The organism is Pseudomonas sp. B28(2017) (genome assembly GCF_002113025.1).
Classification (GTDB): Bacteria; Pseudomonadota; Gammaproteobacteria; order Pseudomonadales; family Pseudomonadaceae; genus Aquipseudomonas.
In genome coordinates this window covers 1-57,671 of the sequence record NZ_NEJH01000006.1, presented here as the reverse complement: position 1 = coordinate 57,671, position 57,671 = coordinate 1, and the positions used below count along the sequence as shown (strand labels likewise).

Here is a 57,671-nt window from a genome sequence, read left to right as displayed (position 1 = left end):
CGTTCAGTTCCCGGCGAATGGTGCTGACCGCGTCCATCACGTAACCCAGGTCTTTCTGCGGGTCGGGAATCGGCAGGGCTTCGATGTCGGCCAGGGTGCTGACGACTTTCTTGAAACGCGGACCTTCGCCGCTTTCGAAGTACAGACCCTGCCCCATGGCATCGGGGATGGTCAGGATGTCGGAAAAGAGGATCGCCGCGTCCAGTTGCGGGTAGCGGTCGAGCGGCTGCAGCGTGACTTCGCAAGCGAACGCCGGGTTCATGCACAGGCTCATGAAGTCGCCGGCCTTGGAGCGGCTGGCGCGATATTCAGGCAGGTAGCGACCGGCCTGACGCATCATCCACACGGGGGTGACGTCTACGGGTTGCTTGAGCAGGGCGCGCAGGAAACGGTCGTTCTTCAAGGCAGTCATGTCGGCATCCGGAAAAAAAGTGAGGGCATTTTCTCAGAGCCGGGCGCAAAAGGCACGGATGCAGGTCAGCCTTTTGTCTATCGGGTCAATTTGTCGCGGGGAAACCGGTCTTCGTATCACCACAAAACACTGTGGGAGCTGGCTTGCCGGCGATGCAGACACCTCGGTTTGTCAGGTAGACCGAGGTGATGCTATCGCTGGCAAGCCAGCTCCCACAGGTATTGCATTTCAATCTGTTGGAAAGTGATCAGACGCCCAGGTAATCCAGGATCCCTTCCGCCGCATTACGGCCTTCGAAGATCGCCGTCACCACCAGGTCAGAACCGCGAACCATATCGCCACCGGCGAAGATTTTCGGGTTGCTGGTCTGGTGCTTGTACTGACCTTGTTCCGGTGCCACCACGCGGCCCTGGCTGTCGGTCTGGATGCTGAATTGCTCGAACCACGGCGCCGGGCTCGGGCGGAAACCGAAGGCGATGACCACGGCGTCGGCCGGGATGATCTCTTCGGAACCCGGGATCGGCTCGGGGCTACGACGGCCACGGGCGTCCGGCTCGCCGAGACGGGTCTCGACCACTTTCACGCCTTCGACCTTGTCTTCACCGACGATGGCGATCGGCTGGCGGTTGTAGAGGAATTTCACACCTTCTTCCTTGGCGTTCTTCACCTCTTTGCGCGAGCCCGGCATGTTCGCTTCGTCACGACGATAGGCGCAGGTCACCGACTTGGCGCCCTGGCGGATCGATGTGCGGTTGCAGTCCATCGCCGTATCGCCACCACCCAGTACCACGACCTTCTTGCCTTTCATGTCGACGAAATCTTCCGGCGACTTTTCAAAGCCCAGGTTGCGGTTGACGTTGGCGACCAGGAAGTCCAGCGCGTCGTACACGCCTGGCAGGTCTTCACCGGCGAAACCGCCCTTCATGTAAGTGTAGGTGCCCATGCCCATGAATACGGCATCGTACTCTTCGAGCAGTTGCTCCATGGTCACGTCCTTGCCCACCTCGGTGTTGAGGCGGAATTCGATGCCCATGCCGCTGAAGACTTCGCGACGATTGCTCAGCACGGTCTTTTCCAGCTTGAACTCGGGGATGCCGAAGGTCAGCAGACCGCCGATTTCCGGGTTCTTGTCGAACACCACCGGGGTCACGCCGCCGCGCACCAGCACGTCGGCACAACCCAGGCCCGCAGGCCCGGCGCCGATGATGGCGACACGCTTGCCGGTCGGCTTGACCTTGGACATGTCCGGACGCCAGCCCATGGCGAACGCGGTGTCGGTGATGTACTTCTCCACCGAACCGATGGTCACCGCGCCAAAGCCGTCGTTGAGAGTGCAGGCACCCTCGCACAGACGGTCCTGCGGGCACACCCGGCCGCAAACTTCCGGCAGGGTGTTGGTCTGGTGCGACAGCTCGGCGGCCTGGAGGATGTTGCCCTCGGCCACCAGTTTCAGCCAGTTGGGAATGAAGTTGTGCACTGGGCACTTCCATTCGCAATACGGGTTGCCGCAACCCAGGCAGCGGTGGGCCTGGTCGGCCGACTGCTGGGGTTTGAACGGTTCGTAGATTTCCACGAACTCTTTCTTGCGTTGACGCAACAGTTTCTTCTTCGGATCCTTGCGCCCGACCTCGATGAACTGGAAGTCATTATTCAGACGTTCAGCCATTTTAAAACCTCATCAAACTCTTCAGGCGCATATCACTGCGGGTTGGCACGGGTGCTGGAAAGCAACGACTTCAGGGAGGCAGCCTTGGGCTTGACCAACCAGAAACGGCGCACGTAATCATCGAGGTTTTCGGCGAGCTCACGACCCCACTCGCTGTCGGTTTCCTCGACGTACTCGTTCAGCACGCGTTGCAAATGGCTGCGGTAGGCTTCCATCGCCTCGCCGCTGATCCGCTGGATTTCCACCAGTTCGTGGTTGACCCGGTCAACGAAGGTGTTGTCCTGGTCGAGCACATAGGCGAAACCGCCGGTCATGCCAGAGCCGAAGTTGTAACCGGTCTTGCCCAATACGCAGACGAAACCACCGGTCATGTACTCGCAGCAGTGATCGCCAGTGCCTTCCACAACGGTGTGGGCACCGGAGTTACGCACGGCGAAGCGCTCGCCCGCGGTGCCGGCGGCGAACAGCTTGCCGCCGGTGGCGCCGTACAGGCAGGTGTTACCGATGATGGCACTGTCCTGAGTGCGGTAGACGCTGCCCTTCGGCGGAACGATCACCAGCTTGCCGCCGGTCATGCCCTTACCGACGTAGTCGTTGGCATCGCCTTCCAGGTACATGTTCAGGCCGCCGGCGTTCCACACGCCGAAGCTCTGCCCGGCCGTGCCTTTGAAGCGGAACGTGATCGGCGCGTTGGCCATGCCCTGGTTGCCGTGCTTGCGCGCGATTTCGCCGGAGATCCGCGCACCGATGGAACGGTCGCAGTTACAGATATCCAGGGCGAACTCTGCGCCGCTCAGGTCGTTGATCGCCGAGGTGGCCATGTCGACCATTTTCTCGGCCAGCAGGCCCTTGTCGAACGGCGGGTTGCGGTCTACGCCACAGAACTGCGGTTTGTCCGCCGGCACGTGGTCGCTGCCCAGCAACGGGGTCAGGTCCAGGTGATGCTGCTTGGCGGTCTGGCCTTCGAGGACCTCCAGCAGATCTGTACGACCGATCAGTTCTTCGAGGGAACGCACGCCCAACCTGGCCAGCCACTCACGGGTTTCTTCAGCGACGTAGGTGAAGAAGTTCACCACCATGTCGACGGTGCCGATGTAGTGATCCTTGCGCAGCTTCTCGTTCTGGGTCGCGACGCCGGTGGCGCAGTTGTTCAGGTGGCAGATGCGCAGGTATTTGCAGCCCAGGGCAATCATTGGCGCGGTGCCGAAGCCGAAGCTTTCAGCGCCGAGGATCGCAGCCTTGATCACATCGAGACCGGTTTTCAGGCCGCCGTCGGTCTGTACCCGGACTTTGCCGCGCAGGTCGTTGCCGCGCAGGGTCTGGTGGGTTTCAGCCAAGCCGAGTTCCCACGGAGCGCCCGCGTATTTGATCGAGGTCAGCGGCGATGCACCGGTACCGCCGTCGTAGCCGGAGATGGTGATCAGGTCCGCATAGGCCTTGGCCACACCGGCGGCGATGGTGCCGACGCCTGCTTCCGCTACCAGTTTCACCGAGACCAGCGCCTGCGGGTTGACTTGTTTCAGGTCGAAAATCAGCTGCGACAAGTCTTCGATCGAGTAGATGTCGTGGTGCGGCGGCGGCGAAATCAGGGTCACGCCCGGCACTGCATAACGCAGCTTGGCGATCAGGCCGTTGACCTTGCCGCCTGGCAGTTGACCGCCCTCGCCTGGCTTGGCGCCTTGGGCGACCTTGATCTGCAGCACTTCAGCGTTGACCAGGTATTCCGGGGTTACACCGAAACGACCGGTCGCCACTTGCTTGATTTTCGAGCTCTTGATGGTGCCGTAGCGCGCCGGGTCTTCGCCGCCTTCGCCGGAGTTGGAACGCGCACCGAGGCGGTTCATGGCTTCGGCCAGAGCTTCGTGAGCTTCCGGCGACAGGGCGCCCAGCGAAATACCGGCGGAGTCGAAGCGCTTGAGCACCGATTCCAGCGGTTCGACTTCGCTCATATCCAATGGAGTATCGAGGGTTTTGACTTTCAGCAGGTCGCGGATCATCGACACCGGACGGTTGTCCACCAGCGACGTGTATTCCTTGAACTTGCTGTAATCGCCCTGCTGCACGGCGGCTTGCAGGGTGTTGACCACGTCCGGGTTGTAGGCGTGATACTCGCCACCGTGGACGAACTTCAGCAGACCGCCCTGCTGGATCGGCTTGCGCGGACTCCAGGCTTCGGTGGCCAGCGCTTTCTGCTCGGCTTCGATGTCGACGAAACGCGCGCCCTTGATACGACTCGGAACGCCCTTGAAGCTCAGGTTGCAGACTTCCTCGGACAGGCCGATGGCCTCGAACAACTGCGCACCACGGTACGAAGTAATGGTCGAGATACCCATCTTCGACAGGATCTTGAGCAGGCCCTTGGTGATGCCTTTACGGTAGTTCTTGAACACCTCATAGAGGTCGCCCAGCACTTCACCGGTACGGATCAGGTCGCCCAGCACTTCATAAGCCAAGAACGGATAAACGGCAGAGGCGCCGAACCCGATCAACACGGCGAAGTGATGCGGATCGCGCGCGGTTGCGGTTTCCACCAGGATGTTGGAGTCGCAACGCAGGCCTTTTTCAGTCAGGCGGTGGTGCACCGCACCGGTCGCCAGAGAGGCGTGGATCGGCAACTTGCCCGGGGCGATGTGGCGGTCACTCAGCACTACCTGGGTACGACCTGAGCGCACGGCTTCTTCAGCCTGATCGGCAACGTTGCGGATTGCCGCTTCGAGGCCGACGCTTTCGTCGTAGTTGAGGTCGATGATCGCGCGCTCGAAGCCCGGACGGTCGAGGTTCATCAGCGAACGCCACTTGGCCGGGGAAATGACCGGCGAGCTGAGGATCACGCGTGAAGCGTGTTCCGGCGACTCCTGGAAGATGTTGCGCTCGGCACCGAGGCAGATTTCCAGCGACATGACGATGGCTTCGCGCAGCGGGTCGATCGGCGGGTTGGTGACCTGCGCGAACTGCTGGCGGAAATAGTCGTACGGCGTGCGCACGCGCTGGGACAGCACGGCCATCGGCGTATCGTCGCCCATCGAGCCCACAGCTTCGTAGCCTTGCTCGCCAAGCGGACGCAGTACCTGATCGCGCTCTTCGAACGTGACCTGGTACATCTTCATGTATTGCTTGAGCTGATCGACATCGTAGAACGCCGAACCGTGGTCGTTGTCTTCCATGGTCGCCTGGATGCGCAGGGCATTCTTGCGCAGCCATTGCTTGTACGGATGACGGGACTTCAGGCGGTTGTCGATGGCGTCGGTGTCGAGGATCTGCCCGGTTTCGGTGTCCACGGCAAAGATCTGGCCCGGACCAACGCGGCCCTTGGCGATCACGTCTTCAGACTGGTAGTTCCAGACACCGATTTCCGAGGCCAGGGTGATGAAGCCATTCTTGGTGGTGACCCAACGCGCCGGACGCAGACCGTTACGGTCGAGCAGGCACACCGCGTAGCGACCGTCGGTCATGACCACGCCGGCCGGGCCGTCCCACGGCTCCATGTGCATCGAGTTGTACTCGTAGAACGCACGCAGGTCCGGGTCCATGGTCTCGACGTTCTGCCACGCTGGCGGAATGATCATCCGCACGCCACGGAACAGGTCGATGCCACCGGTGACCATCAGCTCAAGCATGTTGTCCATGCTCGAAGAGTCGGAACCAACACGGTTGACCAGTGGGCCGAGTTCTTCCAGGTCCATCAAGTCGTTGGTGAACTTGGTGCGACGGGCTACGGCCCAGTTGCGGTTGCCGGTGATGGTGTTGATCTCGCCGTTGTGCGCCAGGAAGCGGAACGGTTGGGCCAGCGGCCATTTCGGCAGGGTGTTGGTGGAGAAGCGCTGGTGGAACACGCAAATCGAAGTTTGCAGGCGCTCATCGCTCAGGTCTGGATAGAAGGCGGTCAAATCCGCCGGCATCATCAGGCCTTTGTAAATGATGGTCTTGTGCGAAAAGCTGCACACGTAGTGATCGACGTCGGCGGCGTTGGCCACAGACGAGCGACGACGGGAGGTGAACAGCTTGACGGCCATGTCCTGATCGCTCAGGCCTTCACCGCCGATGAACACTTGCTCGATTTGTGGCAGGCGTTCAAGGGCCAGGCGGCCGAGGACGCTGGTGTCGATCGGCACTTTACGCCAGCCGACCAGTTGCAGGCCGGCGGCCAGGATCTCGCGGTTCATGTTCTCGCGAGCGGCTTCGGCTTTGACCGGGTCCTGGTTGAAGAAGACCATGCCCACCGCGTATTGCTTGGGCAGCTCTACGCCGAAGGTTTCCTGGGCAATGGCTCGCAGGAACATGTCCGGTTTTTGAATCAGCAGACCGCAACCGTCACCGGTCTTGCCGTCTGCATTAATCCCACCGCGGTGGGTCATGCAGGTCAGGGCCTCAATGGCCGTTTGCAAAAGGGTATGACTGGGCTCGCCCTGCATATGGGCTATCAGGCCGAAACCGCAGTTATCCTTGAATTCATCTGGTTGGTACAGACCTGCTTTCATAGACACTTTCTCACCAGGCTGCCTCTGATCGAGGCAAATTTCTTTTCAATTCAACCACTTGCCATTCGCGCCGAACGTACGCCAGCTTTGCGGGGGCAAAAGGGAGGTCATTGTACACACCGACACTTGGCCTCACAAATTTGACGACGAAATGTCGCAAATTCATGTCGCATTTGTGAAAGGTTTAAAGCGATCTGCTGTGCTAGTCAAAACTTTTTTTAATTTTGACCGCAACGACTCAAAGACTACTGTGACGCAGACACCACAAGGCACGCAGCCCGGAGGGCTGCGCGCACTTGTAGAAATTTTGAGGTGCTTGGAGAGGCGGCCTGGGTAAGGCCGCCGAATCTTCAGCGAGTTGTTGCCAGTTCCTGTTGGACGCTGGCGACAGTGCGAGGCCAAGGTTTACCAGCCTGAACCTTCGCTGGCAAGGCCTTGATGGCGGAAACGGCTGCATCACGATTGGCGAAGTTGCCGTAGGTGATCACGTAAAGCGGCTTGCCATTGAGGACTTTCTTGAAATAACGGTACTCGCCACCCTGCTCCTTGACGAAGTTTTGTGCGGTCGCTTCAGAGCTGGTGCCAAGGATCTGCACCACGTAGCTGTTCGGCGCCTGACCTGCGTACCAGGTGCCGCCAGCAGCCTTGGCCACCGGAGCCGGTTTCTCGGCAGGCTTGGCAGCAACGACTGGCTTGGCCGGCGCTGGTGCAGGTTTAGCCACTGGAGCAGGCGCTGGAACAGGCGCTGGCTTGGCAGTGGCGACCTGAGTCGGCGCAGGGGTTGGCTTGGCGGCTGGCGTCGGCGCAGGGCCGGCAGGAACGCCCACAGGTGGAGCCGTGGTGGTGACGGTCGGCGGCGTAGCGCTGGAACCTTCGACCGGCACACCATCGTCACCCTCGGTGATGCCGCCAGCGGCTTCAGCCAGTGGGCCACGCATGACAGGTTGCGAGTTACCGACCAACGGCAACGGCATCGGTTGCGTGTTGCCGGCGAATTCGACGGCCGGAGCACCGCCATTCGCTGCCGGCTGCCCTTGACCGAGCGGCAGTTGCGCCTGCTCGTTGGCCGGTGCACCCGTGGTCGGTGCCTTGTTGCGACCCGGCATCAACCAGGCGGCAGCTACCGCGACCACGACAACAGCGGAAATCGCCAATACGTGTTTCTTCGGCATATTGAACCCCATTTTTGGACGCTTGACCGCTGTGCGGCTGGCGATCATGGCTTCGATCATTGCATCGCGGGCCACCTGATTGATGCTGCCAGGCCAACCTTCGGAGCTTTCGTGAATATCAGAGATCTGATCTGCGGTGAAAAGTTCTATACCGCGACCGGCGCCTTCAAGCCGCTGCTCCAGATATTCGCGGGTTTCTTCCTCGGTGTAGGGTTGCAGTTCGATGACATGGAAACGCTCTTCCTCGAGATGCAAAGCCTCAAGCTGAGCAATCATCGAGGATTCACCGAACAGGAACACATGCGGACGGCCTTCAGGCGCGCCGGCAGCCAGGATCATCAGAGCCTCATGGGCGGACTCGTCGAGCTGTTCGGCGTCATCGACCAGCAAGTAGACCTCTTGCCCGGTCAGTGCAAGCTGCACCACTTGCGCCAGAATGGCGTCGACATCAGCCTGGCCGACGTTCAGCGCCTGGGCCACCTGGCGCAACACCCCGGCCGCATCGCCGGCGCCGCGGGCCGAAACCACCACACTCTGTACCGATTGCTTGTTGGTGCTGGCGACCAGGGCCTGACGCAACAGGGTCTTGCCACTGCCTTCGGGGCCGGTGACCACCAGCAGCAACTGGCTGTAACGGGCCAGGTGATGCAGTTGCCCCAGCACGGGCTTGCGCTGGGCCGGGAAAAATTTGAAGCCAGGCACCCGTGGAGCAAAAGGGTCATGACTCAACTGGTAATGGCCGAGGAAAGCCTCGTCGGCATGCAAACTAGTCATCGCGTTCTTATTAACCTTTAAGCTGAGCCAGGGCGCGGTAGTCTGCCCCCAGCGTGGCCTGTAGAACCTCTTTCGGATAATCGTCGGTCACCACCGCTTCACCCATGTGGCGCAGCAGCACCAGGCGCAAACGACCGTCGATCACTTTTTTATCAATGGACATGTGTTCGAGGAAATCGGCTTCTGTCATTTCTTCTGGCGGAACGACCGGCAACCCCGCACGCTGGAACAGACGAATACCGCGATCGCGCTCCTGCTCGCTGATCCAGCCCAGTCGCGTGGACATTTCCAGCGCCATTACGGTGCCAGCAGCCACAGCCTCACCATGAAGCCACACACCATAGCCCATGTGGGTTTCGATGGCGTGGCCAAATGTGTGGCCCAAGTTCAGCGTGGCACGCACGCCCGTCTCTTTCTCATCGGCACCGACTACCGCCGCCTTGGCCGCGCAGGAGCGCTCGATGGCATAGGTCAAGGCTTGCTGATCCAGGTTGCGCAGACGGTCGACGTTGTCTTCGAGCCAGGTCAGGAACGGCTCATCACAGATCAGCCCGTACTTGATGACTTCGGCCAGTCCGGCGGACAGCTCACGCGCCGGCAAGGTATTGAGGCTGGTGGTATCGATCAGCACCACGTTCGGCTGATAGAAGGCGCCGACCATGTTCTTGCCCAGCGGATGGTTGATCCCGGTCTTGCCGCCCACCGAAGAGTCTACTTGCGACAGCAGTGTAGTCGGAACCTGGATGAAATCGACGCCACGCTGGTAGCAGGCGGCGGCAAAGCCGGCCATGTCACCGATCACGCCACCGCCGAGGGCGATCACCGTAGTGCGGCGATCATGCCGGGCGGTCAGCAGGCCGTCGAAAATCAGTTGAAGGGTTTCCCAGGTCTTGAAGGCTTCGCCGTCGGGCAACACCACGGAAATCACCGAGAACTGTGCCAGGCTGCGGGTCAGACGCTCGAGATAGAGCGGCGCAACAGTCTCGTTGGAGATGATAGCTACTTGCCGTCCGCGAATATGCGGGGCCAGTAGCTCAGGCTGATCCAACAAACCTTCGCCAATATGAATCGGGTAGCTGCGCTCGCCTAGATCGACCTTGAGTGTCTGCATGTGTCCCCACAGTGAAGATGAATCAGGCATCCTGCCCTGAGTTAACGAATATCCACGGCCTCTGCTGGTGTGACGCCGTTCGGTAGCCATCCGCCACAACCGTGAGCGGTCATGGCGGAACGCCGAGGATAGCGCATTTCGCGCGGCGCTTTAACGGGGTGGCAACTGCTGCAGGCGCTCTAGAATGTCGAGTACGACCATTCGTGGCGGCCGCTCATCGGTTTCGACCACCAGGTCGGCAATTTCCCGATAAAGCGGATCGCGGATCGCCAACAGATCCCGAAGGGTCTTGGCCGGATCGGCAGTACGCAACAATGGCCGATTGCGGTCGCGGGCCGTGCGGCCGACCTGCTGCTCGACCGAGGCATGCAGATAAACCACCCGCCCACCGGCACGCAGCGCCCGACGATTGGCTTCGCGCATGACCGCGCCCCCACCTGTCGCCAGCACCACACCGTCGTAATCGCACAGCTCGGCAATCATTGCCTGCTCGCGATCACGAAAGCCCGGTTCGCCTTCTTTATCGAAGATCCAAGGGATATTGGCGCCCGTGCGCAATTCAATTTCCTTATCGGAATCTTTGAATGGCAGGCGCAGCTCTTTGGCCAGCAACCGGCCGATGGTGCTTTTTCCAGCACCCATCGGTCCAACAAGAATCAAATTTCGCACAGAATCAATGACTCACAGCAATCGCCTGATTATTCATGATACGCGGAGTGAGGAATACCAACAGCTCGGATTTTTTCTCCGAAACCACATCACGCCGGAAAAGGCGGCCAAGATACGGCACATCGCCAAGAAATGGCACCTTATCTACGACCTTGCTCTGAGTATTTGAGAAAACGCCGCCAATGACGATGGTCTCGCCATCGTTGACCAGAACCTTGGCGTTGACTTCGTTTTTCTTGATGGGCGGCACATCCTGCACCTTGTTCAGGAAGTCCGGTTCGTCCTTGGTCACCTTGACCTCCATGATGATCCGGTTATCGGGCGTGATCTGCGGCGTCACTTCCAGCGACAGCGAAGCCTCCTTGAACGACACCGAAGTCGCGCCACTGGAACTGGCTTCCTGATAGGGAATCTCGGTGCCCTTGAGGATTTTGGCGGTCTCCTTGTCGGACGTGACCACCTTGGGTTGCGAGACGATTTCCCCGTTGCCGGTTTTTTCCATCGCCGTCAGCTCCAGGTCCAGCAAGACGTTATCGGTGATGAACGCGATGCCAATTCCCGAGGTGTTATTGACCGCGCCCATGTCGACGAACGGTGAATTGGTACTGGTACTGCCGGGTGTGCCGATGGTCGATGACCCATTGACCCCGTTGCTGACGCCGGAGGTGTTCCAGTTGCCCCTGTTCTGTATCGAACCACCCCAGCGCACCCCGAGGCTTTTGTCATAGTCGACGTTGGCTTCGACGATCCGCGCCTCGATCATGACCTGGCGCACAGGGATATCCAGCTGCGTGACGATCCTGCGCAGCTCATCAAGCCGGTCCTGGGTCTGGTAGGCAATGATGTTGTTGGTGCGCTCATCGACGGTGATCGACCCCCGTTCGTCGGATTTCGCTTCGGCACTGGTCACCGACTGGAAGAGTTTGGCGATGTCCGCCGCCTTGGCGTAATTCACCTGCAACAGTTCCCGACGCAACGGCGCCAGATCGGCAATCTGCTTCTGTGATTCCAGCTCCTGACGCTCACGGGCAGCAATTTCATCGGCCGGCGCAACAAGCAGGACATTGCCGACCTTGCGCTTATCCAGCCCCTTGGTTTTCAGCACCAGATCCAGCGCCTGATCCCAAGGCACGTTGTGCAAGCGCAACGTGATGCCACCCTGCACGGTGTCGCTGGCCACCAGATTGAGGTTGGTGAAATCGGCGATCAGTTGCAGCACCGAACGCACATCGATGTCCTGGAAGTTCAGCGAAAGCTTCTCGCCGCTGTAGGCATGCTGCCCGGCATTGCGCTTTTGCAGGTCGTCGACCGTTGCCGGGCGAACGCTGACCGTAAGCTTGCTGTCGGTCTGATAGGTCGAGTAATCGAACGTGCCACCAGGCTCAATGCTGATGATGGCTCGATCGCCGCTCGTGCTGGCATTGACGAACTGCACTGGCGTGGCGAAATCCTTCACATCCAGGCGCACGCGCAACGGCTCGGGCAATCGGGTTTTGGCAAACCCGACGATGATCTTGCCCTCGCGCTCTTGTATGTCGGGCGCAATCGATGGATCCGACAAGTCGATCACCACATTGCCCTCGCCCTGTGTGCCTCGCTGAAAATCCACGCCCCGAATGGCCTTGCCTGCCGTTACAGCGGCTCGTGCCGCTACCTGCATTGCCGTGGCCGCCGGCCTGGATGTCGACGACTTGACCCCCTGCCCGACAACCACCAGCAAATTGTTACCTTCAATTCGCGAGTCGTACGGGGCCGGCCGGGCCAGGTTGATGATCAATCGCGTACGGTCTCCGGCCTCCACCACCGTTGCACTACGGGCATTTCCACTGCCGAGACCGCGAGTCTTGCTGGCCAACTGACTGGCGACACCCGGCAAATCCAGTGCAATCCGGGCCGGTGACTCCGTCGTGTAGCCGTGGGGCACCGGGGGCGGCTCATCGAACGACAACTTCAACTCGACGCGGTCTCCCGGTAGCGCAGCGACATCCAGCGCCTTGAGATTGGCCGCTTGTACCATCGGCGACAGCAACGCTATCCATAGCGAAAGGCCGAAGGTTGCGAAAATCCTGTTCATTATTCGAGTTCCACTATGAGTGCTCTTTCAAAGGGATGGTCCGGGGGCGCTCCAGCCACGCGCCCTGACCATCAGGGACAATTTCAACCACATCGACTTTCGAGCCGCTGATCGCAACGATCCGTCCGTCGTTACGCCCCAGGTAATCGCCGACTTTCAGCCGGTGCACCCCACCCGCCCCACGCAGCAGGGCATAGGAGCCCGTTGCATTGGAAAGAGTGCCGACCATTTCAAACTGCTCGATGTTGAAACCTTCGAGGTATTGCTTGACCCGATCAGGGTCGGGTTTGACGTTACGTGAACCCCGCCGCCGAGCCGCCAGATCGGTATTGCCTTGCGGTGAAAACGGGCTGCGCAGATTTGCCGCGTTGTAGGTGAATGTCGGGTAAGACCGGAATACCGGCATTGGTTCAATCTGGCCCGGCCCACGCGGGCGCATTTCGTTCATGTACGCGTCCAGATCGCTGTAGTCATCGCCTGCGTCACAACCGGCCAGAGCAGACAGCAACACCGCCACAGAAAAACATCGCGTCAGCCTCATTGATGCTGCCCCTTGTCGTTATAGCGGTAGGTCCTGGCGAGAATGCTCAAGCGCAGTTTCAGACCACCCTGAGGGCTGACGGGAGCAAGGTCGAAATCGTGCAGGGTGACGATTCTCGGCAACCCGGCCACACCACTGACAAAGGTGGCCAAGGCGTGGTAATCCCCGGTGACGGTGAGCTGGATCGGCAGTTCGATGTAGAACGGCTGGGCGACCTCCGGCAGCAGTTTGATCTCTTCGAACTCCAGGCCACTGCCCAGACCGGTACGAGTGATGTCTTCCAGCAAGCCGGGCACTTCAGTGTCACTGGGAAGTTGCCGCAACAGAACGCCGAAGGAGTTCTCCATCTCCTTCAACTGTTGGGTGTAGAGGCCCAGATTCGCCGCCATGCGGGCTTTGCCAGCGAACTGCTCCTTGAGTGTCGACTCTTCCTCGCGCCTGAGATCGAGTTGGCTCTCAAGGTCGCGAGTGGAAAAGTTGTAGCCCAGGGCCAGCACCAGCAGCATGAGCAAACCAGCCACCAGAAACTTGATCGCCGGCGGCCAGGAACCCATGTTGCCGCTATCCAGATCATTGATGTCGATCCGGCGCAGCCCTTCGAACCATTCGGACGGACTCATTTGCCCTCCTCCGGTGCTGCGGGTCGAGTCTGGCGAACGGTCAACCGGAAGACGCTGGCCGGCTCCACCTGACCGGTAGCCGCAGCCTTGACTTCAGTCAGGTTCGGCGCATCGAACCAGTCTGATGCCTCGAGGTTGCGCATCAAGTCTGAAACACGGCTGTTGGATTGCGCAGCACCGGTGATGGACAAGGTCTTTCCGGTCATTTTCACTTCGGTGAAATACACGCCGTCGGGCAGGGCTCGCGCCAGTTGGTCAAACATTCGCCCGCTGATTTGGCGATTGCCTTGCAGGTCCCGGATGATGCGCATGCGCTCGATCAGTTGCTGACGGCGCGCCTTGAGATCATTGATCTGTGCGATCCGCTCATCAACCACGACGATTTGCTTGCCGATGTAATCGTTACGGGCGATTTGCCGGTCGATGGCGCCGCTGATGACCTGGTTGGCGACCAGTACCGCGCCCATCGTGCCCACCATCACGGCCACCAGGACCAGCAGGAAGCGCTTGCGGCGCGCTTCGCGCCGCTCCTCGCGCCAAGGCAGAAGGTTGATCCGCGCCATCAGTCAAAGCTCCTGAGGGCAAGACCACAGGCGATCATCAACGCCGGGGCATCACTCGCCAGGGCAACACCATTGACCTTGCTGCCCAGAATCATTTCGGAAAAAGGATTCGCGACCTGGGTCGGCGTGCCCAATTGCTGCTCGACCAAACGGTCCAGCCCCGGGACCGACGCGGTACCGCCGGCCAGCAGGATATGGTCGACGGTGCTGTACTGGCCGGAGGCAAAAAAGAACTGCAACGAGCGCGACACCTGCTGCACCAGCGCCTCTCGAAACGGCTGCAAAACCTCACCGGCATAGTCATCCGGAAGGCCGCCCTTCTTTTGCGCCAGACCCGCCTGCTCCAGCGTCAGGCCATAACGACGCTGGATTTCCTCGACCAACTGCCGACCGCCGAACAGTTGTTCACGGGTGTAGATAATCCGCCCGTCGTGCAGCACGCTCAGGGTGGTCATGGTGGCGCCGATATCCACCACTGCGACCGTCAAACGTTCCCCGGAGACCGCGAGCCGACTGGCCAGCAACCCGAACGAGCGTTCCAGCGCGTAGACCTCGACATCGACCACGCGGGCGGTCAGCCCCGCCAGCGTCAGGGCCGCCTCGCGGACTTCGACGTTTTCCTTGCGGCAAGCAGCGAGCAGCACGTTGACGCGCTCCGGATTGCGCACGGAGGCGCCCTGGACTTCAAAGTCGATCGCGACTTCATCCAGGGGATAAGGAATGTACTGATCGGCCTCGATCTTAAGCTGGCTTTCCACCTCGTCTTCGGAAAGCCCGGCATCCATCTCGATGGTCTTGGTGATCACCGCCGAGCCTGCCACGGCCACGGCCACGTTCTTGAGGTTGGTTCTGGCCCTGGCCAGCGCGCGAGTGAGGGCCAGCCCCACGCCTTCGAGCTCGGCGATATTCTTTTCGATCACCGCGCCGACCGGCAACGGCTCGACCGCATAGGCTTCGACCCGGTAGCGCTCGCCCTGACGGCTCAACTCCAGAAGCTTCACCGAGGTGGAGCTGATATCGATTCCCAGAAGCGTACTGGATTTTTTGTTGAAGAGTCCTGGCACTACCAATTCCCTATGACTTTCCGTGAGTTACGGACTCTGCAATGTCCATTGCGTTCAATCCGCCCGTCTTGACAGCAGCGCCAACCACGCTCCCGATCAGAAAAATGCTTATAATGCCGAGCGTTTTTTTCCGCATTTGCTCAAGAGCGGGTCGTTCTCATTTAGCCTGAACCCTGTTGCCCAATTCATTTTTGCCCTGGATATCCAAAAGCCTTGATTCGTCTGCTGAAGTTTTTCGGTTGGTCCATCGTCGCGGTTTTCTGCGGACTCCTTCTGGGTCTGAGCGGGGCGTACCTTTACCTTAGCCCCGGGCTACCGTCCGTGGAGGCGCTGAGAAGCATCCAGTTGCAGATTCCTTTGCGGGTCTACAGCAGCGATAACAAGTTGATCGCAGAGTTTGGCGAAATGCGTCGCACACCGATCCGTTTCGCCGACATTCCCCCCAATTTCATCAATGCGTTACTAAGTGCTGAAGACGACAATTTCGCCAACCACTACGGCGTCGATCCGAGCAGCCTGATGCGTGCCGCGACCCAGCTGGTCAAAAGCGGACACATCCAGTCCGGCGGCAGCACGATCACCATGCAGGTGGCGAAGAACTTCTTCCTGACCAGCGAACGCAGCTTTTCGCGCAAGACCACCGAGATCCTGCTGGCCCTGCAGATCGAACGACAGCTGACCAAGGACGAGATCCTCGAGTTGTACGTCAACAAGATCTATCTGGGTAACCGTGCTTACGGCATTGAGGCGGCGGCGCAGGTCTATTACGGCAAATCGATCCGCGACGTCAGCCTGGCGCAGATGGCGATGATTGCCGGCCTGCCCAAGGCGCCGTCGCGCTTCAACCCGCTGGCCAACCCGGCGCGCAGCAAGGAGCGTCGCGACTGGATCCTGGGGCGCATGTACAAGCTCGGAAAAATCAGCGAGGCCGACTACACCGCTGCGGTCAACGAGCCGCTGAACGCCAGCTATCACGTACCGACTCCGGAAGTGAACGCCCCGTACATCGCCGAAATGGCCCGCGCCGAGATGGTCGGACGCTATGGCAGCGATGCGTACACCGAAGGCTTCCGCGTCACCACCACGGTGCCGAGCGACCTCCAGGAACTGGCCAACACTGCGGTCCACGAAGGCCTGATGACCTACGACCAGCGCCACGGCTATCGCGGACCCGAGTCACGGCTGCCGGGCAAGACTCGCGAAGCCTGGGCAACCGAGCTGACCAAACAACGCACCATCAGCAACCTGGAACCGGCCATCGTGACCCAGGTCGACAAGAACGGCCTGCAAGTGCTGACCCGTACCGGCCAGGAACACGTGAACTGGGACACCATGAAATGGGCCCGGCCGTTCCTGAATACCAACAGCATGGGCGCCAACCCGAAACAACCGTCGGACGTGGCCCAGGTCGGCGATCTGATTCGCGTGCAGCGTCAGCCGGACAATTCGCTGAAGTTCAGCCAGATCCCACAGGCCCAGGGCGCGCTGGTGTCCCTGGACCCACAGAACGGTGCCGTTCGTTCGCTGGTCGGCGGTTTCGCTTTCGAGCAGAGCAACTACAACCGCGCATTGCAGGCCAAGCGCCAGCCGGGCTCGAGCTTCAAACCGTTCGTCTACAGCGCCGCACTGGATAACGGCTACACCGCCTCCAGCCTGGTAAACGACGCACCGATCGTGTTCGTCGACGAGTACCTGGACAAGGTCTGGCGTCCGAAGAACGACACCAACACCTTCCTCGGCCCGATTCGCCTGCGTGAAGCGCTGTACAAGTCGCGCAACCTGGTGTCGATCCGCTTGCTGCAAGCGATGGGCGTAGGCAAGACCATCGACTACATCACTCGCTTCGGCTTCAACAAACAGGACCTGCCACCCAACCTGTCCCTGGCGCTGGGCACCGCAACCCTGACGCCCATGGAAATCGCCACTGGCTGGAGCGCCTTCGCCAACGGCGGCTACAAGATCACCCCATACATCATCGACAAGATCGAAAGCCGAAACGGCGACACACTGTTCGTCGCCAACCCGCCGAGCGTGCCTCAGGGCGGCGCTGCCAGCGATGGCATTGCCGCACCAGCCCCTCAAGCGTTCACGGTCAACGTAACGCCGGGCGAAGTCCCAAGCACTACGCCGACGCCACAGGCACCCGCCGTGGCTGAACGCATCATTGACGGACGCACCACCTACATCCTCAACAGCATGCTCGAGGACGTGATCAAGCTCGGCACCGGACGTCGCGCACTGGCCTTGGGCCGCCCCGACATTGCCGGCAAGACCGGTACGACCAACGAATCCAAGGACGCCTGGTTCTCCGGCTACAACGCCGATTACGTAACGACCGTGTGGACCGGCTTCGATCAACCGGAAAGTCTGGGTCGCAAGGAATTCGGCGGCACCGTCGCGCTGCCGATCTGGATGAACTACATGGGCCCCGCGCTCAAAGGCAAACCGCCGCATACGCAGCCTGAGCCGGAAGGCATTCTCAGCCTGCGAGTCGACCCGGTCAGCGGGCGCGCGGCCACCCCGGGCACGCCAGGTGCCTACTTCGAGCTGTTCAAGGCCGAAGATACGCCACCGTCGGTCAACGAGATCGGCAGTGGCACGGCACCGGGTAGCCCGCTACCGGCGGATGAACAGGCGCCGATCGATTTGTTCTGATCCTGACCCACTGAAAAGCCCCGCCTTCGTGTGAAGTGCGGGGCTTTTTATTGCCTGAAGGTTTTGTAGTGAGTGGTCTGACCCTATCCCGGGCAAGCCCGCTCCCACAGTGTCCGCGCCGAACACAAAATCTGTATACACCACCGAACTGCGGGAGCCGCGGTGCGGCGATCCGACTTGCCCGCGAAAGGGCCAGTGCGAACACCACAAAAGAAACAGACAAAAAAAGCCCCGACTCTCACGAGCCAGGGCTTTTGGTTGAAGCGCTACAACAGCTTAGCCGTTGAACACGTCATCCACGCTTTTCAGCGGGTAGTTCTTCGGATACGGCAGGGTCGCCACACCGGTCTCGATGGCGGCTTTGGCCACGGCATCGGAGATCAGGGTGATCAGACGGGCATCCATTGGCTTCGGAATGATGTACTCACGACCGAATTCCAGCTTGATGCCGCCGTAGGCGTCGCACACTTCCTGAGGCACTGGCAGCTTGGCCAGTTCACGCAGGGCGTTGGCCGCAGCCACTTTCATTTCTTCGTTGATGCGCTTGGCGCGAACGTCCAGGGCACCACGGAAGATGAACGGGAAGCCCAGTACGTTGTTGACCTGGTTCGGGTAGTCGGAACGACCGGTGGCCATGATCACGTCGCTACGGGTCGCGTGTGCCAGCTCCGGGGAGATTTCCGGGTCAGGGTTGGAGCACGCGAACACGATCGGGTTGGCCGCCATGGACAGCAGGCCTTCAGGGCTCAGCAGGTTCGGGCCGGACAGACCTACGAACACGTCAGCGCCTTGCAGGGCGTCAGCCAGGGTGCGCTTGTCGGTCGCGTGAGCGAAAACCGCCTTGTACTGGTTCAGGTCGTCACGGCCGGAGTGGATCACACCGGTACGGTCGACCATGTAGATGTTTTCGATGTTGGCACCCATGCTCACCAGCAACTTCATGCAGGAGATAGCGGCAGCGCCGGCACCCAGGCAGACGATCTTGGCTTGCGGCAGGGTTTTGCCAGCGATTTCCAGGGCGTTGATCATGCCGGCGGCGGTCACGATAGCGGTGCCGTGCTGGTCATCGTGGAATACCGGAATATCGCACTGCTCGATCAGAGCGCGTTCGATTTCAAAGCACTCCGGTGCCTTGATGTCTTCCAGGTTGATGCCACCGAAGGTGATGGAGATGCGCTTGACGGTGTCGATGAAGGCCTGTGGGCTTTCGGAGTCGACTTCGATGTCGAAAACGTCGATGCCGGCGAAGCGCTTGAACAGTACGCCTTTACCTTCCATCACTGGCTTGGAAGCCAATGGGCCGAGGTTACCCAGGCCGAGAATCGCGGTGCCATCGGAAATGACTGCAACCAGATTGCCTTTGCCGGTGTACTTGTAGGCCAGTTCAGGATCGCGGGCGATCTCGCGTACTGGTTCGGCTACGCCCGGGCTGTAGGCCAGCGACAGGTCGCGAGCGGTAGCAGTGGCCTTGGTGAGCTCGACACTCAGCTTCCCCGGACGAGGATTGGCGTGATATTCGAGAGCGGCAGTTTTCAGATCAGACATTTTGGCATTCCGCTTTTACTGTTGGACAGACTGGTCAGCGAGGATACGCGCCTCGCAAAGTCCCCACAAGACTGACTGGTCACCCCTGTCAAGCGCCCTGCCCTACGACTTTGGGCCAAGAGCCACGGCGCACAAGGGTTAGATTGCTCACAATCTACAGAAAAAATGTCTACAATTTTTTATCAAGGTACCGTTTGAAGCATCGCCGGGTCAGTCAAGGGCAACATCCAGCGCGCCTGGCCGTCCTTGAGACCGCCTTTGCGCGAGCGATCCAGTACCCAGCCACGCGCCTCGACCTGCTTGCCCTTGAGGCCTTCCAGCGAATTCATATCGAAGCGCGCCAGCAGATTGGGTGCAACGCGCAATACAACCGAATCCTGCAACTCGATCCAAACCCCGCCGCGATTGCGTTGTACCTTGCTCACACGACCGCTGAGCACGGCAAAACCGGAAGCGCTGATCTGCTCCGCTTTTAGTACAGGTGACTGGCGCCAGACACCGAGCCCGGCCTGACGAGCGCTGCGCTCTGCGGCTTGCTGACAGGCGACCAGATCGACATTCGGCGCCACGGCCACCTGAAAACCCAGGCCTTCGGCGAGCATTTGCGCTTCCAGGTTGGCGCCGTCTGCACCGTAGACATGGGCCAGGGTGCGGCCGTAATGATCCTTGCCTTCTTTGCCCGGCACCAACCCGACCCGCCCGTCACTCGCCGCCACCAAGGCTTCGAGGCGTTTGCGCGCAGCCACCGCGAACGGCTCGTCGGAACGACCCTTTTTGCCCAGCTCCGGCGTGTTCAAGCCAATCATGCGCACATTGCGACCATCGCTCAGGCGCAGGGTGTCGCCGTCCACCACCCGCTGCACCGCAACGGGCGTCAGGCCGCCTGGCGCCGGGCAAAAGGCCTGGGCGGCAGACAGCCAAATCGCAGACATAAAAAAGGCGCCCGCAAGGGACGCCTTCTTCATCAGCATGGAAAAACCGTGGCGGCTTCCCAAGTTGATCGGCCTTAGGCCTTTTTCGCGCCGAAAGCACCGAAACGGTCGGCGAACTTCTGTACGCGACCACCGGTGTCCAGAGTCTTCTGCTTACCGGTGTAGAACGGGTGGCATTCGTTGCAAACGTCGATCGCCAGGGCTTTGCCGAAGGTCGAACGGGTTTCGAACTTGTTGCCGCAGCTGCAGGTAACAGCAACTGCCGGGTATTCTGGATGGATATCAGCTTTCATGGTGTCTTCCTCAGGCTAGCGTGCCGCCACCCAACACTATTGTTGAATACCGCACGTAATTAGGCCGCGGATTCTACCAGACAATCCTGATCACGCAAGCTGTCGCTTCTACCGACCGTCTGCTAGGCTCCCGCCCCTTGAGCGCACTCCAATGCGGGAGCGAGCCTGCTCGCGAAAGCGTCGTGTCAGCCGACATTAATACCGACTGACACGACCTCATCGCGAGCAGGCTCGCTCCCACAGGTCATGCATCACCCTTGTTTGTTTATCGAGATCCCCCGCGTGCCCGACGCCATTCTGCGCCTCGCCCTGCCTTCGCCGCTGCGCCGCCTGTTCGACTACCGCGCTCCGGCCGGCGTCCTGCGCAGCCAGCTGCACCCTGGCATGCGCCTGCGGGTACCGTTCGGTCGGCGCGAGATGATCGGAATTCTGGTGGAAGTCACCAACACCAGCGAAGTGCCGGCCGAGAAACTCAAGCCAGCCCTGGCCCTGCTCGACGCTACCCCACCGCTGCCGCCCGCGCTGTTCAAGCTGTGCCTGTGGACTTCCCAGTATTACCAGCACAGCCTCGGCGACACCTTGAGCTGGGCCCTGCCGGTACTGCTGCGCCAGGGCGAACTGGCCGAAGCGCGCCAGGAACGTTTCTGGTCCGCCGCGCCGGGCGCCAGCCTCGATGATCCGCGTATCGCCCGCGCCCCGCGTCAGCGCGAAGCCCTGGCCACGCTGGCCCAGCATCCCCACGGCGTCGCCCATCAATTGCTGAACAAGCTGATGCTGAGCAAGGACAGCCTGGATTTGCTGCTGGCCAAGGAGCTGGTGCAAATCGAGATCCGCCGCCACGGTCCGGGCGCACGCCACGAACACTGGCTGGCGCAGCCGGAACTCCCGCTGAACCCGGAGCAACGCGCCGCCTATGAGGCGATTCGCGCCGGCTTCGACAGTTATCACGCATTCCTGCTGGCCGGCGTCACCGGCAGCGGCAAGACCGAAGTCTATCTGCAGTTGATCCGCGAAACGCTGGAGGCCGGCAAGCAGGCACTGGTGCTGATCCCGGAAATCAACCTGGGCCCGCAGACCCTGGCGCGCTTCGAACAGCGTTTCAATGCCCGCATCGCGCTGATCCATTCGGCAGTCAATGACCGCGAACGCCTCGATGCCTGGCTGGCCGCCCGGGACGGTGAGGCCGACATTATTATCGGCACTCGCTCGGCCCTGTTCACGCCGATGAAGAACCCCGGCCTGATCATCATCGACGAAGAGCACGACGGCTCCTATAAACAGCAAGAAGGTTTGCGCTACCACGCCCGCGATCTGGCACTGGTACGGGCGCGACAGGAACGCATCCCGATCGTCCTCGGTTCCGCCACCCCTTCGCTGGAAAGCCTGCACAACGCCTACACCGGCCGCTACGGACTCCTGCGCCTGAACGAGCGCGCCGGCGGTGCCAAGCAGCCGCGCTTCCTGCGCCTGGATGTCAAAAGCCGCCCGCTGGACAGCGGCATTTCCGGGCCGATGCAACAAGCCATCGGCCAGACCTTGGCCGCCGGGCAGCAGGTCCTGGTGTTCCTCAACCGCCGCGGCTTCGCCCCGACCCTGCTGTGCCATGACTGTGGCTGGATGTCCGAGTGCCAGCGCTGCGATGCGCGGATGACCGTGCATCAGCGTTACGGCGAGCTGCGCTGCCACCATTGCGGCTATGTCGAACGCGTGCCGCGCCAGTGCCCGAAGTGCAACAAGGTCGATCTGCGCCCCGTTGGCGCTGGCACCGAACGGGCCGAGGAGCGCCTGGCGATTCTGTTCCCGGACTATCCGGTGCTGCGGGTCGACCGCGACAGCACATCGCGCAAGGACGCGATGAACCAGTTGTTCGCAACCATTCAAAAAGGCCAGCCGTGCATCCTGATCGGCACGCAAATGCTTGCCAAAGGCCACCACTTTCCACGGGTGACGCTGGTGTCGATCCTCGACGCCGACGGCGGTCTGTTCTCCGGCGACTTCCGCGCCAGCGAGCGCATGGCACAGCTGATCGTCCAGGTCGCCGGCCGCGCAGGCCGCGCCGAAGAGCCGGGCAAGGTGATTATCCAGACGCACCTGGCCGACCATCCGCTGCTGGTGCAACTGACCGAGCAGGGCTATTTCGCCTTTGCGGAGCAAGCCTTGAGCGAACGTCGCGCGGCGGGCTTGCCGCCGTTCGCGCATTTGGCGCTGCTGCGAGCCGAGGCGCACAAACCGGGTCAGGCCGAAGGCTTCCTGGATGAAGCCTGCAGCGAGGCCGAGCGCTTGCTGGCCGAACAGAACCTGACCGGCATCGAGCTGCTGGGGCCGGTACCGGCACCGATGGAACGTCGGGCCGGACGATATCGTGCGCAGTTGTTGTTGCAGGCAACGGCCCGGGCACCTTTGCATCGGCTGCTGGCCAATTGGTTGCTGGTGCTGGAACAGATGCCGAGCGGGCGGGCGGTGCGCTGGTCGCTGGATGTTGATCCTGTGGATTTGTATTAGTAGAAAGCCTGCTCGCGATGACGGCCAATTTGTCACCACACATCCACATCCTGCCTGCTAAGGTTGGCAAGCCCGACTTCGCAACGGATAATGCCCAGTTTTTCCACCAGCGCACGATGCGCCGCCGCGCCTGCGGTCGAAAGAGAAGACCATGAAAGACACCATTCGCCAGCTGATCCAACAAGCCATCACCCAACTCGTCAACGAAGGTGTGTTGCCTGAAGGCCTGTCGCCGGCGATCCAGGTGGAAAACTCCCGCGACAAGAAGAACGGCGATTTCGCCAGCAACATCGCCATGATGCTGGCCAAGCCGGCCGGCATGAAGCCCCGCGATCTGGCGGAAAAAATCATTGCCGCACTGCCGGCTGACGAAAACGTCTCCAAGACCGAAATCGCCGGCCCTGGCTTCCTGAACTTCTTCCAAAACACCGCCGCCCTGGCCGCACGCCTGGACGCCGCCCTGGCCGACGCCAACATCGGCGTGCGCAAGGCCGGCCCGGTACAGCGCACCGTGGTCGACCTGTCGGCACCGAACCTGGCCAAAGAGATGCACGTCGGTCATCTGCGCTCGACCATCATCGGCGACGGCGTGGCCCGCGTCCTGGAGTTCCTCGGCGACACCGTGATCCGTCAGAACCACGTCGGCGACTGGGGCACCCAGTTCGGCATGCTGATGGCTTACCTGCAGGAAAACCCGATCACCAGCGACGAACTGTCAGACCTGGAAAACTTCTACCGCGCCGCCAAGCAACGCTTCGACGAATCCGAAGAGTTCGCCGACCGCGCCCGTGGCCTGGTGGTCAAGTTGCAGGCCGGCGATGCCGACTGCCTGGCGCTGTGGACCAAGTTCAAGGACATCTCGCTGTCCCATTGCCAGAAGATCTACGAACTGCTCAACGTCAAACTGACCATGGCCGACGTGATGGGCGAAAGTGCCTACAACGACGACCTGATCAATGTGGTCAACGACCTCAAGGCTGCCGGCATGCTGGTCGAAAGCAACGGCGCCCAGTGCGTGTTCCTCGACGAGTTCAAGAACGCCGACGGCGACCCGCTACCAGTGATCATCGTCAAGGCTGACGGCGGCTATCTGTACGCCACCACTGACCTGGCGGCCGTGCGCTACCGCAGCGGCAAGCTCAAGGCCGATCGCGCGCTGTACTTCGTCGACCAGCGTCAGGCTCTGCATTTCCAGCAAGTGTTCGCCGTGGCGCGCAAGGCCGGTTTCGTGACCCATCCGATGGAAATGGAACACATGGGCTTCGGCACCATGAATGGTGCTGACGGCCGTCCGTTCAAGACCCGTGATGGCGGCACTGTGAAGCTGATCGACCTGCTGAACGAAGCCCAGGAACGCGCCTACACCCTGGTCAAGGACAAGAACCCGACGCTTGCCGAAGCCGAGCTGCGCAACATCGCCAAGGTCGTGGGCATCGGCGCGGTGAAATACGCTGACCTGTCCAAGCACCGCACCAGCGACTACAGCTTCAACTTCGACCTGATGCTGAACTTCGAAGGCAACACCGCGCCGTACCTGCTGTACGCCTACACCCGCGTGGCCGGTGTGTTCCGCAAACTTGGCAAGGACTTCAGCGAAGTCGAGAGCCAGATCGTTCTGGAAGCGGCGCACGAACACGAACTGGCGGCGAAACTCGCACAATTCGGTGAAATCCTGAACAACGTGTCCGAAAAAGGCACCCCGCACATCCTCTGCACTTACCTGTACGACGTCGCCGGCCTGTTCTCCAGCTTCTACGAGAACTGCCCGATCCTCGCCGCCGATACCCCGGCACAAATGCAGAGCCGCCTGCGCCTCGCCGCGCTGACCGGACGCACTCTCAAGCAAGGCCTGGAACTCTTGGGCCTGGAAACTCTGGAGCGTATGTAAGTTGGCTGCCAAGAAAAAACCTGCACCCAAGCGTGGCGCCAGCCGTTACCAAGCTCCTGCAAAGCAACCGATCCCGGGCTGGCTGTGGATGGCCATTGGCCTGACGGTCGGTGCGTTCATCGTATTCCTGATGAAGCTGGAACCGGGCAAGGGCGGTGACACGGTCAAGCGTGAAAAGGTCGAGCAACAGCAACAGCAGAAAGCCAGCAAGATCGCCGAGACCAACAAGACCCCGCCGAGCCCGACACAGCCGGTGAAGCCGAAGTACGACTTCTACACCTTGCTGCCGGAATCGGAAGTCATCGTGCCACCGGATGCCGTGCCGGAAAAAACCCTGCCGACACCACAAGTGCCGGCCATTCCGACAACGCCGGTCACACCGGCCGAGGCGGCGAAGATCGACACGGCTCGTGCCCAGGCAGCCCTGGCCGGGATCACGCCTCCGCCAGCACCTCCAGTCAAGGCGGCGCCAGTGACCAGGTTCTTCCTGCAAGCTGGCTCGTTCCGCAAGGAAGCCGATGCGGACAAGGTTCGGGCGCAGATTATCCTGCTGGGCCAGGCTGTCTCGGTCGAGTCCGGCACGGTGAAGGACGAAACCTGGTATCGGGTTCTGGTCGGACCGTTCAGCAACCGCGAACAACTGACCACCGCCCAGAAACAACTGGCCGGCGCTGGTTTTAGCAATCTGTTGTTACAACAACGCCAGAACCGCTGAACCGGTCAGGACCACCGCGTCATCGTTCTTCGCGAGCAGGCTCGCTTCCACAAGGTCTACGCGACCCCTGTGGGAACGGGCTTGCCCGCTAAGGCGCCAGAACAGACACCACAAGACCTTCGGCCAAGTCACCGCTCGTCCCCTCTCCCGCTCCACAGTTGAAATCCCTTACACCACCCCCATATGTGTTGGAATAAGGCATTTTCGCCCCGCTGCGTGGAGACTCTTCCCTTGACCACCATCGTTTCAGTTCGCCGCCACGGCAAAGTCGTCATGGGCGGCGACGGCCAGGTTTCCCTCGGCAATACCGTGATGAAAGGCAACGCGAAAAAAGTTCGTCGCCTGTACCACGGCCAGGTCATCGCCGGGTTTGCCGGCGCCACCGCTGACGCCTTTACCCTCTTCGAACGCTTCGAAGGCCAGCTTGAAAAACACCAGGGCCATCTGATTCGCGCCGCTGTCGAACTCGCCAAGGAATGGCGCACCGACCGCTCCCTGAGCCGCCTTGAAGCCATGCTCGCGGTCGCCAACAAGGATGCCTCTCTGATCATCACCGGCAACGGCGACGTGGTCGAGCCCGAAGAAGGCCTGATCGCCATGGGTTCCGGTGGCGCCTACGCCCAGGCCGCCGCCAGCGCACTGCTGAAAAAGACCGACCTGTCGGCCCGGGAAATCGTCGAAACCGCCCTCGGTATCGCTGGCGACATCTGTGTCTTCACCAACCACACCCAGACCATTGAGGAGCAGGACTGCGCCGAGTAAGCCCGTGCCGCCCACCGCACCACGGCCCATTCTTGCTTGAGGTCCACTGAACATCATGCCCATGACCCCCCGTGAAATCGTCCACGAACTCAACCGCCACATCATCGGCCAGGACGATGCCAAGCGCGCCGTCGCCATTGCCCTGCGCAACCGCTGGCGCCGCATGCAGCTGCCTGAAGAGCTGCGTGTTGAGGTAACGCCAAAGAACATCCTGATGATCGGCCCGACCGGTGTCGGTAAAACCGAGATCGCCCGTCGCCTGGCGAAACTGGCCAACGCACCGTTCATCAAGGTCGAAGCGACCAAGTTCACCGAAGTGGGCTATGTCGGCCGCGACGTCGAGTCGATCATTCGTGACCTGGCCGATGCCGCGATCAAGCTGCTGCGTGAGCAGGAAATCACCAAGGTTCGCCACCGCGCCGAAGACGCCGCTGAAGAGCGCATCCTCGACGCCCTGCTGCCACCGGCACGCATGGGCTTCAGCAACGACGATGCCCCGACCCAGGACTCCAACACCCGTCAGCTGTTCCGCAAGCGCCTGCGCGAAGGTCAGCTGGACGACAAGGAGATCGAAATCGAAGTCGCCGAGATGGCCGGCGTCGATATCTCCGCGCCACCGGGCATGGAAGAAATGACCAACCAGCTGCAAAGCCTGTTTGCCAACATGGGCAAGGGCAAGCGCAAGAGCCGCAAGCTCAAGGTCAAGGAAGCGCTCAAGCTGGTGCGCGACGAAGAAGCCAGCCGTCTGGTCAACGATGAAGAGTTGAAGGCCAAGGCCCTGGAAGCGGTCGAGCAGCACGGCATCGTGTTCATCGACGAAATCGACAAGGTCGCCAAGCGTGGCAATATCGGTGGCGCCGATGTATCCCGCGAGGGCGTGCAGCGCGACTTGCTGCCGCTGATCGAAGGCTGCACCGTCAACACCAAGCTGGGCATGGTCAAGACCGACCACATCCTGTTCATTGCTTCCGGTGCGTTTCACCTGAGCAAGCCGAGCGACCTGGTGCCGGAACTGCAAGGTCGCCTGCCGATTCGCGTTGAACTCAAGGCTCTTTCGCCAGAAGACTTCGAGCGCATCCTCAGCGAACCGCACGCCTCGCTCACCGAGCAATATTGCGCGCTGCTGAAAACCGAAGGCCTGGGCATCGAGTTCCAGCCGAGCGGTATCAAGCGCATCGCCGAGATCGCCTGGCAGGTCAACGAGAAAACCGAAAACATCGGTGCCCGTCGCCTGCACACCTTGCTCGAGCGCCTGCTCGAAGAAGTGTCGTTCAGCGCCGGCGACCTGGCCAGCGCCCATGACGACAAGGTGATCCAGATCGACGCCGACTACGTCAACAGCCACTTGGGCGAATTGGCGCAGAACGAAGACCTTTCCCGTTATATCCTGTAAGCAACTCTTACAGATGTAGCGGAAATGTGGGAGCGAGCCTGCTCGCGAAGGCGTAGTGTCAGTTGCTATCAACTTCGGCTGATGCACCGCTTTCGCGAGCAGGCTCGCTCCCACAAGGTTCCGCACAAGACGGACATCCGGTCATGATCCCCACCGACATCAAGCTGCACAAAGCCTCGAAAACCCTGTCGCTGAAATACGCGTCCGGCGAGGAATACACCCTGCCCGCCGAATTCCTGCGCGTGCACTCTCCTTCCGCCGAGGTCCAGGGCCACGGCAAACCCATCCTGCAATTTGGCAAGATCAACGTAGGCCTGACCAAGGTAGAACCGGCCGGTCAGTACGCACTGAAACTGACCTTCGATGACGGTCACGACAGTGGTCTGTTTACCTGGGAATACCTCTACGAACTGGCGCGACGTTATGACGCACTCTGGGATGATTATCTGGCCGAACTGAAGGCGGCCGGGAAAACCCGCGATCCGAACGAATCCGTCGTCAAGCTGATGCTCTAGCCTGAGCCTTTTGCTCTTTAGAGGGCATTTTCTAATTTCATCTGTTTGAATGCTCCGCTCCAGGGCCGCCGATTGGCCTGCTTGCGAAAAAAATTAAACTCGGGTAACCAATGGAACTGGCAAGTTCCCTGCAGTGTTCTCTGCATTGAAAAAGCAGCGATGCAGTATTAACGGTCACCCCGAGCAGTAGTACCTGGCATTGGCTGTGTGACTACACAGCAGGACCCGGTACTCGTCTCAGGACAATGGAGCGTCGTAGATGAGTAACAAGAATAACGATGACTTGAAGAATCAAGCCTCGGAAAACACCTTGGGGCTGAATCCTGTCGTTGGGCTGCGTGGAAAGGATCTACTGGCTTCTGCTCGCATGGTACTCAGGCAGGCCATCAAACAACCGATTCACAGCGCCAGGCATGTTGCGCATTTCGGCCTTGAACTCAAGAACGTGGTGCTCGGTAAATCCGAACTGCAACCGACCAGCGATGACCGTCGCTTCGCGGATCCGGCCTGGAGCCAGAACCCGCTCTACAAACGTTATCTGCAAACCTACCTGGCGTGGCGCAAGGAACTCCACGACTGGATCGGCGACAGCAACCTGCCGCCCAAGGACGTCAGCCGCGGGCACTTCGTGATCAACCTCATGACCGAAGCCTTCGCCCCGACCAACACGGCGGCCAACCCGGCGGCGGTCAAGCGCTTCTTCGAAACCGGCGGTAAAAGCCTGCTCGATGGCCTATCGCACCTGGCCAAGGACCTGGTGCATAACGGTGGCATGCCGAGCCAGGTCAACATGGGCGCATTCGAGGTCGGCAAGACCCTGGGTGTGACCGAGGGTGCGGTGGTCTTTCGCAACGACGTGCTGGAGCTGATCCAGTACAAGCCGATCACCGAGCAGGTGCATGAACGCCCACTGCTGGTGGTACCGCCGCAGATCAACAAGTTCTATGTTTTCGACCTGAGCCCGGAAAAAAGCCTGGCGCGGTTCTGCCTGCGCAACAACGTGCAGACCTTCATCGTCAGCTGGCGCAACCCGACCAAGGAGCAGCGCGAGTGGGGCCTGTCGACCTACATCGAAGCGCTCAAGGAAGCGGTTGATGTGGTCACCGCCATTACCGGCAGCAAAGACGTGAACATGCTCGGCGCCTGCTCCGGCGGCATCACCTGCACCGCGCTGCTGGGCCACTACGCGGCAATCGGCGAGAACAAGGTCAACGCCCTGACCCTGCTGGTCAGCGTGCTCGATACTACCCTGGACAGCGACGTGGCCCTGTTCGTCGACGAGCAGACCCTCGAAGCCGCCAAGCGCCACTCCTACCAGGCTGGCGTCCTCGAAGGCCGCGACATGGCCAAAGTCTTCGCCTGGATGCGCCCCAACGACCTGATCTGGAACTACTGGGTCAACAACTACCTGCTGGGCAACGAACCACCGGTATTCGACATTCTGTTCTGGAACAACGACACCACCCGCTTGCCCGCCGCGTTCCATGGCGACCTGATCGAGATGTTCAAAAGTAACCCGCTGACCCGTGCCGATGCACTGGAAGTGTGCGGCACACCGATCGATCTGAAGAAGGTCACCGCCGACATCTTCTCGCTGGCTGGCACCAACGACCACATCACCCCGTGGCGCTCCTGCTACAAGTCGGCACAACTGTTCGGCGGCAACGTTGAATTCGTGTTGTCCAGCAGCGGGCACATCCAGAGCATTCTGAACCCGCCGGGCAATCCGAAATCGCGTTACATGACCAGCACCCAAATGACCGCCGATGCCGACGCCTGGCAGGAAGAGTCAACCAAGCACGCCGACTCCTGGTGGCTGCACTGGCAGGCATGGCAGGCACAGCGTTCGGGCAACCTGAAAAAAGCACCGGCAAAACTGGGCAACAAGGCCTACCCGGAAGGGGAAGCCGCACCGGGCACTTACGTGCACGAGCGGTAACTGACACACCTCGCCCCACACTCCTGTGGGAGCGAGCCTGCTCGCGAAGGCGTCGGCTCAGTCGACGTCGATGTTGAATGGTCGACTGCTTTCGCGAGCAGGCTCGCTCCCACAAGGGATTGGGGATGAATTTGGAATTGCGACCCACAGGGCCAGAAGCATGCCGCAACCCTTCATATTCCGTACCGTCGAGCTGGATGGCCAGACGCTCCGCACGGCGGTACGCCCCGGCAAGCCTCACTTGACGCCCCTGCTGATCTTCAACGGCATTGGCGCCAACCTGGAGCTGGTGTTCCCGTTCATCGCGGCGCTGGACCCGGACCTGGAAGTCATCGCTTTCGACGTACCCGGCGTCGGCGGTTCGTCGACACCGAACCGGCCGTATCGCTTTCCGGGGTTGGCCAAGCTCACGGCGCGGATGCTCGACTATCTCGACTACGGGCAAGTCAACGTCATCGGCGTGTCCTGGGGTGGCGCCCTGGCCCAACAGTTCGCTTACGACTACCCGGAGCGCTGCAAGAAACTGGTGCTGGCGGCGACGGCGGCGGGTGCGGTGATGGTGCCGGGCAAGCCGAAAGTGTTGTGGATGATGGCCAGCCCGCGACGTTACATCCAGCCGTCCCACGTAATTCGCATTGCGCCGATGATCTACGGCGGCGCTTTCCGTCGCGACCCGACGCTGGCCGCGAGCCATGCGGCCAAGGTGCGTTCGGCGGGCAAGCTCGGGTACTACTGGCAGCTGTTCGCCGGCCTCGGCTGGACCAGCATCCACTGGTTGCACAAGATCCGCCAGCCGACCCTGGTACTGGCCGGCGACGATGACCCGCTGATCCCGTTGGTCAACATGCGCTTGCTGGCCTGGCGGATTCCCAACGCCCAGCTGCACATCATCGATGACGGGCATTTGTTCCTGATTACCCGGGCCGAAGCGGTGGCCCCGATCATCATGAAATTCCTGGAAGAGGAGCGCCTGCGCGCGGTGATGCATCCGCGTCCGGCGCCATTGGGCAACTAAACCGCTGCATCAGCGGCCGGCAGGACGCCACGCCGCGCAACAACCCGTTACAGCGTCTATGGTGTTCTGGTTCGGTGTGTTTGTTTTTAGCCTGAAGACGAAGGAGTGTTGACTCATGCGCGAGAAACCAGCGAGGGATTCCTTACCGACTCCCGCCGCGTTCATCAATGCACAGAGTGCGATTACCGGCCTGCGCGGTCGGGATCTGTTATCGACCCTGCGCAGTGTGGCCGCCCATGGCTTGCGCAATCCGGTGCACAGTGCCCGACATGCCCTGAAGCTCGGCGGCCAGCTTGGCCGTGTGCTGCTGGGAGAAACCCTGCACCCGACCAACCCGCAGGACACTCGCTTCGCCGATCCGGCGTGGAGCCTGAACCCGTTTTATCGGCGCAGCCTGCAGGCCTATCTGAGCTGGCAGAAGCAGGTCAAAAGCTGGATCGACGAGAGCAACATGAGCCCGGACGACCGTGCCCGCGCCCACTTCGCTTTCGCCCTGCTCAACGACGCCGTATCGCCCTCCAACACCTTGCTCAATCCATTAGCGGTCAAGGAGCTTTTCAATTCCGGCGGTAACAGCCTGGTGCGTGGCATCGGCCATCTGGTGGACGATCTGCTGCACAACGATGGCCTGCCCCGACAAGTCACCAAGCAAGCGTTCGAGGTCGGCAAGACGGTCGCCACCACCACCGGTGCCGTGGTGTTTCGCAACGAACTGCTGGAGTTGATCCAGTACAAACCGATGAGCGAAAAGCAGTACTCCAAGCCCCTGTTGGTGGTGCCGCCACAAATCAACAAGTACTACATTTTCGACCTGAGCCCGCACAACAGCTTCGTCCAGTACGCGCTGAAAAACGGCCTGCAAACCTTCATGATCAGCTGGCGCAACCCGGATGTGCGTCACCGCGAATGGGGACTCTCGACCTACGTGGAAGCCGTGGAAGAGGCCATGAATGTGTGCCGGGCGATCACCGGAGCACGCGAGGTCAACCTGATGGGCGCCTGCGCCGGCGGGCTGACCATTGCCGCATTGCAAGGCCACTTGCAAGCCAAACGGCAACTGCGCAGGGTGTCCAGTGCGACTTATCTGGTGAGCCTGCTCGACAGCCAGCTGGATAGCCCCGCTTCGCTGTTCGCCGACGAACAGACTCTGGAGGCAGCCAAGCGCCGCTCCTATCAGAAAGGTGTGCTGGACGGCCGCGACATGGCCAAGGTCTTCGCCTGGATGCGCCCCAACGATTTGATCTGGAGCTACTTCGTCAATAACTACCTGTTGGGCAAGGAGCCGCCGGCGTTCGACATCCTCTACTGGAACAACGACAGCACGCGCTTGCCTGCCGCCCTGCATGGCGACCTGCTGGACTTCTTCAAGCACAACCCGCTGACCCACCCGGGCGGCCTGGAAGTGTGTGGCACGCCGATCGATTTGCAGAAGGTCACCGTCGACAGCTTCAGCGTCGCCGGCATCAACGATCACATCACGCCGTGGGATGCGGTGTATCGCTCGGCGCTGCTGCTCGGTGGCGAGCGACGCTTCGTGCTGTCCAACAGCGGCCATGTGCAGAGCATCCTCAACCCGCCGAGCAACCCGAAAGCCAACTACGTCGAGAATGGCAAACTGAGCAGCGACCCCCGCGCCTGGTACTACGACGCCAGGCATGTCGACGGCAGTTGGTGGACCCAATGGCTGAGCTGGATTCAGGAACGCTCCGGCGCGCAGAAGGAAACCCACATGGCGCTCGGCAACCAGAATTACCCACCGATGGAGGCAGCACCCGGTACCTACGTACGTGTGCGCTGAACCTAAAAAAGGCCGCTGTCAGTCTCCGACCCGGTAGGAGCGAGCATGCTCGCGATGGATATCCAGACGCCGCGGGTAATCAGGTAGCCCGCGTAATCGTTAACGACCATCGCGAGCATGCTCGCTCCTACAGGACTGGAGGTTGGCCTGGCACGAACATTAAGAAGACTGGATGAAAACCCGCGACCGGATCCTCGAATGTGCCCTGCAGTTGTTCAATCAAAAGGGCGAACCGAATGTCTCCACCATGGAAGTTGCCAACGAAATGGGCATCAGCCCGGGCAACCTCTACTACCACTTCCACGGCAAGGAACCGCTGATTCTTGGGCTGTTCGAGCGCTTTCAGGGCGAACTCGCCCCGCTGCTCGATCCACCGGCCGATGTCGAACTGGCGCCTGAGGACTACTGGCTGTTCCTGCACCTGATCGTCGAACGCCTGTCCCACTACCGGTTTCTCTTCCAGGACCTGTCGAACCTCGCCGGGCGCCTGCCGAAACTGGCCAAGGGCATTCGCAATCTGCTCAATGCACTCAAGCGCACACTGGCATCGTTGCTGGCACGATTGCAGGCGCAAGGGCTGCTGGTCAGCGATACCCAGGCACTGGGGCAATTGGTGGAGCAAATCACCATGACCCTGCTGTTCTCACTGGATTACCAGCGGATTCTCGATCGTGAAGGCGAGGTGCGGCTGGTGGTTTACCAGATCATGATGCTGGTCGCGCCACACTTGCTGGCGCCGATCAAGGCAGCGACCGAGCAGATGGCGATGGAGTACCTCGAAGAACACGAATAACCCCCCCTGCAGGAGCGAGCTTGCTCCTGCAGGGGTCAGTGGCGCTCTCGAATTGGACACAAACAAAAACGCCCGACCTTCACAGGCCGGGCGTTTTCTCGAGCCCTGAAAATCAGGACTGACTGGTTGGCGTCGATGGAGCTGGCGCGGCAGTCGGGGTGACAGCAGGGGTTGGCGCGGTCGCGGAGTTCGATGCACTGACCGGAGCTGCTGGCGTTACCGGCGTTGCCGGTTTGGCAGCTGCCACTGCTGGTTTTGGCGCGGCGGCTTTTGGAGCTGCCGGCTTTTTCACTGCAGGTTTTTTCGCCGCAGCGGGTTTGGCCGCTGGCTTGGCCGCAGCAGTTTTTGCTGCTGGCTTGGCTGCCGGTTTAGCCGCTGGTTTGGCGGCAGCTTTTGCGGCGACCGGTTTGGCTGCCGGCTTGGCCGCTGCAGGTTTGGCAGCAGCGGTTTTAGCCGCAGGCTTGGCAGCAGTCTTGGCTGCCGGCTTGGCGGCGGCAGTCTTGGCAGCAGGTTTGGCCGCCGCGGTTTTCGCCGCAACAGGCGCAACCTTGGCACCGGTCAGTTTTTCGATTTGCTTGGTCAGGGTATCGACCTTGCTGTGCAGTGCCTTGACTTCGTTGCGGCTCGGTACGCCCAGACGCGAAATGGCGCTGTTCAGACGCTTGTCAAAAGCGCCTTCCAGCTCATCCCACTTGCCCAGTGCGCGATCTTTCACACCGCTGATGCGCGACTTGGCCGAGGAAGCGGAGTCCTTGGCGGCGTCGACTGTCTTGCCAACAGCGCTCTTGGTGAGCTTCTCGGCTTTCTCGCCGTCCTTAACCAATGCATCGAAGAGTTTGCTGCCGTCAGTGTCGATCTTCGAGTACACGCCTAAACCAGCCAGCCAGATTTTTCGGGAGTATTCTTCAACCTTCCCGATCCACGAGCTGCCTTCTTTTTCGGTTTTCTTTTTAACAGCCATCCCGTTCTCCTTAAGATTTACGCGCGACGCGTTCGAGCAATGCCGTCAGCTCATCGAGCTTAGCAGAGAGTGCCTCAACGTCATGTTTAGACGGAATGCCGATACGATTCAAGGTACTTGCGACACGCGTATCGAACGCCTTCTCGACCCTGTCGAGTTGAACTTCGACCTTGCCTTTGAAAGTGCTGACTTCACTCTTGGCTTCATCGATTTCGGCATTGGCCGCTTCAAGTTTCTCAGCGACTACCTTTTTGCCTTTCTTTTCAACAACCTGACCCGCTTTGACCAGCTCTTGAAAGTACTCGCTGCCCTCTTGGCCGACCTTGGTGTAGGCACCCAGGCCTGCCAGCCAGATCTTGCGGGCATAGCTTTTGACGTCGCTCAGCGTGCTGGTCGATGCGTCGGTTTTTTTCTTCAAAATAACTTTGGCCATGGTGCACCTCACGCGCAGAAGGTTTGAGGAACTGCCCGGATAAGTGTCGGGCTCTGGCACAAAGTAGGGAGAAAAATTAGAAACGGCACCCTAACAACTGACATAAACCCTTGGACTCGCCACAACAAAACTGTGGGAGCGAGCCTGCTCGCGAAGAGGCCAGCACATCCAACATTGGAGTTGGCTGACATACCGCTTTCGCGAGCAGGCTCGCTCCCACATTTGATCTCGTTCCAATCGGAAATCAGGCCAGGGCCTTGTCGAGGGCCTTTTCGATTTCCGCCTTGATCATGCCGCTCATGGCCGACATCATCAGGCCCAGCTCCACGTCGACGCGAATCGAATCCTCGGCGACATGCACCGCGCCCTTCACACCCGAGCGCTTTAGGTTCAGGGTGTCGCCGGACCACTGCGGTTCCAGGCCATACTGATCGGAAAGTTTCTGCGCCAGCTTGTCGGCCTTCTCGCGCGCCGCTTCCTTACCCAGGCCATGGGCACGTTCAACACTAATACGGGCCATCAAATGACTCCTGCTTTATGGATGCTTTCCCGAGGCATCTTGACCTCTACTGCGTCAAAACGTCCCGACGGTTGCCCATCTTACCTTCAGCCTTGCCAAGACAAAGCATGCCTTGGGGATTAGAATGTCGCGCATTCTCTTTTGGTGACAGCGATATGACTGATCAGCGCAAAGGCAGCGATGCCGAACCCACCACTCACTTCGGCTTCAAAAACGTTCCGGAAAGCCAGAAAGCGGAAAAAGTCGCTGAGGTTTTCCACTCGGTAGCCGCCAAGTACGACCTGATGAACGACCTTCTATCGGGCGGCATGCACCGTCTGTGGAAGCGTTTCGCGATCGAACTGTCGGGCGTTCGTGCCGGCAATCGCGTACTCGACATCGCCGGCGGCACTGGCGATCTGACCAGGAAGTTCTCGCACCTGGTAGGCCCGACCGGCCAGGTCGTGTTGGCCGACATCAACGAATCCATGCTCAAGGTCGGTCGTGACCGCCTGCTGGACCTCGGTGTGGCCGGCAACGTCGAATTCGTCCAGGCCGATGCGGAAAAACTGCCGTTCCCCGACAACCACTTCGACTGCGTGACCATCGCCTTCGGCCTGCGCAACGTGACCCACAAGGAAGATGCCCTGCGCTCGATGCTGCGCGTGCTCAAGCCTGGTGGCCGTTTGCTGGTACTGGAGTTCTCCAAGCCGACCAATGCGCTGATGTCCAAGGCCTACGACGCCTACTCGTTCGCCTTCATGCCGTTGATGGGCAAGCTGATCACCAACGACTCGGAAAGCTATCGCTACCTGGCCGAATCGATCCGCATGCACCCGAACCAGGAAACCCTGAAGTCGATGATGGTCGAGGCCGGATTCGACCGCGTGACCTATCACAACATGACCGCAGGCATCGTTGCCCTGCACCGCGGCATCAAGCCCTGATGCTGCTCGCCGGCCTGCTCGCCAGCGTTGAGCTCGGCCTCAACCGGGTGCTGCGTCTCGACAGCACGGCGCTGCCGCGGCTGGCGCATTTGACCGGCAAGGTGATTGCCGTCGACTGCCGCAGCCCGGCGCTGCAACTGTTCATCCTGCCCAGCGACGAAGGCCTGATGCTCGCCTCCCAGTGGGAAACCGGCGCCGACTGCACCCTGCGTGCACCGGCTTCGAGCCTGTTGAAACTGGCCATGAGCAAGGACAAGACCTCGATCCTGCACAGCCCTGAAGTCGAACTAGACGGTGACAGCGGCGTGCTGCTGGAACTGACGGCGATCCTCCAGGACCTTGAGCTGGACTGGGAGTACGAACTCTCGCGCTGGCTGGGGCCGGTGACCACGCAACTGGTCGGCGGTCACCTGCGCAGCCGCGCCCGCTGGTATCAGCAAGGTTTTGCCAGCCTGGGCCAGAACCTGGGCGAATACCTGGCCGAAGAGTCGCGCACCCTTGTCGGTCAGCGCGAAGCCGAAGCCCGTTTCAGTGAACTGGACCAGATCAAGCTCGATCTGGAACGTCTCGAGGCGCGTTTCGAGCGCCTTTCCCGATTCCTCGACCCAAGCGATAACGCATGAAGCTGCTTGCCGTCCGCCGTCTGTTGCGCATCCAGCGCGTCGTGATCCGTTACCGCCTCGATGATCTGCTGTTCGATCTGCCACTGCCCTGGTTTCTGATGGTGCTGCGCTATGCCTTGCCGTGGCGCTGGTTCCCGCGCAAGCCGCTGGACCTGAGCCGTGGCGCGCGCTTGCGCCTGGCGTTGCTGGACCTGGGGCCGATCTTCATCAAATTCGGACAGATCCTGTCCACTCGCCGCGACCTGTTGCCGGAAGACATCGCCGATGAACTGATGAAGCTGCAGGACCGGGTGCCGCCGTTCGATTCTCAGGTGTCGGTGAAGCTGATCGAAGAGCAGTTGGGCAAGAAAATCAGTGACGTGTTCAGCCGTTTCGATGTCGAGCCGCTGGCCTCGGCCTCGGTGGCGCAGGTGCATGCCGCGCAACTGAAAACCGGAGAAGAAGTCGTCGTCAAGGTGATCCGCCCGGGCCTCAAACCGGTCATCAAGCAGGATCTGGCGTGGCTGTTCATTCTCGCGCGCGCTGCCGAAAGAGTGTCTGCCGATGCGCGCCTGCTGCACCCGGTGGACGTGGTCAGCGACTACGAGAAAACCATCTACGACGAACTCGACCTGCTGCGCGAGGCGGCCAACGCCAGCCAGTTAAAGCGTAACTTCGACGGCTCGCCGCTGCTGTACGTGCCGCAAGTGTATTGGGACTGGTGCCGGCCGAAAGTGCTGGTGATGGAGCGCATCTACGGCATCCAGGTCACCGATCTGGCGACCCTGGCCGACCAGCGTACCGACATGAAAATGCTCGCCGAGCGCGGCGTGGAGATCTTCTTCACCCAGGTGTTCCGCGATAGCTTCTTCCACGCCGACATGCACCCCGGCAACATCTTCGTCAGCACCGTGCAGCCGTGGAGCCCACAATACATTGCGATCGACTGCGGCATCGTCGGCAGCCTGACCCCGGAAGACCAGGATTACCTGGCGCGCAACCTGTTCGCCTTCTTCAAGCGTGATTACCGCCGCGTGGCGCAATTGCACATCGATTCGGGCTGGGTGCCGGCGGAAACCAAACTCAACGAATTCGAAGCAGCGATCCGTACCGTATGCGAGCCGATCTTCGAAAAACCGTTAAAGGATATTTCCTTCGGTCAGGTGCTGATGCGCCTGTTCCAGACCGCGCGACGCTTCAACATGGAAGTGCAGCCGCAGTTGGTCCTGCTGCAAAAAACCTTGTTGAACATCGAAGGCCTGGGCCGCCAGCTGTACCCGGACCTCGACTTGTGGAACACCGCGCAACCGTTCCTCGAACGCTGGATGCGTGAGCGCGTCAGCCCCAAAGCCTTGTTTGGCAACGTGCAGAGCCAGATCGAACAGATCCCGCACCTGGCCAACATGACGCGTGATCTGCTCGAACGCCTGTCCCAGCCCCATGCCAATGATCCGCCGCCAACATGGCATCGACGCCGGGACGACTGGTTCCTGCGCCTGCTCGGCACGGCTCACCTGGCCGGGGGTGCCATCCTTGCCGCCGGCGGTCCGCTGAACCAGTTGGCTTACTGGCCGGCTGGCATCATGATGGCGGTCGGTTTGTATCTGGTCGTTCGCCGATAGCCAGTCTTGCAACACGCTGGCACACTGTTTGGACGCTGCATTGAACGCAGGCCCCCGATTTTTGCAGTGCGGGCCCGTATCGGAGTCGTTGATGAAGAATTGGCTGGACGAGATCAAGTGGGACGCCGACGGCCTGGTGCCGGCGATTGCCCAGGACCACAAGACCGGGCGCGTCCTGATGATGGCCTGGATGAACCGCGAAGCACTGGAACTGACCGCTGCCGAGAACCGCGCCATTTACTGGTCGCGCTCCCGTGGCAAGCTGTGGCGCAAGGGCGAAGAGTCCGGCCATGTGCAGACCCTGCACGAGATGCGCCTGGACTGTGACGCCGACGTCATCATCCTGATGGTCGAGCAGATCGGCGATATCGCCTGCCATACCGGCCGTCAGAGCTGCTTCTACCGCGTTTTCGAGAACGGCGACTGGAAAACCGTCGATCCGGTCCTGAAGGATCCGCACGCTATCTACTCCGCAGGGCACACACATGAGTGACACACTGACCCGTCTGGCCGAAGTACTGGAGCAGCGCAAAGGCGCCGCCGCCGACAGCTCGTATGTCGCCAGCCTGTATCACAAGGGCTTGAACAAGATTCTGGAAAAAGTCGGCGAAGAGTCGGTCGAGACCATCATTGCCGCCAAGGATGCCGCCGTCAGCGGTGACTGCAGCGATGTGATCTACGAAACCGCCGATTTGTGGTTCCACAGCATGGTCATGCTCGCCCAATTGGGGCAGCATCCACAGGCTGTACTCGATGAACTGGACCGTCGTTTCGGTCTTTCCGGACACGCCGAGAAAGCCTCGCGCCCGTCCGCCTGAATAACTATTAGAGAGGAGCAGCAGCATGGGCATTTTTGACTGGAAACACTGGATCGTTATCCTGGTTGTCGTGGTACTGGTATTCGGCACCAAGAAACTGAAAAACCTCGGCACCGACGTCGGCGAATCGATCAAGGGCTTCAAGAAAGCCATGAACGACGACGAAAAACCGGCCGACCCGGCAGCGACTCCGACCCAACCGGTTCCGCCTGTCCAGCCGCAGGCGTCGGTGAACCAGCCGCACACCATCGACGTGCAGGCCCAGAAAGTCGAAGAGCCGATCCGCAAAGACGTGTGAGCACTGACTAATGTTTGGTATCAGCTTCTCTGAACTGCTGCTCGTCGGCCTCGTCGCCCTGCTGGTGCTGGGCCCCGAGCGCTTGCCGGGCGCTGCGCGCACCGCCGGCCTGTGGGTCGGGCGTCTGAAGCGCAGCTTCAACGCAATCAAACAGGAAGTTGAACGTGAAATCGGTGCCGACGAGATTCGTCGGCAACTGCACAACGAACACATCCTGTCCCTTGAGCAGGAGGCGCGGAAAATCTTCACGCCGACTCAGCAGGAGCCGACGCCGGTGGAACACTTGGGAGAGCAGACGATTCAAGCTCCCGCCGCTGCTGTCGACCCGATACCTGCTCCCGTTGTAGCGCCTGTTGAACCTGTGCCTGTTGTTGCAGCAACGCCGGTTGCTCCAGTCACCGCGCCGACAACACCGGCGCCTAATGACACCACTTTGCCGCCGCGAGCCCCATGAGCGATCTTCCTGAAAACGACCAGCACATGCCGCTGGTTTCGCACCTCACCGAGTTGCGTACCCGACTGCTGCGCTGCGTAGCGGCGATTTTCATCATCTTCGCCGGCCTGTTTGCTTTCACCCAGCAGATCTACACCTTCGTCTCCACACCGCTGCGCCAGTACCTGCCGGCCGGCGCGACGATGATTGCCACCGACGTGTCGTCGCCGTTCCTGACGCCACTGAAGCTGACCATGATGGTCTCGCTGTTCCTGGCGATTCCGGTGATCCTGCATCAGATCTGGGGTTTCATCGCCCCCGGCCTGTACAAGCATGAAAAGCGCATCGCCATGCCGCTACTGGTGTCCAGCATCCTGCTGTTCTACACCGGCATGGCCTTCGCCTATTTCCTGGTGTTCCCGCTGATCTTCAAGTTCTTCGCCGCGGCCACCCCAGCCGGCGTCGAGATGATGACCGACATCACCAGCTACCTCGATTTCGTCATGACGCTGTTCTTCGCCTTTGGCGTGGCGTTCGAAATCCCGGTGGCCGTGGTGCTGCTGGTGTGGATCGGCGTGGTCGACGTCAAATACCTGAAGAAAATCCGCCCCTATGTGATCATTGGCTGCTTCGTGGTCGGCATGATCCTGACACCGCCGGACATCTTCTCGCAGACCCTGCTGGCCGTGCCGATGTGGTTGCTGTTCGAGATCGGCATCCTGTTTGGCAGCCTGATCAGCAAGCGCAGCGACCATCAGGAAGACCAGCCGGCTGACGATCACAACGACCAGCCGCCAGCGACCCAAGCGTGAACCTGCTGCTCCTCATCGATGCCGACTTCATTGCGGCCGACCGGGTGGTCCTGCGTGATCGCCGGTTGACCCACATGCAGGAAGTCCACCGCTGCGAAGTCGGTGACAGCATGCGCGTCGGGCGGATCGGCGGACTGATGGGCTCGGCCGAAGTGCTGCGCCTGGACGCCAACGAAGCAGAATTACGCGTCACCCTCGACCAGCCGCCACCGGCCAAGCTGCCATTGACCCTGGTGTTGGCCCTGCCAAGGCCCAAGATGCTCCGTAGGGTGCTTCAGACCGTGGCGGCCATGGGTGTGCCACGGGTCGTGCTGGTCAACAGCTATCGCGTCGAGAAGAGCTTCTGGCAGACCCCATTCCTGGAGCCCGAGGCGATTCGCGAGCAGTTGATCCTCGGCCTGGAACAGGCGCGGGACAGCGTGCTGCCGCAAGTCGTCATCGAGAAGCGCTTCAAGCCGTTCGTCGAAGACCGTTTGCCGGCGATTACCGACGGTACCCTCGGCCTGGTGGGGCATCCGGGCAATTACCCGCCCTGCCCTCGCGCACTCAGCGAGCCGGTGACCCTGGCCATCGGCCCCGAAGGTGGCTGGATTCCCTACGAGATCGACCTGCTGGGCAAATCCGGCCTGCAACCGGTGCAACTGGGCGAACGCATTCTTCGTGTCGAAACCGCCGTGACCGCGCTGCTGGCACGCCTTTTCTAATCCTGGACACAATCCCCTGTGGGACCATCATCTGCCCCGTAAACTTACCTGCCCGTACGTCGAGTAGTGTCTACAGATTCAGCCCCCCCTGCCGATATACCCCCCATAAAACCAAATTGCGGTCCGGGGAGTTTCAGCATGTACCAATGGCTAGCCGAGAATCTGGGAAACGTCAGCGTCAAACGCAAGCTGGGGATCGGCTTCGGTCTGGTGCTGTTACTGACCCTGCTGATCACCTTCACCGGCTGGAGCGGCCTGAGCGGCGTGACCAGCCGTGGCGATAAACTGGGATTCATCGCCAGCCTCAACGACCTGACCAAGGACCTGCGCATCGCCCGCCTGGATTACGAGATGCGTCGCGGCGAACAAGGTCCCGGCGCCGTCAACGATCTGCTGGGCAAACTCGAAAGCGGCCTGCAGACCGCCCGCGGCCTGATCGAGCAACCGGCTGATACGGCCATGGTCGAGCAACAATTGGCCGCCGTCGCCGAATACCGTCGTGCCTTCGGTGACATGACCCAGGCCGGCGCCCAGCGTGAAGACGCCCGCAGCAAGCTCGGCGCCACCGCCGATAACGCCGTGGCCCGCGTCGCCGAAGTGGAAAAATCCATGCTGCAAGGCGACAGCGTCACAGCGTTCAACAGCGTGATAGACCTGAGCAAACTGATCCAGCAGGCGCGCTTCCAGGTTCGCGGCTACACCTACAGCGGCAAGAGCGAAGCCGAACAGCCAGCCCTTGACGCCATCGACAACGCCCTGAAGAACCTGGAGGGCCTCCCGGCCAAACTGCCTGAAGAACACATCGCCAACCTGCAACAGGCGGCGGACTCGCTGAAGGCCTACCGCGCCGCTGTCAGCCAGTTCCGCGACTCCCAGGTGGCCAGCGCCAAGGCCCTGGTACGCATGTCTGCCCAAGGCGACATCCTGTTGGACATGAGCCAGAAACTCACCGTCTCGCAAACCGTCGTGCGCGACACCGATGCCACCCACGCCAAGAACATGCTGACCCTCGCCACAGTGCTGGCCATTGCCTTCGGCTTGCTGGCCGCCTGGGCCATCACCCGGCAGATCATCGTTCCGTTGAACCAGACCCTGGCCGTCGCTGAACGCGTTGCCAGTGGCGACCTGACCCACAACCTGATCTCCCTGCGCCGCGACGAACTCGGCCAGTTGCAGCGTGCCATGCAGAGCATGACCCAGGGCCTGCGTGAATTGATCGGCGGCATCAGCGACGGTGTCACGCAGATTGCCAGCGCCGCCGAAGAGCTATCCGCCGTCACCGAACAGACCAGCGCCGGGGTCAACAGCCAGAAGGTCGAGACCGATCAGGTCGCGACTGCCATGAACGAAATGGCCGCCACCGTGCAGGAAGTGGCACGCAACGCCGAAGAGGCCTCCGAAGCCGCCGTCGCCGCCGACCAGCAGGCCCGCGAGGGCGACAAAGTGGTCGGTGAAGCCATCGCCCAGATCGAACGCCTGGCTGCGCAAGTCGGTCACTCCACCGAGGCCATGGGCGAACTCAAGCGCGAAAGCGACAAGATCGGCAGCGTGCTCGACGTCATCAAGTCCGTGGCCCAGCAAACCAACCTGCTGGCGCTCAACGCGGCGATTGAAGCCGCCCGCGCCGGTGAAGCCGGGCGTGGTTTTGCCGTAGTGGCAGACGAAGTCCGCAGCCTGGCCCAGCGCACCCAGAAGTCCACCGAAGAGATCGAAGAGCTGATCGTCGGCCTGCAAAACGGCACGCAGCAAGTCGCGACCATCATGGACAACAGCCGCACCCTGACCGACAGCAGTGTCGAACTGACCCGCCGCGCCGGTGGCTCACTGGAAAACATCACCCGCACCGTTTCGGCGATCCAGGCGATGAACCAGCAGATCGCCGCTGCCGCCGAACAGCAAAGCGCCGTGGCCGAAGAGATCAACCGCAGCGTGCTGAACGTGCGGGATGTGTCGGATCAGACCTCGGCGGCCAGTGAAGAGACCGCGGCCTCCAGCGTCGAGCTGGCGCGACTGGGGACGCATCTGCAGATGCTGGTGGGCAAGTTCAAGGTTTGAGGTGATGCCTTCGCGAGCAGGCTCGCTCCCACAGGGTTCTGCCGTACACAGATCCAATGTGGGAGCGAGCCCGCTCGCGAAGGCGGTTCAACAGACACTGACGTTACAGAACCTGGCGCAAAAACGCCTGCGCCCGCGGATCCTTCGGCGCATCGAAGAACTCCGCTGGCGAAGCATCTTCCAGCAACTTGCCGTGATCGAAGAACAGCACCCGGTCCGCCACTTCCCGGGCGAAGCCCATTTCGTGGGTGACGCAAACCATGGTCATGCCTTCCACGGCCAGGCTCTTCATCACGTCCAGCACTTCGCCGACCATTTCCGGGTCGAGGGCCGAGGTCGGTTCATCGAATAGCATGACCTTGGGATCCATCGCCAGCGCCCGGGCAATCGCCACGCGCTGCTGCTGGCCGCCGGAGAGGCGCGACGGGTACTCGCGGGCCTTCTGCGCGATACCGACCTTCTCCAGCAACGCCAGAGCCTTGGCCTCGCTTTCCTTCTGGCCGCGCTTGCGCACGACTTTCTGCGCCAGGCAGAGGTTTTCCAGAACGGTCATGTGCGGGAACAGGTTGAAGTGCTGGAACACCATGCCGACTTCACGGCGGTAGGCGTTGACGTCGGTTTTCGGATCAGCCAGTTGCAGGCCGTCGATGCTCACCGAGCCCGAGTCGAACTCTTCCAGACCATTGAGGCAGCGCAGGAAGGTCGACTTGCCGGAGCCGGACGGACCGATCACCACCAGCACTTCGCCCTTGGCAACGATGGTGGAGACGTTATCCACCGCGCGCACCACCTGGCCGCGGGTGTCGAAGACTTTTACCAGATCGCGGACTTCAATCACTTTGCGCGAGCCTCCGCTCAAGCCGGCTGGCGATTTTCGACAGCGGCAGGTTGATCAACAGGTACAGACCGGCGACGCAGAACAGAATCTCGAACGGCGAAAACGAGGTGGTGATGACTTCGCGGCCGCTTTTAAGCAGCTCGGTAATCGCGATCACCGACACCAGCGAGGTGTCTTTCACCAGGCTGATGAACTGCCCGGCCAGCGGCGGCAGCACACGCTTGAAGGCTTGCGGCAGCACCACATGACGCATCGACTGGCCTGCGCTCAAACCCAGCGACCGTGCGGCTTCGTTCTGGCCGCGTGCAATCGATTGCACGCCGGAACGGATGATCTCCGCCACGTAGGCACCGGTGAATAGCGACAGCGCGGCGATCCCGGCGAATTCCCGGGACAGGTTCATCACGGTGCCGATGAAGAAGTAGAAAATGAAGATCTGCACCAGCAGCGGCGTGCCGCGCACCAGCTCGACGTAAATGGTCGAAAGGTCGCGCAGGGTCGGGTTGTTCGACAACCGGCACAGGCCAGTGGCCAGACCGATCAGCAGCCCGAGAACGCCGGACACCACGGACAGCCACAAGGTGGTCCAGAGGCCCCACATAAGCGGTCCTGCGGTCCAATGGCGGGTCACACCAACGACGTCGCCTTCGGCTACGTCATCGCCTTGGGCGACTTGCAGACTGTTTTCTTCGACGGTCAGGTGCTGCTCATCACCCGCGTCGTTGCGCAGGGTGACTTCAGCCTTGTCGCCCTTGCGCACCAGTTCGCTGACGGTGGAGATGTCGGCGGCACGCTGGGACTCTTCGGCGTGGTAAGCGAAGTATTGCGGCACACGGTTCCAGCGCCATTCGTAGGACATCAGCGAGGTGGCGTAATACAACGCGCCGACCAGGCCGATCAGCACCAGCACGGTCAGCACGTGCCAGGGCCATTGGGCTTTTTTCTGTTTCATTTGCTCTGAGGGTTCCGAATTCTATGTCGCGAAGGAGGCCGTCTTCGCGAGCAGGCTCGCTCCCACATTGGAACGCGTATTCCTGTGGGAGCGAGCCTGCTCGCGAATGGGGCGACTCAGTCTGACCGAGCGTTACTCCATGTCCTTGAGCCACTCGCTGCTCTTGAACCACTTGTCATGGATGCGATCGTAGGTGCCGTCTTCGTGGATCTGGTGCAGGAAGTTGTTGATGAAGTTGATGCTGTCGTAGTCACCCTTCTTCAAACCGAAGGCCAGCGGCTCATAGGTGAACGGCTTGTCGAGGAACACCAGTTTGCCGTTGCCGACCTTGTTCACCGCCACGACGTTGTACGGCGCGTCGTAGATGAAGGCGTCAGCCTTGCCGTTGACCACATCAAGCACTGCTTCCTGCTCGTTGTCGTAGCCGTGGTACTTGGCTTTGGCGATCAGCTTTTTGGCGACCATTTCGCCGGTGGTGCCGAGCTTGGAGGTGATGCGGTAGTCGCCAGTGTTCAGGTCTTTATAGGACTTGATGGTGCCTTCCAGCTCCTTGCGGATCAGCAGGGTCTGGCCGACCACGATGAACGGTTCGCTGAAATTCAGGCGCAGGTTGCGCTCCTGGGTCAGGGTCATGCCGCTGCCGATCATGTCGAACTTGTCGGTCAGCAGGGCCGGGATGATGCCGTCGTAACCGGTGGACACCAGTTCCAGCTTGACGCCCATGGCCTTGGACATGGCTTTGAGAATGTCGACTTCGAAACCGATGATCTCGCCGCGCTTGTTGGTCATTTCAAACGGCATGTAGGTCGGGTCCATGCCGACTTTCAACGTGCCGCGCTTGACCGCGTCATCGATGGCACCGGCCTGCGCCGCGTTGACTGCAACCAGTGCCGTGACGCCGACCAGCAGCATCGACAGATACTTCTTCATCTTCAAGTCCCCAAAACCATTGCGTTGTGAGGCGCGCAAAAATGGCGGCTCCACGGGAGGAAACGCACCAATACGGACAAAAATTATCCGGGCACACCAATTCGGGGACGGATCCTAAACTACTCGCCCATTTGCACAAGGGTTTGGGAACGATCAGGCAAAAAAAAGCCCCGCCGGGTAGCGGGGCTTTTTTTCATCAGGCCAACTGAGGTTGTGCGCTCAACGGCTTTAGCGGCAACAGCGGTGCGTGGGGGTCGGCCTTGATCGACTTGCGCCACGCGCCCAGCCACTCGGCATGACCTTCGCTCCAGACCTGCTCATGCAGGCGAGCCAATGCCACCGGGTCGCTCAACAACTGCACACGCTCGTTGTTGGTCAGCCCTTCAGGACCGACTTTCATCGCGTGCCGCACCCGCTCGATCCGCAGCCATTCAATCGGCTCGGCCTCACGGTGACGCGAGGTCGCCAGCGAGCACGCCAGGGCGTTCTGCTGCGGGTCGACCACCGAACGGACGAAGCCGTCGTTCAGCGCGTGCCAGCGGTTTTCGTGGGTGTACTGATCGGTGGACAGCAAGGCCTGCGGCGGATTGTATTCCTCCGGGATCAGGAACAGGCTCTCGTCACGGGACTTCAGGCCCAGGCCGACGCGGCTGGAAATCACCGACACCGGGATCGACAGCATCAACGAACCGACAATCGGCACCAGCCACCACAGGAAGCTCGGGTTCAGCCAGATCACCAGCAGGGCCCAGAAGAAGCCCAGCAGGGTTTGCGGACCGTGGCGCTTGACCGCTTCGCTCCACGGCGTGGAGTCGTCGTCACGTTGCGGCGAGTTCCAGGTCGCGGCCCAGCCGAGGAACGCGGCGAGGACGAAACGGGTGTGGAAAATCATCCGCACCGGCGCCAATAGCATGGAGAACAGCATCTCCAGCAGCATCGACAGGGTCACCTTGAACTTGCCGCCGAACTCTTTCGCGCCCTTGGCCCAGATCAGGATGATGCTCAACAGTTTCGGCAGGAACAGCAGCACGATCGTAGTCGAGAACAGCGCGATCGCCTTGTCCGGGTGCCATTGCGGCCACAGCGGATAGAGCTGACGCGGCTCGAGGAAGTACTGCGGCTCCATCAGCGTATTGACCGCCAGCAGCGCCGTCGACAACACCAGGAAGAAGAACCACAACGGCGCCGACAGGTAGGACATCACGCCGGTCAGGAACACCGCGCGGTGCACCGGGTGCATGCCCTTGACCAGGAACAGACGGAAGTTCATCAGGTTACCGTGGCACCAGCGACGGTCACGCTTGAGTTCGTCGAGCAGGTTTGGCGGCAGTTCTTCATAGCTGCCCGGCAAGTCGTAGGCGATCCACACGCCCCAGCCGGCACGGCGCATCAACGCGGCTTCAACGAAGTCGTGGGACAGGATCGCGCCGGAGAACGCGCCTTTACCGGGCAACGGCGCCAGGGCGCAGTGATCGATAAACGGCTTCATGCGGATGATCGCGTTGTGGCCCCAGTAGTGCGACTCGCCCAGTTGCCAGAAGTGCAGGCCGGCAGTGAACAGCGGGCCATACACTCGGGTAGCGAACTGCTGCATGCGCGCATACAGGGTGTCCATGCCCGACGCACGTGGCGCGGTCTGGATGATCCCGGCGTCCGGCGTGGCCTCCATCAGGCGTACCAGACTGGTCAGACACTCGCCGCTCATCACGGAGTCGGCATCGAGTACGACCATGTACTTGTAGTCACCACCCCAACGACGGCAGAAGTCGTCGAGGTTGCCGCTTTTACGTTTTACGCGACGGCGACGGCGGCGATAGAAGATCTTGCCGAAGCCCCCGGCTTCGCGGCAGACGTCCAGCCAGGCCTGTTGCTCGGCAACACAGATATCGGCGTCGTTACTGTCACTGAGAACGAAGAAATCGAAGCGGTCCAGGTCACCCGTGGCCGCAACCGACTCGAAGGTCGCTCGCAGACCGGCGAATACCCGTGGCACGTCTTCGTTGCAGATCGGCATCACCAGGGCGGTGCGCGCATCCTTCGGAATCGGTTCATCGCCAGCGCTGGCACCGGAAATACGGTACTTGTCGTGACCGGTGAGCAATTCCAGGAAGCCCATCAGCGCCGTCCAGAAACCGGCCGACACCCAGCAGAACAGAATCCCGAACAGGATCAGGATGCTGGTCTGCAAGGCATACGGCAGCACTTGCGTGGCGGTTTGCAGCAGCGGTTGGTGCAGCACTTCGTTGAGGTCGACAAACGACCAGCCCTGGTACGGCATGATGCCTTTCATGTACCAGCCGGCGACGATGGTCTGGCCGAGCATCAGCAGCAACAGAATGTAGCGACGGATCGAACCGACGGTGCGCCAGCGTGCGGCCGGCAGGACACGTTCGTCCTTCGGCGGCTTCGGCGGATTGGTGCGACCGGTCAGGCGGCGCCAGCCACGCACCAGAATGTTGGTGCGCCACGGCTCCGGCACGACCTTGGTCCGCCGGATCGGCGGAGTCGCCTTGAGGCAGACCCGGCCGCTGGCGTCGAGCGCCAGCATTTCCGCGTCCTGCAGCTCTTCGGCAGTGCTCAGGGTCAGGCGTTTGCCGACGGAAGCCTGCGCGGCTTCGGTCGGGGCGTCGAACGTCGACGATGACAGGCGTTCATGCAATTCGCTGAAAGACTGGCAGCCCGCGAGTTCCGCGCGCTGCTCGTCGGTCATCGGCAGATGCGCCAGATACTCGGAGAGAGTTTCTGGCCGTACTTGAGAGTTACTCATCGGCAGGCAACTGATAGCTCCAGGTCTCGGTCAGGACTTCTTCAGTCGGGGCCGATTCCGGTGTGGCTGGGGCCGCGTCGGCAGCGGCAGGCTGCTTGGCGTCTTTATTGGCCTTTTCCTTGGCATCTGCAACAGGCTTCGCTTCAGCCTGCTTGGCCTCCGCTTGCTTGGCTTCCTTGTCCGCCTTCTCCTGTTGCTTGGCGGCAACCTTGTCGGCCTTGGCAACCGACGAGTTCGACGACGGGATCGAAGTTTTGGCCAGATCCGCCGGCACAATGTTCTGCACCAATGCGGCACGCATTTCAGTGGCCTTGCTCGGATCCTTGATCTTCATCCGCAGGGTCAGGCGCCAGCCCTTGGTTTCAGGGTTGAAGCGCACGCTGTTTTCCACCAGCTCGGCGTTGTCGCCGACGCTGACCTGGCTGCGAACCTCCGCATCGGCCGGCAATGCCGCCAGGGACGGGCCTTCGAAGTCCACCAGGTAGGCAACGCTGCCGTCCGGTTGACGAATCAGGTTGGACTGCTTGACGTCGCCGGTGGAGCGCAGGGTCTGTTTGACCCAGGCGCTGTCCGGCGCGTGAATGGCCGACTCGTCCATTGTCCAGTGCATACGATAAGCGACATCGAGTGGCTGGCCAGGTTCCGGCAACTTTTCCGGGTTCCAGAAGGCAACAATGTTGTCGTTGGTTTCGTCGGCGGTTGGAATCTCGACCAGGTCAACGGTGCCCTTGCCCCACTCGCCTTTCGGTTCGATCCATGCACTTGGGCGCTTGTCATAGCGATCGTCGAGGTCTTCATAGTGGCTGAAGTCGCGGCCACGTTGCAGCAGACCAAAGCCGCGCGGGTTTTCCACGCTGAAGTTGCTCACCGCCAGGTGTTTCGGGTTGTTCAGCGGACGCCAGATCCACTCGCCGTTGCCGGCATGGATCGCCAGACCGCTGGAGTCGTGCAGTTCGCGACGGTAGTTGAGTACTTTCGACGGCTGGTTGGCGCCGAACAGGTACATGCTGGTCAATGGGGCGATACCCAGTTTGCCAACCTTGTCACGCAGGAACATCTGCGCCTTGACGTCGACGATGGTGTCGCTGCCCGGACGCACGATCAGGCGATAGGCACCGGTGGCACGAGGCGAGTCCAGCAAGGCGAAGATCACCAGATGCTTGTCGCCTGGCTTGGGCTGCTGAACCCAGAATTCGCGGAAACGCGGGAATTCTTCGCCGGACGGCAAGGCGGTATCGATGGCCATGCCGCGAGCGGACAAACCGTAGACGTGACCCTTGCCGACGACGCGGAAATAGCTCGCGCCGAGCATGGTCATGATTTCGTCTTGCTTGTCGGCCTTGTTGATCGGGTACAGCACACGGAAACCGGCATAACCCAGTTGTTCGGTGGCCTTGGGATCGAACTTCATATCGCCGAAGTCGAAGCGACTCGGGTCGTATTTGATCTCTTCGACGGTGTTCGCGGTGATTTCGTTGATTTTCACCGGCGTATCGAAATGCATGCCCTGGTGATAGAAAGACAGCTTGAACGGCGTCTTCTGATCAGCCCATTCGGCTTTTTCCGTCAGAAAACGAATTTTCTGATAGTCCGCGAATTTCATGTCACGGAACTCGTTCGGCAGGTTACTGCGCGGCGCTTCGTATTTCTGCGCGGCCAGCTCTTTTGCCTTGGCCGATACATCATCCAGACTGAATGCCCAAAGCTGGCCGGTGCTGAGCAGGCAGAGCAGTGCAGAGCCCGCTACCAGGGCGCTGCGTAACCGTTTGGCAGACAATTTTGGTGCGTTACAGGGACTAACAATCACGAGCAACCCTCGCCGAAAACAGATCAAAAAACCAACGGCCAGTTAAAGGGTCTGCACGGTCTGCGGTATGAAAAAACCGCCCTTGCAAACCACTCTTGCCAAGTTGGCGAGCATTGTTCCGACTCCGCTGGGGCGAAATGATTCCCCAATCGGATCCGGACAAGTCTCTACCTAAGTCAAAATGGACCAACGAACGCTGATCCCCGTAGCGCGCGATTATCTAGTAGGCCGCGTTACAACGCATCAGGGGTAACAAAGTATTTATCGCGAAAAAACCCTGTTTTCAGTCGAAATGAGCTTAAAAACTTGTTTCAAGCGCTTTCAGGCCTGTAACAGGAAGGTTACCGGGCCATCATTGACCAGATGCACCTGCATATCCGCGCCGAATCTACCTGATGCCACAGTGCCATGCACCTGTTTCGCTTTGCTTAATAGATAGTCGAATAATTCCTCGCCCAGCGCCGGAGGGGCCGCGGTCGAAAAACTCGGACGCAACCCGTTTTTGGTATCGGCAGCCAGGGTGAACTGAGAGACCAGCAGCAGCCCGCCGCCCACATCCGCCAGGGACAGATTCATCTTGCCCTCAGCGTCACTGAACACCCGATAGTTAAGCAGCTTATTGAGAAGTTTGTCGGCGCTAGCCCGCGTGTCGTCGGGCTCGACGGCCACCAGCACCAGCAAGCCCTGATCGACGGCGCCCACGATCTCGCCCGCGACCTCGACTCGCGCGCCACGCACCCGTTGCAGCAGAGCCTTCATGCTTCTTCAGGCGCCAGATTAAGCAGACGACGGGCCATCAGATTGGCGGCACGTACCAGAGCGTCGGTGATTCCCGGCTCGGAAGCGGCATGACCGGCATCGCGGATGACCTGCAGTTCACTGTTCGGCCAGGCCTGATGCAATTCCCAGGCGTTATCCAGCGGGCAGATCACGTCATAGCGACCATGGATGATCACGCCAGGCAAATGGGCGATCTTGTCCATGTTGCGGATCAACTGGTTCGGCTCCAGGAAGGCGTGGTTGCTGAAGTAGTGGCATTCGATGCGGGCAATCGACAATGCGCGTTGTGGCTCGGAGAAGCGATCGACCACCAGCGGGTTAGGACGCAGGGTCGCGGTGCGCCCCTCCCAGATGGACCAGGCCTTGGCCGCGTGCATCTGGGCAATCTGGTCGTTGCCGACCAGTCGCTTGTGGAACGCGGCAAGCAAGTCATCGCGCTCGTCCAGCGGGATCGGTGCGATGTAGTCCTGCCAGTAATCGGGAAACAGGCGGCTGGCGCCAGCCTGGTAAAACCATTCGATTTCTTGCGGGCGGCAGAGAAAGATCCCGCGCAGGATCAGACCGTGCACACGCTCAGGGTGGGTTTGCGCGTAGGCCAGCGCCAGGGTCGAACCCCAGGAGCCACCGAACAGCACCCATTTGTCGATGCCCAAGTGCTGGCGAATCCGCTCGAGGTCGGCGACCAGATCCCAGGTCGTATTGTTTTCCAGACTGGCGTGGGGCGTGGAGCGGCCGCAACCACGCTGATCGAAGGTCACGATGCGGTACAGGTTTGGATCGAAGTAGCACCGACTCTGGGCATCGCACCCGGCACCGGGGCCGCCGTGGATGAACACCACCGGCAATCCTTCCGGTGAACCGCTTTCGTCGACATACAGCGTGTGAGTTTCGTCGACAGCCAGATCGTGCCGGGCGTGGGGTTTGATCTGCGGGTACAAAGTCTGCATTGCGCACTCCGTAAGGGGTCGAGGTCATCCCTGGGGGGACTTCTATTATTCTGCCGTCCGGCATCATAAACCCGAATTGCGTCAATGAGCATGCCCGTGCGGAGTCAGAGTTTTGCCGACAGATATCCGAACAGGTTTTCGTACAGTGCATCGACCTCGACCGCCTGCCCACGGGCCCGTAAACAGCCATGAACCAGACCCTCACCGAGATAAAGTGTGGCAGCCACGCCCGCGGCATTCAGTCGCTCGGCATACAGTACGCCGTCATCGCGCAACGGATCGAATTGCGCCACGGCGATCCATGCCGGTGGCAGTCCGCTGAAATCCGTGGCGAGCAATGGCATGGCGTAGGCGTTCGGATGGCGGATGCCACGCAGGTAAAGTGCGTGATAGCAATCGACGTCACTGCTGCTGAGCAGCGGCGCGTCGATGCACTCACTGCGCGATGGCAGCTGGTGATCGCCGCCCAACCCCGGATAGATCAGCACCTGCGCGTACGGCACCGGCTCTCCGGTATCGCGTAGCGCCAGGCATAACGCCGCCGCAAGATTGCCACCCGCACTGTCGCCGGCCACCAGCATGCGTTCCGGATCGAGTTGAAACGGCCCGGTACGCAGTGCTCGCCAGACCTTCAGGCAATCATCGAACGCGGCGGGAAACGGATGCTCCGGTGCCCGGCGGTAATCAACGGCGATCACCAGTGCACCGAGTGTCGATGCCAATTCGGCGCAGATGAAATCGTGGGAATCAAGGTCCCCCACCACCCAGCCACCGCCATGCAGGTAAACGATGCACGACGCGCCACTGGCCGGTGGTTGATAGGAGCGAACAGCAACCCCGGCCAACTCGAAATCGACCACATATAACCCGGCCGGGCGCGCCGGGGTAAACGCCCGGCACATCTCGTTGTAGGCCTGGCGCAGACCGTCGGGGCTGCTGTCGGTGCTGTTGAAACTGACGGTTTTCTCGACGAAAGCCGTCATCTGTTCGGAAATCGGATAAGGAGCCATTAGCCTGGTGCCCGTTCAGGGAAATATATGGCCCCTGTAGGAGCGAGCTTGCTCCGGGCGGCGTTCCGACGATGATCGTCAACGATATCGCGGCGAACCTGATACCCCGCGGCGTTCTCGGGTCTATCGCGAGCAAGCTCGCTCCTACAGGGTTTTGGTGTCAGTTTTTCAAACTGGCCTGAACCGTCGCCACGCCATCCTTGCCATCGAAACTGCTGACACCCGCCAGCCAACGCTGCAAGTCCTCGGGATGCTCACGCAGCCATTTTTTCGCGACATCCTGAGCCGTCTGGCGCTCCATGATCGGCACCATCAACTGGCTTTCCTGGGCAGCGGTAAACGTCAGGTTTTCCAGCAGCCGATTGACGTTCGGGCAGCGCTCGGCGTAATCCGGGGCAGTCACGCTGGAGACGGTTGCCGCGCCTTCATTCGGACCGTAAACATCTTCGCTGCCGGTCAGGTAGGTGATGTTCATGTTGATGTTCATCGGGTGCGGGGTCCAGCCGACGAATACCACGAACTCCTTGCGATTCACCGCCCGCTGCACGGCCGCCAGCATCCCGGCCTCGCCAGACTCGATCAGTTTGAAGTCTTTCAGGCCGAAGTGATTGGTCTCGATCATGGTCTTGATTGTGGTGTTGGCGCCGCTGCCTGGCTCGATGCCGTAGATCTTGCCGCCGAGCTGATCCTTGAATCGGGCGATGTCCGCGAAGGTTTTCAGCCCGGCCGCCGCCACATAGTCCGGGACCGCGAGGGTGGCCTGGGCATCGGCCAGGCTCGGTTTATCCATGACCTTCACCTGATTGGCAGCCACGAACGGTGCGATATTTTTATCCATCGCCGGTTTCCAGTAACCCAGGAAAATGTCCAGGCGCTTGTCGCGGATGCCGGCGAAGATGATTTGCTGCACGGCACTGGTTTGCCTGCTTTCGTAGCCGAGACCGTTGAGCAGCACATCGGCCATGCCACTGGTGGCAATCACGTCGGTCCAGTTGACCACGCCCATGCGCACGGTTTTGCAGGAGGCGTCGTCCGCGGCCATGGCGCCGGCACTCAACAGCGCGGTGCCGCAGAAGATTGAGAGACAGCGGGTGAACAGTCTTTTCATCGGGATGATCTCGTGCGGCAGCGGATTATTGTCGGGCCGGTGTCTTTGTGCACCGTGGCCGAAACATTACGCAGCAGACGAGCGGTAAAAGCGAACTGAGGCGACCGTGTTTTGCACGGTGGCGACTGTTCGATGGGGTCATGCGTTTTACCTGTGGGAGCGAGCCTGCTCGCGAAGGCGTGTCGACAGACAACATCAATGTTGAATGTTAAGGCCTCTTCGCGAGCAGGCTCACTCCCACACGGGTTATGCGTTGTAGTGTTTTTCGCCCCAGGCCAGCAAGCCTTGCAGCAGCTCCTTCAACACCACCCGCGTAGGCTCCGCCAGATCCGCCCGATAACGGAACGGCTCGAACTCTTCCATGTACGTGCACTGGCCCAGTTCCAGCTGCACGGCGTGGATGTCCTGGGCCGGGTTACCGTAATGGCGGGTGATGTGGCCGCCCTTGAAGCGCCCGTTCAACACATGGGTGTAATTGTCATGACGCGCGCAGATCGCTTCGAGTTGCGTCGCCAACTGCGGATCGCAACTGGCGCCGTTGAAGGTGCCGAGGTTGAAGTCCGGCAGCTTGCCGTCGAACAGGTGCGGGATCAGCGAGCGGATCGAGTGCGCATCGAACAGCAGCGCATAACCGAACTCGGCCTTCAATCGCGCCAGTTCCTGTTGCAGGGTGCTGTGGTACGGCGTCCAGATCTGTTCCAGATAGGTCGCACGCTCTTCTTTCGAAGGTTCCAGGCCTTCACGGAACAATGGCACGCCGTCGAACAGCGTGGCCGGGTACAAGCCAGTGGTCGCACCCACGTACAGTGGCTTGTCATCGGATGGACGGTTCAGGTCAATGACGAACCGCGAGTATTCGGCGGCCAGGGTACTGGCGCCCAGTTCAGCGGCGAAGTCATAAAGCTGCGGGATGTGCCAGTCGGTGTCCGGCAGGCTTTTCGCCTGCGGGATCAACCCGGCCTCGACCTCCGGAGTCAGGCGCACGCCCGCGTGGGGCATGCTGATCAGCAGCGGTACGCGGCCTTGTTTGAAGTTCAGAACCTTATCCACAGCTGCTCTCCTACAGACTTGTCTCGACGCCGTGACGCACGACGCGTTTTTCCAGGTCGCCGCCCAGCCAGTACGACAGGTCGGCCGGACGTTCGATTTGCCAGGCCACGAAATCCGCGACTTTTCCGGCTTCCAGCGAACCGTGGGTGTCGGCCATGCCCAGCGCGGTAGCGGCGTGAATCGTTGCACCGGCCAAGGCTTCTTCCGGGGTCATGCGGAAACAGGTACAGGCCATGTTCAGCATCAGGCGCAATGATAGCGCTGGCGAGGTACCCGGATTGAGGTCGCTGGCGATGGCGATCTTCACGCCGTGCTTGCGCAGGGCTTCCATAGGCGGCAATTGGGTTTCGCGCAGGAAGTAGAAGGCTCCTGGCAGCAATACCGCGACGGTGCCAGATTCGGCCATAGCGATGGCATCGTCTTCGGTCATGAATTCCAGATGATCGGCGGACAGTGCGTGGTAACGCGCCGCCAGGCTGGAACCGTGCAACGATGACAACTGCTCGGCGTGCAGCTTCACTGGCAAGCCCAGCTTCTGTGCGGTGATAAATACCCGCTCAACCTGCGCCGGGGAAAACGCCAGGTACTCGCAGAACGCATCCACAGCGTCGACCAGCCCTTCGGCGGCCAGGGCCGGGAGCATGTCAGCGCAGATGTGATCGATGTAATCGTCGGCGCGGTCGGCGAATTCCGGCGGCAAGGCGTGAGCGGCCAGGCAGGTGCTGCGCACGCTGATTGGCAGTTCAGCGCCGAGGCGACGGGCGACGCGCAGCATCTTGCGTTCGCTGGCCAGGTCGAGGCCGTAGCCGGACTTGATTTCGATGCTGGTGACGCCGTCGCGCATCAGGCTTTTCAGGCGCTTGGCGGCACTGGCGAACAGTTCGTCTTCGCTGGCTGCACGGGTGGCGCGCACGGTGCTGGCGATGCCGCCACCGCTGGCGGCAATTTCCGCATAGCTGACGCCTTGCAGGCGCTGCTCGAATTCACCGCTGCGATTACCGCCGAACACCGTGTGGGTGTGGCAGTCGATCAGGCCCGGCGTGACCCAGGCCCCATTCAAATCTTTGACCGCCGGGTACTCGCCTGCCGGCAGGTCAGCGCGCGGGCCGATCCACTCAATGAGCGCACCGGACGTCACGATGGCCGCGTCCTCGATGATCGAGTAGACGCCTTGCGCCATGGTTGCGACGTGGCAGTGTTGCCAGAGGGTTTTCATCCCAAGTCCTCGTCTTGTTCAAAATCTATTCGCGGGCAAGCCCGCTCCCACAGGGTTTACACAATCCACTGCAGGAGCGAGCCCGCTCGCGATGGTCGTCAACGATAACGCGCCCTGCCTGAATGCCCGCGTTGCCCAGGCGTTTTTCGCGAGCAGGCTCGCTCCTACAGGAGGGGCCTTACAGGCTCGGCAG

49 protein-coding genes and 1 pseudogene (1 of these 50 running past the window's edge) are annotated in these 57,671 nt (G+C 60.8%); 22 read left to right on the top strand and 28 right to left on the bottom strand.

The annotated features are described in order from the left end of the window. The 11 genes from hemE to CAF65_RS17005 form a co-directional block, all read right to left on the bottom strand. Positions 1–412, bottom strand: partial view of a uroporphyrinogen decarboxylase gene (gene hemE / locus CAF65_RS17060; protein ID WP_085717328.1) — the start only. It extends 656 nt beyond the left edge of the window; only the first 412 of its 1,068 coding nucleotides appear in the window; the start codon lies at positions 410–412; the stop codon falls past the left edge of the window. A 247-nt stretch (positions 413–659) separates the two neighbouring features. After that, on the bottom strand, positions 660–2,078 hold the full coding sequence (locus CAF65_RS17055; RefSeq protein ID WP_085717327.1) for an FAD-dependent oxidoreductase: 1,419 nt from the start codon (positions 2,076–2,078) through the stop codon (positions 660–662). A 32-nt stretch (positions 2,079–2,110) separates the two neighbouring features. Beyond that, positions 2,111–6,556, bottom strand: a complete 4,446-nt coding sequence (gene gltB, locus CAF65_RS17050; protein ID WP_085717326.1) for a glutamate synthase large subunit — start codon at positions 6,554–6,556, stop codon at positions 2,111–2,113. 350 nt (positions 6,557–6,906) lie between these two features. Continuing rightward, complete coding sequence (locus tag CAF65_RS17040) at positions 6,907–8,502, bottom strand: AAA family ATPase (protein WP_085717325.1); 1,596 nt, start codon at positions 8,500–8,502, stop codon at positions 6,907–6,909. 10 nt (positions 8,503–8,512) lie between these two features. Then, on the bottom strand, positions 8,513–9,613 hold the full coding sequence (gene aroB, locus CAF65_RS17035; RefSeq protein ID WP_085717324.1) for a 3-dehydroquinate synthase: 1,101 nt from the start codon (positions 9,611–9,613) through the stop codon (positions 8,513–8,515). Between the two features lie 150 nt (positions 9,614–9,763). Then, complete coding sequence (gene aroK / locus CAF65_RS17030) at positions 9,764–10,282, bottom strand: shikimate kinase AroK (RefSeq protein WP_085717323.1); 519 nt, start codon at positions 10,280–10,282, stop codon at positions 9,764–9,766. 4 nt (positions 10,283–10,286) lie between these two features. After that, a complete protein-coding gene (gene pilQ / locus CAF65_RS17025; protein WP_085717322.1) occupies positions 10,287–12,356 on the bottom strand; it encodes a type IV pilus secretin PilQ in 2,070 nt (689 codons plus the stop codon). Between the two features lie 13 nt (positions 12,357–12,369). After that, positions 12,370–12,897: a pilus assembly protein PilP gene (locus CAF65_RS17020; protein WP_085717321.1), complete on the bottom strand. Its 528-nt coding sequence runs from the start codon at positions 12,895–12,897 to the stop codon at positions 12,370–12,372. Next, the gene (pilO, locus tag CAF65_RS17015; RefSeq protein WP_085717320.1) at positions 12,894–13,517 is read right to left on the bottom strand and encodes a type 4a pilus biogenesis protein PilO; all 624 of its coding nucleotides are present in this window, start codon (positions 13,515–13,517) and stop codon (positions 12,894–12,896) included. The genes CAF65_RS17020 and pilO overlap by 4 nt, the downstream gene beginning before the upstream one ends. Then, on the bottom strand, positions 13,514–14,080 hold the full coding sequence (locus CAF65_RS17010) for a PilN domain-containing protein (RefSeq protein ID WP_085717319.1): 567 nt from the start codon (positions 14,078–14,080) through the stop codon (positions 13,514–13,516). The genes pilO and CAF65_RS17010 overlap by 4 nt, the downstream gene beginning before the upstream one ends. Beyond that, positions 14,080–15,144: a pilus assembly protein PilM gene (locus CAF65_RS17005; RefSeq protein WP_085717318.1), complete on the bottom strand. Its 1,065-nt coding sequence runs from the start codon at positions 15,142–15,144 to the stop codon at positions 14,080–14,082. Before CAF65_RS17005 ends, CAF65_RS17010 begins: the two co-directional genes overlap by 1 nt. A gap of 216 nt (positions 15,145–15,360) precedes the next feature. On the opposite strand from CAF65_RS17005, the gene CAF65_RS17000 reads away from it, so the two are divergent. Continuing rightward, complete coding sequence (locus CAF65_RS17000) at positions 15,361–17,799, top strand: penicillin-binding protein 1A (RefSeq protein ID WP_371919012.1); 2,439 nt, start codon at positions 15,361–15,363, stop codon at positions 17,797–17,799. A 276-nt stretch (positions 17,800–18,075) separates the two neighbouring features. Here the strand turns inward: CAF65_RS17000 and CAF65_RS16995 are convergent, their stop codons facing one another. The 3 genes from CAF65_RS16995 to rpmE all read right to left on the bottom strand — a co-directional run bounded on the left by CAF65_RS16995 (position 18,076) and on the right by rpmE (position 20,569). Then, a complete protein-coding gene (locus CAF65_RS16995; RefSeq protein ID WP_008017023.1) occupies positions 18,076–19,344 on the bottom strand; it encodes a malic enzyme-like NAD(P)-binding protein in 1,269 nt (422 codons plus the stop codon). Between the two features lie 182 nt (positions 19,345–19,526). Continuing rightward, positions 19,527–20,315 carry a thermonuclease family protein gene (locus CAF65_RS16990; protein ID WP_085717316.1) on the bottom strand — a complete coding sequence of 263 codons (789 nt, stop codon included), beginning with the start codon at positions 20,313–20,315 and terminating at the stop codon, positions 19,527–19,529. A 35-nt stretch (positions 20,316–20,350) separates the two neighbouring features. Next, the gene (gene rpmE / locus CAF65_RS16985; RefSeq protein ID WP_007975586.1) at positions 20,351–20,569 is read right to left on the bottom strand and encodes a 50S ribosomal protein L31; all 219 of its coding nucleotides are present in this window, start codon (positions 20,567–20,569) and stop codon (positions 20,351–20,353) included. Positions 20,570–20,851: 282 nt separating this feature from the next. On the opposite strand from rpmE, the gene CAF65_RS16980 reads away from it, so the two are divergent. The 10 genes from CAF65_RS16980 (at position 20,852) to CAF65_RS16935 (ending at position 33,889) form a co-directional block, all read left to right on the top strand. Further along, on the top strand, positions 20,852–23,071 hold the full coding sequence (locus CAF65_RS16980) for a primosomal protein N' (RefSeq protein ID WP_085717315.1): 2,220 nt from the start codon (positions 20,852–20,854) through the stop codon (positions 23,069–23,071). 151 nt (positions 23,072–23,222) lie between these two features. After that, positions 23,223–24,959, top strand: a complete 1,737-nt coding sequence (argS, locus tag CAF65_RS16975) for an arginine--tRNA ligase (protein WP_085717314.1) — start codon at positions 23,223–23,225, stop codon at positions 24,957–24,959. Position 24,960: 1 nt separating this feature from the next. Beyond that, the gene (locus CAF65_RS16970) at positions 24,961–25,674 is read left to right on the top strand and encodes an SPOR domain-containing protein (protein ID WP_085717313.1); all 714 of its coding nucleotides are present in this window, start codon (positions 24,961–24,963) and stop codon (positions 25,672–25,674) included. Positions 25,675–25,905: 231 nt separating this feature from the next. Beyond that, positions 25,906–26,436, top strand: a complete 531-nt coding sequence (gene hslV / locus CAF65_RS16965) for an ATP-dependent protease subunit HslV (protein WP_085717312.1) — start codon at positions 25,906–25,908, stop codon at positions 26,434–26,436. Positions 26,437–26,491: 55 nt separating this feature from the next. Next, positions 26,492–27,829, top strand: a complete 1,338-nt coding sequence (hslU, locus tag CAF65_RS16960) for an HslU--HslV peptidase ATPase subunit (RefSeq protein ID WP_085717311.1) — start codon at positions 26,492–26,494, stop codon at positions 27,827–27,829. 143 nt (positions 27,830–27,972) lie between these two features. Next, positions 27,973–28,344: a gamma-butyrobetaine hydroxylase-like domain-containing protein gene (locus CAF65_RS16955; protein ID WP_085717310.1), complete on the top strand. Its 372-nt coding sequence runs from the start codon at positions 27,973–27,975 to the stop codon at positions 28,342–28,344. 259 nt (positions 28,345–28,603) lie between these two features. Continuing rightward, positions 28,604–30,283, top strand: a complete 1,680-nt coding sequence (gene phaC / locus CAF65_RS16950) for a class II poly(R)-hydroxyalkanoic acid synthase (RefSeq protein ID WP_085717309.1) — start codon at positions 28,604–28,606, stop codon at positions 30,281–30,283. A 160-nt stretch (positions 30,284–30,443) separates the two neighbouring features. Beyond that, positions 30,444–31,298 carry a poly(3-hydroxyalkanoate) depolymerase gene (gene phaZ, locus CAF65_RS16945; protein WP_085717308.1) on the top strand — a complete coding sequence of 285 codons (855 nt, stop codon included), beginning with the start codon at positions 30,444–30,446 and terminating at the stop codon, positions 31,296–31,298. Positions 31,299–31,413: 115 nt separating this feature from the next. Then, entirely contained in the window at positions 31,414–33,096 is a 1,683-nt protein-coding gene (phaC, locus tag CAF65_RS16940; RefSeq protein WP_085717307.1) for a class II poly(R)-hydroxyalkanoic acid synthase, read from the top strand. A 172-nt stretch (positions 33,097–33,268) separates the two neighbouring features. Continuing rightward, on the top strand, positions 33,269–33,889 hold the full coding sequence (locus CAF65_RS16935) for a TetR/AcrR family transcriptional regulator (protein ID WP_085717306.1): 621 nt from the start codon (positions 33,269–33,271) through the stop codon (positions 33,887–33,889). Between the two features lie 112 nt (positions 33,890–34,001). Here the strand turns inward: CAF65_RS16935 and CAF65_RS16930 are convergent, their stop codons facing one another. The 3 genes from CAF65_RS16930 to CAF65_RS16920 form a co-directional block, all read right to left on the bottom strand. Next, positions 34,002–34,850 (bottom strand): phasin family protein, encoded by an 849-nt coding sequence (locus CAF65_RS16930; RefSeq protein WP_085717305.1) that lies wholly within the window; start codon positions 34,848–34,850, stop codon positions 34,002–34,004. A 10-nt stretch (positions 34,851–34,860) separates the two neighbouring features. Next, a complete protein-coding gene (locus tag CAF65_RS16925; protein ID WP_085717304.1) occupies positions 34,861–35,283 on the bottom strand; it encodes a phasin family protein in 423 nt (140 codons plus the stop codon). Between the two features lie 244 nt (positions 35,284–35,527). Beyond that, positions 35,528–35,803, bottom strand: coding sequence for a polyhydroxyalkanoic acid system family protein (locus CAF65_RS16920; RefSeq protein ID WP_085717303.1), 276 nt, complete (start codon positions 35,801–35,803; stop codon positions 35,528–35,530). Between the two features lie 155 nt (positions 35,804–35,958). Between CAF65_RS16920 and ubiE the strand changes: the two genes are divergently transcribed. The 11 genes and pseudogenes from ubiE (at position 35,959) to CAF65_RS29065 (ending at position 44,073) form a co-directional block, all read left to right on the top strand. Then, positions 35,959–36,729 (top strand): bifunctional demethylmenaquinone methyltransferase/2-methoxy-6-polyprenyl-1,4-benzoquinol methylase UbiE, encoded by a 771-nt coding sequence (gene ubiE, locus CAF65_RS16915; RefSeq protein WP_007975568.1) that lies wholly within the window; start codon positions 35,959–35,961, stop codon positions 36,727–36,729. After that, the gene (locus tag CAF65_RS16910; RefSeq protein WP_085717302.1) at positions 36,729–37,352 is read left to right on the top strand and encodes an SCP2 domain-containing protein; all 624 of its coding nucleotides are present in this window, start codon (positions 36,729–36,731) and stop codon (positions 37,350–37,352) included. The genes ubiE and CAF65_RS16910 overlap by 1 nt, the downstream gene beginning before the upstream one ends. Continuing rightward, on the top strand, positions 37,349–38,953 hold the full coding sequence (gene ubiB, locus CAF65_RS16905) for a ubiquinone biosynthesis regulatory protein kinase UbiB (protein WP_085717301.1): 1,605 nt from the start codon (positions 37,349–37,351) through the stop codon (positions 38,951–38,953). The genes CAF65_RS16910 and ubiB overlap by 4 nt, the downstream gene beginning before the upstream one ends. A gap of 91 nt (positions 38,954–39,044) precedes the next feature. Next, positions 39,045–39,446 carry a phosphoribosyl-AMP cyclohydrolase gene (gene hisI, locus CAF65_RS16900; RefSeq protein ID WP_007899278.1) on the top strand — a complete coding sequence of 134 codons (402 nt, stop codon included), beginning with the start codon at positions 39,045–39,047 and terminating at the stop codon, positions 39,444–39,446. Beyond that, positions 39,439–39,771 (top strand): phosphoribosyl-ATP diphosphatase, encoded by a 333-nt coding sequence (locus tag CAF65_RS16895; protein ID WP_085717300.1) that lies wholly within the window; start codon positions 39,439–39,441, stop codon positions 39,769–39,771. The genes hisI and CAF65_RS16895 overlap by 8 nt, the downstream gene beginning before the upstream one ends. Before the next feature lie 25 nt (positions 39,772–39,796). Further along, entirely contained in the window at positions 39,797–40,069 is a 273-nt protein-coding gene (locus CAF65_RS16890; RefSeq protein WP_008017048.1) for a twin-arginine translocase TatA/TatE family subunit, read from the top strand. 10 nt (positions 40,070–40,079) lie between these two features. After that, positions 40,080–40,523, top strand: a complete 444-nt coding sequence (gene tatB / locus CAF65_RS16885) for a Sec-independent protein translocase protein TatB (protein WP_085717299.1) — start codon at positions 40,080–40,082, stop codon at positions 40,521–40,523. After that, positions 40,520–41,314: a twin-arginine translocase subunit TatC gene (gene tatC, locus CAF65_RS16880; RefSeq protein WP_085717298.1), complete on the top strand. Its 795-nt coding sequence runs from the start codon at positions 40,520–40,522 to the stop codon at positions 41,312–41,314. Before tatB ends, tatC begins: the two co-directional genes overlap by 4 nt. Beyond that, positions 41,311–42,018, top strand: coding sequence for a 16S rRNA (uracil(1498)-N(3))-methyltransferase (locus CAF65_RS16875; protein WP_085717297.1), 708 nt, complete (start codon positions 41,311–41,313; stop codon positions 42,016–42,018). The genes tatC and CAF65_RS16875 overlap by 4 nt, the downstream gene beginning before the upstream one ends. 138 nt (positions 42,019–42,156) lie before the next feature. Continuing rightward, positions 42,157–43,218: pseudogene (locus tag CAF65_RS29070) on the top strand (methyl-accepting chemotaxis protein); the annotation flags it as partial. Next, positions 43,201–44,073: a methyl-accepting chemotaxis protein gene (locus CAF65_RS29065; RefSeq protein WP_371919011.1), complete on the top strand. Its 873-nt coding sequence runs from the start codon at positions 43,201–43,203 to the stop codon at positions 44,071–44,073. The pseudogene CAF65_RS29070 and the gene CAF65_RS29065, both read left to right, overlap by 18 nt. Positions 44,074–44,176: 103 nt before the next feature. Here the strand turns inward: CAF65_RS29065 and CAF65_RS16865 are convergent, their stop codons facing one another. The 11 genes from CAF65_RS16865 to hutI all read right to left on the bottom strand — a co-directional run bounded on the left by CAF65_RS16865 (position 44,177) and on the right by hutI (position 57,478). Further along, positions 44,177–44,911: an amino acid ABC transporter ATP-binding protein gene (locus CAF65_RS16865; protein ID WP_085717295.1), complete on the bottom strand. Its 735-nt coding sequence runs from the start codon at positions 44,909–44,911 to the stop codon at positions 44,177–44,179. Further along, entirely contained in the window at positions 44,904–45,863 is a 960-nt protein-coding gene (locus CAF65_RS16860) for an amino acid ABC transporter permease (protein ID WP_085717294.1), read from the bottom strand. The genes CAF65_RS16865 and CAF65_RS16860 overlap by 8 nt, the downstream gene beginning before the upstream one ends. A 132-nt stretch (positions 45,864–45,995) precedes the next feature. Continuing rightward, complete coding sequence (locus CAF65_RS16855; protein ID WP_085717495.1) at positions 45,996–46,793, bottom strand: transporter substrate-binding domain-containing protein; 798 nt, start codon at positions 46,791–46,793, stop codon at positions 45,996–45,998. A gap of 196 nt (positions 46,794–46,989) precedes the next feature. Further along, a complete protein-coding gene (gene mdoH, locus CAF65_RS16850; protein WP_085717293.1) occupies positions 46,990–49,560 on the bottom strand; it encodes a glucans biosynthesis glucosyltransferase MdoH in 2,571 nt (856 codons plus the stop codon). Then, on the bottom strand, positions 49,553–51,367 hold the full coding sequence (locus tag CAF65_RS16845; RefSeq protein ID WP_085717292.1) for a glucan biosynthesis protein G: 1,815 nt from the start codon (positions 51,365–51,367) through the stop codon (positions 49,553–49,555). Before CAF65_RS16845 ends, mdoH begins: the two co-directional genes overlap by 8 nt. A gap of 321 nt (positions 51,368–51,688) precedes the next feature. Further along, positions 51,689–52,126: a D-aminoacyl-tRNA deacylase gene (gene dtd / locus CAF65_RS16840; protein ID WP_008017064.1), complete on the bottom strand. Its 438-nt coding sequence runs from the start codon at positions 52,124–52,126 to the stop codon at positions 51,689–51,691. Next, on the bottom strand, positions 52,123–53,094 hold the full coding sequence (pip, locus tag CAF65_RS16835) for a prolyl aminopeptidase (protein WP_085717291.1): 972 nt from the start codon (positions 53,092–53,094) through the stop codon (positions 52,123–52,125). Before pip ends, dtd begins: the two co-directional genes overlap by 4 nt. A 104-nt stretch (positions 53,095–53,198) precedes the next feature. Next, positions 53,199–54,104 (bottom strand): alpha/beta hydrolase, encoded by a 906-nt coding sequence (locus CAF65_RS16830; RefSeq protein WP_085717290.1) that lies wholly within the window; start codon positions 54,102–54,104, stop codon positions 53,199–53,201. A 160-nt stretch (positions 54,105–54,264) separates the two neighbouring features. Further along, positions 54,265–55,212, bottom strand: coding sequence for a choline ABC transporter substrate-binding protein (locus CAF65_RS16825; RefSeq protein WP_085717289.1), 948 nt, complete (start codon positions 55,210–55,212; stop codon positions 54,265–54,267). 246 nt (positions 55,213–55,458) lie between these two features. Further along, positions 55,459–56,262: an N-formylglutamate deformylase gene (gene hutG, locus CAF65_RS16820; RefSeq protein WP_085717288.1), complete on the bottom strand. Its 804-nt coding sequence runs from the start codon at positions 56,260–56,262 to the stop codon at positions 55,459–55,461. 10 nt (positions 56,263–56,272) lie between these two features. Beyond that, positions 56,273–57,478: an imidazolonepropionase gene (gene hutI / locus CAF65_RS16815; RefSeq protein WP_085717287.1), complete on the bottom strand. Its 1,206-nt coding sequence runs from the start codon at positions 57,476–57,478 to the stop codon at positions 56,273–56,275. Positions 57,479–57,671: the final 193 nt, after the last annotated feature.

Excerpts from the sequence above, each read along its gene's own strand:
- CAF65_RS16920 (WP_085717303.1), bottom strand. The coding sequence starts at position 35,803 with ATGGCCCGTATTAGTGTTGAACGTGCCCATGGCCTGGGTAAGGAAGCG.
- pilO (WP_085717320.1), bottom strand. The coding sequence starts at position 13,517 with ATGAGTCCGTCCGAATGGTTCGAAGGGCTGCGCCGGATCGACATCAAT.
- argS (WP_085717314.1), top strand. The coding sequence starts at position 23,223 with ATGAAAGACACCATTCGCCAGCTGATCCAACAAGCCATCACCCAACTC.
- CAF65_RS16955 (WP_085717310.1), top strand. The coding sequence starts at position 27,973 with ATGATCCCCACCGACATCAAGCTGCACAAAGCCTCGAAAACCCTGTCG.
- dtd (WP_008017064.1), bottom strand. The coding sequence starts at position 52,126 with ATGAAGGCTCTGCTGCAACGGGTGCGTGGCGCGCGAGTCGAGGTCGCG.
- pilQ (WP_085717322.1), bottom strand. The coding sequence starts at position 12,356 with ATGAACAGGATTTTCGCAACCTTCGGCCTTTCGCTATGGATAGCGTTG.
- CAF65_RS17010 (WP_085717319.1), bottom strand. The coding sequence starts at position 14,080 with ATGGCGCGGATCAACCTTCTGCCTTGGCGCGAGGAGCGGCGCGAAGCG.
- tatB (WP_085717299.1), top strand. The coding sequence starts at position 40,080 with ATGTTTGGTATCAGCTTCTCTGAACTGCTGCTCGTCGGCCTCGTCGCC.
- CAF65_RS16910 (WP_085717302.1), top strand. The coding sequence starts at position 36,729 with ATGCTGCTCGCCGGCCTGCTCGCCAGCGTTGAGCTCGGCCTCAACCGG.
- CAF65_RS16825 (WP_085717289.1), bottom strand. The coding sequence starts at position 55,212 with ATGAAAAGACTGTTCACCCGCTGTCTCTCAATCTTCTGCGGCACCGCG.
- CAF65_RS17020 (WP_085717321.1), bottom strand. The coding sequence starts at position 12,897 with ATGAGGCTGACGCGATGTTTTTCTGTGGCGGTGTTGCTGTCTGCTCTG.
- gltB (WP_085717326.1), bottom strand. The coding sequence starts at position 6,556 with ATGAAAGCAGGTCTGTACCAACCAGATGAATTCAAGGATAACTGCGGT.
- phaZ (WP_085717308.1), top strand. The coding sequence starts at position 30,444 with ATGCCGCAACCCTTCATATTCCGTACCGTCGAGCTGGATGGCCAGACG.
- CAF65_RS16995 (WP_008017023.1), bottom strand. The coding sequence starts at position 19,344 with ATGTCTGATCTGAAAACTGCCGCTCTCGAATATCACGCCAATCCTCGT.
- rpmE (WP_007975586.1), bottom strand. The coding sequence starts at position 20,569 with ATGAAAGCTGATATCCATCCAGAATACCCGGCAGTTGCTGTTACCTGC.
- hisI (WP_007899278.1), top strand. The coding sequence starts at position 39,045 with ATGAAGAATTGGCTGGACGAGATCAAGTGGGACGCCGACGGCCTGGTG.
- ubiE (WP_007975568.1), top strand. The coding sequence starts at position 35,959 with ATGACTGATCAGCGCAAAGGCAGCGATGCCGAACCCACCACTCACTTC.
- CAF65_RS29065 (WP_371919011.1), top strand. The coding sequence starts at position 43,201 with ATGCAGAGCATGACCCAGGGCCTGCGTGAATTGATCGGCGGCATCAGC.
- CAF65_RS16830 (WP_085717290.1), bottom strand. The coding sequence starts at position 54,104 with ATGGCTCCTTATCCGATTTCCGAACAGATGACGGCTTTCGTCGAGAAA.
- CAF65_RS17055 (WP_085717327.1), bottom strand. The coding sequence starts at position 2,078 with ATGGCTGAACGTCTGAATAATGACTTCCAGTTCATCGAGGTCGGGCGC.
- ubiB (WP_085717301.1), top strand. The coding sequence starts at position 37,349 with ATGAAGCTGCTTGCCGTCCGCCGTCTGTTGCGCATCCAGCGCGTCGTG.
- CAF65_RS16890 (WP_008017048.1), top strand. The coding sequence starts at position 39,797 with ATGGGCATTTTTGACTGGAAACACTGGATCGTTATCCTGGTTGTCGTG.
- tatC (WP_085717298.1), top strand. The coding sequence starts at position 40,520 with ATGAGCGATCTTCCTGAAAACGACCAGCACATGCCGCTGGTTTCGCAC.
- phaC (WP_085717307.1), top strand. The coding sequence starts at position 31,414 with ATGCGCGAGAAACCAGCGAGGGATTCCTTACCGACTCCCGCCGCGTTC.
- CAF65_RS16895 (WP_085717300.1), top strand. The coding sequence starts at position 39,439 with ATGAGTGACACACTGACCCGTCTGGCCGAAGTACTGGAGCAGCGCAAA.
- pip (WP_085717291.1), bottom strand. The coding sequence starts at position 53,094 with ATGCAGACTTTGTACCCGCAGATCAAACCCCACGCCCGGCACGATCTG.
- mdoH (WP_085717293.1), bottom strand. The coding sequence starts at position 49,560 with ATGAGTAACTCTCAAGTACGGCCAGAAACTCTCTCCGAGTATCTGGCG.
- aroB (WP_085717324.1), bottom strand. The coding sequence starts at position 9,613 with ATGCAGACACTCAAGGTCGATCTAGGCGAGCGCAGCTACCCGATTCAT.
- CAF65_RS16860 (WP_085717294.1), bottom strand. The coding sequence starts at position 45,863 with ATGAAACAGAAAAAAGCCCAATGGCCCTGGCACGTGCTGACCGTGCTG.
- phaC (WP_085717309.1), top strand. The coding sequence starts at position 28,604 with ATGAGTAACAAGAATAACGATGACTTGAAGAATCAAGCCTCGGAAAAC.
- hslU (WP_085717311.1), top strand. The coding sequence starts at position 26,492 with ATGCCCATGACCCCCCGTGAAATCGTCCACGAACTCAACCGCCACATC.
- CAF65_RS16930 (WP_085717305.1), bottom strand. The coding sequence starts at position 34,850 with ATGGCTGTTAAAAAGAAAACCGAAAAAGAAGGCAGCTCGTGGATCGGG.
- hutI (WP_085717287.1), bottom strand. The coding sequence starts at position 57,478 with ATGAAAACCCTCTGGCAACACTGCCACGTCGCAACCATGGCGCAAGGC.
- CAF65_RS16935 (WP_085717306.1), top strand. The coding sequence starts at position 33,269 with ATGAAAACCCGCGACCGGATCCTCGAATGTGCCCTGCAGTTGTTCAAT.
- CAF65_RS16925 (WP_085717304.1), bottom strand. The coding sequence starts at position 35,283 with ATGGCCAAAGTTATTTTGAAGAAAAAAACCGACGCATCGACCAGCACG.
- CAF65_RS17040 (WP_085717325.1), bottom strand. The coding sequence starts at position 8,502 with ATGACTAGTTTGCATGCCGACGAGGCTTTCCTCGGCCATTACCAGTTG.
- CAF65_RS16990 (WP_085717316.1), bottom strand. The coding sequence starts at position 20,315 with ATGCTGATGAAGAAGGCGTCCCTTGCGGGCGCCTTTTTTATGTCTGCG.
- CAF65_RS16855 (WP_085717495.1), bottom strand. The coding sequence starts at position 46,793 with ATGAAGAAGTATCTGTCGATGCTGCTGGTCGGCGTCACGGCACTGGTT.